Annotated in this window: 43 protein-coding genes (1 of these 43 cut by a window edge); 24 read left to right on the top strand and 19 right to left on the bottom strand. The window is 73.9% G+C overall.

The annotated features are described in order from the left end of the window. Positions 1 to 10,528, bottom strand: a 10,528-nt coding sequence (locus MJ876_RS21895) for a hypothetical protein (protein ID WP_275695082.1), incomplete at its 3' end; no start/stop codon positions are given. 207 nt (positions 10,529 to 10,735) lie between these two features. Between MJ876_RS21895 and MJ876_RS15900 the strand changes: the two genes are divergently transcribed. From MJ876_RS15900 to MJ876_RS15890, 3 genes are all read left to right on the top strand, one after another. Further along, positions 10,736 to 11,431 (top strand): response regulator transcription factor, encoded by a 696-nt coding sequence (locus tag MJ876_RS15900; protein WP_240237756.1) that lies wholly within the window; start codon positions 10,736 to 10,738, stop codon positions 11,429 to 11,431. Beyond that, the gene (locus tag MJ876_RS15895; RefSeq protein ID WP_240237755.1) at positions 11,432 to 12,871 is read left to right on the top strand and encodes a HAMP domain-containing sensor histidine kinase; all 1,440 of its coding nucleotides are present in this window, start codon (positions 11,432 to 11,434) and stop codon (positions 12,869 to 12,871) included. 200 nt (positions 12,872 to 13,071) lie between these two features. After that, positions 13,072 to 13,983 (top strand): hypothetical protein, encoded by a 912-nt coding sequence (locus MJ876_RS15890; protein WP_240237754.1) that lies wholly within the window; start codon positions 13,072 to 13,074, stop codon positions 13,981 to 13,983. A gap of 3 nt (positions 13,984 to 13,986) precedes the next feature. On the opposite strand, the gene MJ876_RS15885 is transcribed toward MJ876_RS15890, so the two are convergent. The 3 genes from MJ876_RS15885 to MJ876_RS15875 form a co-directional block, all read right to left on the bottom strand. Then, positions 13,987 to 14,472, bottom strand: a complete 486-nt coding sequence (locus tag MJ876_RS15885) for a cupin domain-containing protein (RefSeq protein WP_240237753.1) — start codon at positions 14,470 to 14,472, stop codon at positions 13,987 to 13,989. Between the two features lie 5 nt (positions 14,473 to 14,477). Then, entirely contained in the window at positions 14,478 to 14,768 is a 291-nt protein-coding gene (locus MJ876_RS15880) for a DUF4287 domain-containing protein (RefSeq protein ID WP_240237752.1), read from the bottom strand. Between the two features lie 89 nt (positions 14,769 to 14,857). Next, entirely contained in the window at positions 14,858 to 15,055 is a 198-nt protein-coding gene (locus tag MJ876_RS15875) for a hypothetical protein (RefSeq protein ID WP_240237751.1), read from the bottom strand. Positions 15,056 to 15,142: 87 nt separating this feature from the next. On the opposite strand from MJ876_RS15875, the gene MJ876_RS15870 reads away from it, so the two are divergent. Continuing rightward, complete coding sequence (locus MJ876_RS15870; protein WP_240237750.1) at positions 15,143 to 16,522, top strand: S1C family serine protease; 1,380 nt, start codon at positions 15,143 to 15,145, stop codon at positions 16,520 to 16,522. 205 nt (positions 16,523 to 16,727) lie between these two features. Here the strand turns inward: MJ876_RS15870 and MJ876_RS15865 are convergent, their stop codons facing one another. Together MJ876_RS15865 and MJ876_RS15860 are read right to left on the bottom strand one after the other, a co-directional pair. Continuing rightward, positions 16,728 to 17,201, bottom strand: coding sequence for a hypothetical protein (locus MJ876_RS15865; protein WP_240237749.1), 474 nt, complete (start codon positions 17,199 to 17,201; stop codon positions 16,728 to 16,730). After that, the gene (locus MJ876_RS15860) at positions 17,191 to 18,048 is read right to left on the bottom strand and encodes a TIR domain-containing protein (protein ID WP_240237764.1); all 858 of its coding nucleotides are present in this window, start codon (positions 18,046 to 18,048) and stop codon (positions 17,191 to 17,193) included. Before MJ876_RS15860 ends, MJ876_RS15865 begins: the two co-directional genes overlap by 11 nt. 475 nt (positions 18,049 to 18,523) lie before the next feature. On the opposite strand from MJ876_RS15860, the gene MJ876_RS15855 reads away from it, so the two are divergent. Next, entirely contained in the window at positions 18,524 to 19,234 is a 711-nt protein-coding gene (locus MJ876_RS15855; RefSeq protein ID WP_240237747.1) for a DsbA family oxidoreductase, read from the top strand. A 142-nt stretch (positions 19,235 to 19,376) separates the two neighbouring features. On the opposite strand, the gene MJ876_RS15850 is transcribed toward MJ876_RS15855, so the two are convergent. Both MJ876_RS15850 and MJ876_RS15845 read right to left on the bottom strand, forming a co-directional pair. Beyond that, complete coding sequence (locus MJ876_RS15850) at positions 19,377 to 21,449, bottom strand: ATP-binding protein (protein WP_240237745.1); 2,073 nt, start codon at positions 21,447 to 21,449, stop codon at positions 19,377 to 19,379. Positions 21,450 to 21,538: 89 nt separating this feature from the next. Next, positions 21,539 to 22,219: an SDR family NAD(P)-dependent oxidoreductase gene (locus tag MJ876_RS15845; protein ID WP_240237743.1), complete on the bottom strand. Its 681-nt coding sequence runs from the start codon at positions 22,217 to 22,219 to the stop codon at positions 21,539 to 21,541. Between the two features lie 86 nt (positions 22,220 to 22,305). Here MJ876_RS15845 and MJ876_RS15840 point away from each other — a divergent pair, with 86 nt between their 5' ends. Further along, entirely contained in the window at positions 22,306 to 23,136 is an 831-nt protein-coding gene (locus MJ876_RS15840; RefSeq protein WP_240237741.1) for a helix-turn-helix transcriptional regulator, read from the top strand. Here the strand turns inward: MJ876_RS15840 and MJ876_RS15835 are convergent. Continuing rightward, positions 23,129 to 23,977, bottom strand: coding sequence for a LysR family transcriptional regulator (locus tag MJ876_RS15835; protein WP_275695080.1), 849 nt, complete (start codon positions 23,975 to 23,977; stop codon positions 23,129 to 23,131). The two genes, MJ876_RS15840 and MJ876_RS15835, sit on opposite strands and share 8 nt — an antisense overlap. Positions 23,978 to 24,070: 93 nt before the next feature. Here MJ876_RS15835 and MJ876_RS15825 point away from each other — a divergent pair, with 93 nt between their 5' ends. The 3 genes from MJ876_RS15825 to MJ876_RS15815 are packed head-to-tail and all read left to right on the top strand — an operon-like array spanning position 24,071 to position 25,516. Next, on the top strand, positions 24,071 to 24,826 hold the full coding sequence (locus tag MJ876_RS15825; protein WP_240237739.1) for an SDR family oxidoreductase: 756 nt from the start codon (positions 24,071 to 24,073) through the stop codon (positions 24,824 to 24,826). A gap of 60 nt (positions 24,827 to 24,886) precedes the next feature. Then, complete coding sequence (locus MJ876_RS15820; protein WP_240237737.1) at positions 24,887 to 25,183, top strand: hypothetical protein; 297 nt, start codon at positions 24,887 to 24,889, stop codon at positions 25,181 to 25,183. An 18-nt stretch (positions 25,184 to 25,201) separates the two neighbouring features. Then, the gene (locus MJ876_RS15815) at positions 25,202 to 25,516 is read left to right on the top strand and encodes a hypothetical protein (protein ID WP_240237735.1); all 315 of its coding nucleotides are present in this window, start codon (positions 25,202 to 25,204) and stop codon (positions 25,514 to 25,516) included. A gap of 13 nt (positions 25,517 to 25,529) precedes the next feature. Here the strand turns inward: MJ876_RS15815 and MJ876_RS15810 are convergent, their stop codons facing one another. After that, on the bottom strand, positions 25,530 to 26,585 hold the full coding sequence (locus MJ876_RS15810) for a spore photoproduct lyase family protein (protein ID WP_240237733.1): 1,056 nt from the start codon (positions 26,583 to 26,585) through the stop codon (positions 25,530 to 25,532). 43 nt (positions 26,586 to 26,628) lie between these two features. Continuing rightward, positions 26,629 to 26,883, bottom strand: a complete 255-nt coding sequence (locus MJ876_RS15805; protein ID WP_240237731.1) for a hypothetical protein — start codon at positions 26,881 to 26,883, stop codon at positions 26,629 to 26,631. A 114-nt stretch (positions 26,884 to 26,997) separates the two neighbouring features. Between MJ876_RS15805 and MJ876_RS15800 the strand changes: the two genes are divergently transcribed. Next, positions 26,998 to 27,480 (top strand): RNA polymerase sigma factor, encoded by a 483-nt coding sequence (locus tag MJ876_RS15800; protein ID WP_240237729.1) that lies wholly within the window; start codon positions 26,998 to 27,000, stop codon positions 27,478 to 27,480. After that, on the top strand, positions 27,477 to 28,229 hold the full coding sequence (locus MJ876_RS15795; RefSeq protein WP_240237727.1) for a hypothetical protein: 753 nt from the start codon (positions 27,477 to 27,479) through the stop codon (positions 28,227 to 28,229). The genes MJ876_RS15800 and MJ876_RS15795 overlap by 4 nt, the downstream gene beginning before the upstream one ends. A 3-nt stretch (positions 28,230 to 28,232) precedes the next feature. On the opposite strand, the gene MJ876_RS15790 is transcribed toward MJ876_RS15795, so the two are convergent. Both MJ876_RS15790 and MJ876_RS15785 read right to left on the bottom strand, forming a co-directional pair. Next, positions 28,233 to 29,174 carry a serine hydrolase gene (locus tag MJ876_RS15790; protein WP_240237725.1) on the bottom strand — a complete coding sequence of 314 codons (942 nt, stop codon included), beginning with the start codon at positions 29,172 to 29,174 and terminating at the stop codon, positions 28,233 to 28,235. Next, positions 29,171 to 30,109: a LysR family transcriptional regulator gene (locus tag MJ876_RS15785; protein WP_240237723.1), complete on the bottom strand. Its 939-nt coding sequence runs from the start codon at positions 30,107 to 30,109 to the stop codon at positions 29,171 to 29,173. The genes MJ876_RS15790 and MJ876_RS15785 overlap by 4 nt, the downstream gene beginning before the upstream one ends. A gap of 30 nt (positions 30,110 to 30,139) precedes the next feature. On the opposite strand from MJ876_RS15785, the gene bla reads away from it, so the two are divergent. The 4 genes from bla (at position 30,140) to MJ876_RS15765 (ending at position 34,778) form a co-directional block, all read left to right on the top strand. Then, positions 30,140 to 31,039 carry a class A beta-lactamase gene (gene bla, locus MJ876_RS15780; protein ID WP_240237721.1) on the top strand — a complete coding sequence of 300 codons (900 nt, stop codon included), beginning with the start codon at positions 30,140 to 30,142 and terminating at the stop codon, positions 31,037 to 31,039. A gap of 84 nt (positions 31,040 to 31,123) precedes the next feature. Then, entirely contained in the window at positions 31,124 to 31,954 is an 831-nt protein-coding gene (locus tag MJ876_RS15775) for an SDR family oxidoreductase (protein ID WP_240237719.1), read from the top strand. A gap of 382 nt (positions 31,955 to 32,336) precedes the next feature. Beyond that, a complete protein-coding gene (locus MJ876_RS15770; RefSeq protein WP_240237717.1) occupies positions 32,337 to 33,695 on the top strand; it encodes an HNH endonuclease signature motif containing protein in 1,359 nt (452 codons plus the stop codon). 42 nt (positions 33,696 to 33,737) lie between these two features. Then, the gene (locus MJ876_RS15765; protein ID WP_240237715.1) at positions 33,738 to 34,778 is read left to right on the top strand and encodes a questin oxidase family protein; all 1,041 of its coding nucleotides are present in this window, start codon (positions 33,738 to 33,740) and stop codon (positions 34,776 to 34,778) included. A 16-nt stretch (positions 34,779 to 34,794) separates the two neighbouring features. Here MJ876_RS15765 and MJ876_RS15760 read toward each other — a convergent pair whose 3' ends face one another. The 3 genes from MJ876_RS15760 to MJ876_RS15750 form a co-directional block, all read right to left on the bottom strand. Next, on the bottom strand, positions 34,795 to 35,148 hold the full coding sequence (locus tag MJ876_RS15760) for a putative quinol monooxygenase (protein ID WP_240237713.1): 354 nt from the start codon (positions 35,146 to 35,148) through the stop codon (positions 34,795 to 34,797). 67 nt (positions 35,149 to 35,215) lie between these two features. Further along, positions 35,216 to 35,968, bottom strand: coding sequence for an aminoglycoside adenylyltransferase domain-containing protein (locus MJ876_RS22315; protein ID WP_240237712.1), 753 nt, complete (start codon positions 35,966 to 35,968; stop codon positions 35,216 to 35,218). Continuing rightward, on the bottom strand, positions 35,965 to 37,884 hold the full coding sequence (locus MJ876_RS15750; protein WP_240237711.1) for an anthranilate synthase family protein: 1,920 nt from the start codon (positions 37,882 to 37,884) through the stop codon (positions 35,965 to 35,967). Before MJ876_RS15750 ends, MJ876_RS22315 begins: the two co-directional genes overlap by 4 nt. A gap of 105 nt (positions 37,885 to 37,989) precedes the next feature. On the opposite strand from MJ876_RS15750, the gene MJ876_RS15745 reads away from it, so the two are divergent. Continuing rightward, a complete protein-coding gene (locus MJ876_RS15745; RefSeq protein WP_240237710.1) occupies positions 37,990 to 38,487 on the top strand; it encodes a DUF2975 domain-containing protein in 498 nt (165 codons plus the stop codon). After that, on the top strand, positions 38,487 to 38,738 hold the full coding sequence (locus tag MJ876_RS15740) for a helix-turn-helix transcriptional regulator (protein ID WP_240237709.1): 252 nt from the start codon (positions 38,487 to 38,489) through the stop codon (positions 38,736 to 38,738). Before MJ876_RS15745 ends, MJ876_RS15740 begins: the two co-directional genes overlap by 1 nt. Here the strand turns inward: MJ876_RS15740 and MJ876_RS15735 are convergent. After that, positions 38,710 to 39,642: a LysR family transcriptional regulator gene (locus MJ876_RS15735; protein ID WP_240237762.1), complete on the bottom strand. Its 933-nt coding sequence runs from the start codon at positions 39,640 to 39,642 to the stop codon at positions 38,710 to 38,712. The genes MJ876_RS15740 and MJ876_RS15735 overlap by 29 nt on opposite strands. Before the next feature lie 92 nt (positions 39,643 to 39,734). Here MJ876_RS15735 and MJ876_RS15730 point away from each other — a divergent pair, with 92 nt between their 5' ends. Genes MJ876_RS15730 through tsaA form a run of 3 tightly spaced genes read left to right on the top strand, consistent with a single transcriptional unit; the run spans position 39,735 to position 41,980 of the window. Continuing rightward, positions 39,735 to 40,916: a zinc-binding dehydrogenase gene (locus tag MJ876_RS15730; protein ID WP_240237708.1), complete on the top strand. Its 1,182-nt coding sequence runs from the start codon at positions 39,735 to 39,737 to the stop codon at positions 40,914 to 40,916. Next, positions 40,913 to 41,449, top strand: coding sequence for a formaldehyde-activating enzyme (locus tag MJ876_RS15725; RefSeq protein ID WP_240237707.1), 537 nt, complete (start codon positions 40,913 to 40,915; stop codon positions 41,447 to 41,449). The genes MJ876_RS15730 and MJ876_RS15725 overlap by 4 nt, the downstream gene beginning before the upstream one ends. 9 nt (positions 41,450 to 41,458) lie before the next feature. After that, positions 41,459 to 41,980: a tRNA (N6-threonylcarbamoyladenosine(37)-N6)-methyltransferase TrmO gene (gene tsaA / locus MJ876_RS15720; RefSeq protein WP_240237705.1), complete on the top strand. Its 522-nt coding sequence runs from the start codon at positions 41,459 to 41,461 to the stop codon at positions 41,978 to 41,980. Positions 41,981 to 41,983: 3 nt separating this feature from the next. On the opposite strand, the gene MJ876_RS15715 is transcribed toward tsaA, so the two are convergent. Further along, positions 41,984 to 44,185, bottom strand: a complete 2,202-nt coding sequence (locus tag MJ876_RS15715; protein ID WP_240237703.1) for a UvrD-helicase domain-containing protein — start codon at positions 44,183 to 44,185, stop codon at positions 41,984 to 41,986. A 46-nt stretch (positions 44,186 to 44,231) separates the two neighbouring features. Then, complete coding sequence (locus tag MJ876_RS15710) at positions 44,232 to 45,047, bottom strand: enoyl-CoA hydratase-related protein (RefSeq protein WP_240237702.1); 816 nt, start codon at positions 45,045 to 45,047, stop codon at positions 44,232 to 44,234. A 55-nt stretch (positions 45,048 to 45,102) separates the two neighbouring features. Here MJ876_RS15710 and MJ876_RS15705 point away from each other — a divergent pair, with 55 nt between their 5' ends. The 4 genes from MJ876_RS15705 to MJ876_RS15690 form a co-directional block, all read left to right on the top strand. After that, on the top strand, positions 45,103 to 46,662 hold the full coding sequence (locus MJ876_RS15705) for a molybdopterin-dependent oxidoreductase (protein WP_240237701.1): 1,560 nt from the start codon (positions 45,103 to 45,105) through the stop codon (positions 46,660 to 46,662). Positions 46,663 to 46,792: 130 nt separating this feature from the next. Beyond that, the gene (locus tag MJ876_RS15700; protein WP_240237700.1) at positions 46,793 to 47,512 is read left to right on the top strand and encodes a fasciclin domain-containing protein; all 720 of its coding nucleotides are present in this window, start codon (positions 46,793 to 46,795) and stop codon (positions 47,510 to 47,512) included. Positions 47,513 to 47,552: 40 nt separating this feature from the next. Continuing rightward, positions 47,553 to 48,146: an ECF RNA polymerase sigma factor SigK gene (sigK, locus tag MJ876_RS15695; protein WP_308192608.1), complete on the top strand. Its 594-nt coding sequence runs from the start codon at positions 47,553 to 47,555 to the stop codon at positions 48,144 to 48,146. Beyond that, positions 48,143 to 48,227: the 5' end (the start) of an anti-sigma factor domain-containing protein gene (locus MJ876_RS15690; protein WP_240237699.1), read on the top strand. The gene runs 695 nt beyond the window's last position; only the first 85 of its 780 coding nucleotides appear in the window; its start codon is at positions 48,143 to 48,145; its stop codon lies off the right edge, out of view. The genes sigK and MJ876_RS15690 overlap by 4 nt, the downstream gene beginning before the upstream one ends.

The following is a 48,227-nucleotide window of genomic DNA, read 5'->3' as shown; positions in this document are numbered from 1 at the left end:
TCGTGTCGCCCGCGTCGACCAGGCCGGAGCCGTTCACGTCGACCGGCTCCGCGGCCCGCTTGTCCAGCGTCAGCACGTCCGCCTCGGCCGTCACCGGCACCCGCACCGTGTCCGGGTCGGAGACCACGTCCACCCGCGGGCCCTCACCCACGCCCGGCGCGGCGCCCGAGGCGGTGGCCGAGTTCGTGACGGCGCGGGCGTCCTCGTCCGCGGCGGTCACGACGTACGGCGCGGACTGCTCGCAGGTGGTGGACTCCCCCGGCTGCAGGGCGTCGGCGGCGCACTCGACCGTGACGGCCGGGTCGGCGTCCGTGAGCATCGCGTCGGTGACGACCAGGTCGGTCACCGGCACGTTCCCGGTGTTGGTCACCCGGAAGGCGTAGGTGAGGGTGTCGCCGGCGTCGACGATGCCGTCGCCCTCGACGTCGTCGATCCCGCCGGCGGGCAGCGACTTGTCGATCTCCAACGACGGCGCGGGCACGCGGGTGGGGGTCGACGTCACGTCGGTCGGCGAGGTCACGGCCTCGTCGTCGGGGTCGAGCCCGACGGCGGTGGCCTCGTTGTCCACGGAGCCGGCGCGCTCGTCGGTGGTGGTCACGACGTACGGCCCGTCGGCCGCGCAGGTCGTCGAGGCACCCACGGCCAGGGCGGTGTCCTCACAGGTCACACCCACGGCGGGCACGAGCCCCGCGAGCAGCTCGTCGTCGATCCCGACACCGCTCACCGGCACGTCACCCTCGTTCGTCACCACGAACGAGTACGCGATCGTGTCACCGGCGTCGATCGCCCCCGAACCGTTCACGTCCACCGCGTCGGCGGACTTCTCCACGCCCAGCGCGGGCGCCGGGACGACGACGGGGGTGGTGGTCGTGTCCTCCGGCGAGACGACGTCGTCGCCGTCGGGGTCGGTGGCCGTCGCGGTCGCCGTGTTCACGACCTCGCCGGCGTCCTCGTCGGCGGCGGTGATGCGGTACGGCGCGTCGGCCCTGCAGGTCGTCGTCCCGCCGTTCGCCGCGAGGGTCGTGTCCTCGCAGGTGACGGTGGTCGCCGGGGCAAGCCCGGCGAGCAGCTCGTCGTCGACGACGAGGCCGGTCACGGGGACGTTCGAGTCGTTGGTGACGGTGAAGGAGTAGGCGACGGTGTCGCCGGCGTCGGTCAGGCCCGAGTCGTTGGCGTCGACGGGCGCCGCGGCGTCCTTGACGAGCGTGAGGCCGGTGACGGGCGCGGTGACCGTGGTCGACGTGCCGTCGGCCTCCGAGGCGACCGGGGTGTCCGCCGGTCCGCGGACCGCGCGGGCGGTCGCGGCGTTGTCGACGGACCCGGCGGCCTCGTCGGCCTCGGTGACGACGTACGGCGCGTCGGCGGCGCAGGTGGTCGTGTCGCCCGCGACGAGACGGTTTCGCTCGCAGGTGACGGTGACGGGCGGGGTGGCGCCGGCGAGCAGCGGGTCGTCGACCCGGACGCGCCGCAGCGTCACGTTGCCCTCGTTGGCGACCGTGAAGGTGTAGCTGATCTCGTCACCGGCGTCGGTGAGGCCCGAGCCGTTGACGTCGCGGACCGACGCGGCCTTCTCGATCACCAGGTCAGGCGCCGGGGCGACGACGGGGGTCGTCGTCGAGTCCTCCGGCGAGGTGACCTGGCGGGCGGGGCCGGTGCCGACCCCGGGCGCCGTGGCACTGGCGACGGCGGTGTTCGTGACCTCGCCCGTGGCCTCGTCGTCGGCGGTGACCACGTAGGGCCGCGAGGCGGCGCAGTCCGTGGCCGCGCCGGGCTCGAGCTCGTCGGCGTCGCAGGTGACGGTGATCGGCGGGTCGACGGCCGCGAGCGTCGGGTCGGAGACGGCGACGTCCGTGACGGGGACCGTGCCGGTGTTCGTGACCCGGAACGTGAAGGCGATGGTGTCGCCGGCGTCGGTCTGGCCCGACTCGTCGACGTCCACGGGGTCCGCCGCGGTCTTCTCGAGCGACAGGCTGCGCACGGGCTCGACCACGCGGGTCGTGGTGCTCGCCGGCGGCGAGGTGACGACGTCGTCGGCACCGTCCGGGCCCGTCGCGGTGGCGGTGGCGGTGTTGACGACCTCACCGGCCCGCTCGTCGGCGGCGGTGACGACGTACGGCGCGGCGGACTCGCAGGTCGCCACGGCGCCGGGGGCCAGACGGGCCGAGGGGCGGCAGACGACCTCGCCCAGCAGCGGGTCGGCGACGGTGACGCCCGTGACCGGCACGTTGCCGTCGTTCGTCACCCGGAAGGTGTAGGCGATGGTGTCGCCCTCGTCGGGCAGGCCCGAGCCGTTGACGTCGACGACGTCGCCCGCGGTCTTGGTCAGCGACAGGACGGTGTTCTGGCGGACGGTCGGCGTGGTCGTCGAGTCCTCGTTCGAGGCGACGGGGTCGCCGTCGGGGTCCTCGCCCCGCGCGGTGGCGACGTTGAGGACGCGTCCGGCCCGCTCGTCAGCGGCGGTGACGACGTAGTCGCTGGCCGGCGCGCAGGTGGCCTGCTCCCCCGGGGCCAGGCGGTCCGGGGTGCACGTGACGGGGTCGGCCGGGTCGGCGTCGTCGAGCACGGGGTCGTCGACGGTGATCGCCGCGACCGGCACGTTGCCTTCGTTGGTGACCGTGAAGGTGTAGGCGATGGTGTCGCCCGCGTCGGTGATGCCGGAACCGTTGACGTCGACGGGGTCGGCGGCGACCTTGTCCAGGGTCAGCACCGGGGCCTGGCGGGTGGTCGGGAGGTTGACCGAGTCGGGGTCGGAGGTCACGTCGGGACGGGGGCCCCGGCCCACACCCGGCGCGGTCGCGGTGGCGGTGGCGGTGTTGGTCAGCACACCGGCGTCGACGTCCGCGTCGCTCACCTCGTAGGCGGCGTACGCGGTGCAGGTGGTGTCGTCGCCGGGGGCCAGCTCGGTCTGCTCGCACGAGACGGTGATCGCGGGGTCCTGCGAGGACAGCAGCCCGTCGTCGACGGCCAGGTCGGCGAGGGGCACGTCGCCGGCGTTGGTGACGGTGAAGGTGTAGGTGACGAGGTCCCCGGCGTCGACGAGGCCGGAGTCGTTGACGTCCTCGGTCGAGGCGTCCTTCTCGAGGGCGAGCGCGGGCGCCGGGGTGGCCACGGGGGTGCGCGTGGTGTCCGGCTCCGAGTCGACGTCGCCGTCGTCGGGGTCCAGCGCGCTCGCGGTCGCGCGGTTGAGCACGCGCCCGGCGAGCTGGTCGCTCGTCGTGATCTCGTACGGCGCGTCGGCCGTGCAGGTGGTGCTCGCGGCGTCGCCGTCCACGGCGAGGGCGGTGGCGTCGCAGGTGACGTCGATGTCCGCGGCGGCCAGCAGCGGGTCGTCGACCCTCAGCGAGGACAGGGGCACGGTGCCGGTGTTGGTGACGGTGAACGTGAAGAGGACGGTGTCGCCGGCGTCGACGAGTCCGGAGCCGTTGACGTCGTCCGGGGTGCCCGCGGTCTTCTCGAGCTCCAGCGCGGGGGCCGGGGTGGCGACCTCGACGGTGGCGACGTCGGTGTCGGCGACGGTGTCGCCGTCGGGGTCGGCTGCGCGGGCGGTCGCGGTGTTGACGACCTCGCCGGCCTGCTCGTCGCCCTCGGTGACGACGTACGGCTCGTCGGCGGTGCAGGTGGTGCTGCCGCCGTCGGCGGCGAGGGTGTCGGCCTCGCAGGTGACCGCCCCGAGCAGCGGGTCGGACACGGTGAGGTCCCGCAGCGGGACCGTGCCGTCGTTGACGACCGTGAAGGAGTAGCCGACGGTGTCCCCGGCGTCCACCAGGCCGGAGTCGTTGCGGTCGACCGGGGTGCCGGCGGTCTTGGTGAGCGTGAGCCCGGTGACGGGCAGGTCGACCGCGGTCTCGGTGCTGTCCTCCTCGGAGCGCACCCGGTCGCCGTCGGGGTCCTCGCCGCGCGCGAAGGCCGTGTTGGTGACGCTGCCGGTCTGCTCGTCGTCCGCGGTGACGGTGTACGGCGCGAGCGGCAGGCACTCGAAGGTCTGGCCGACCGGGATCGTGACGTTCTCGCAGGCCACGTCACCGACGAGGGGGTCGACGACCCTCAGGACGGTGACCGGCACGTTGCCGGTGTTCTCGACGAGGAAGCGGTAGGCGATGGTGTCGCCGGCGTCGGTGAGGCCGGAGCCGTTGACGTCGACGGGGTCCCCCGCCTGCTTGTCGACGGCCAGGGACGGCGCGGGGACCGCCACCGGCGTGGTGGTGCTGCTCGGGCCGCCGTCCACCCGGGCGCCGTCGGGGTCGGTGCCCCGGACGCGCGCGGTGTTGACCAGGTCGGTGCCCTCGTCGGCCGTCGTGATCGTGTACGGCGCCGCGGTGCAGGTCATGGCGCCACCGGCGGCGAGGCGCGCCTGCGGGCAGGTCACGCCGCCGGGCAGGAGGTCGTCGGTGACGGTGATCCCGCGGACGGGGACCGTCCCGGTGTTGGAGACACGGAAGGTGTAGGCCACGGTGTCGCCCGCGTCGACGAGCCCGGAGTCGTTGACGTCGACCGGGGTCCCGGCCCGCTTCTCGATCGCGAGGGCGGGCTCGCCGTCGATGACGGGTTCGCTGGTGGCCACGGCCTCGTTGGAGGTGACGGTGCCGCGCGGCCCGGTGCCCTCGGCGGTCGCGGTGTTCACGACCTCGCCGGCGTCCTCGTCGGCCTCGGTGACGACGTACGGGCCGTCCGCGGTGCAGGTGGTGCGCGCGCCGGGCGCGAGGACCGGCTCGTCGCAGGTCACGGCGACCGCGGGGTCGGAGTCGGTGAGCAGGTCGTCGACGATGCGGAGGTCGCGGACCGTGACGTTGCCGTCGTTGCTGACCTCGAACGTGTAGGTGATCTCGTCACCGGCGTCGGGGAGGCCCGAGTCGTTGACGTCGACCACGTCGGAGGCGGTCTTGCGGAGGGTGAGGACAGCGGCCTGCTCGGTGACGCCGACGTTCACCGTGTCGGGGTCGGAGGCGACGTCGGCGCGAGGTCCGGCGCCGACACCGGGGGCGGTGCCCCGGGCGGTCGCGGTGTTCGTGACCCGGGCGGCGTCCTCGTCGTCGGCGGTCACGACGTACGGCTCGTCGGCGGTGCAGGTGGTGTCCTCGCCCGGGGCGAGCTCGGTGGCCTGGCAGGTCACCGCACCGGCGAGCGGGTCGTCGACGGTGACGTCGGTGATCGTGAGGTTGCCGGTGTTGGTGACGACGAACGTGTAGGCGATCTCGTCGCCGGCGTCGGTGATGCGGGAGTCGTCCACGTCGGTGACGGTCGCGGACTTCACGACGTCCAGCTCGGCGTCGCCGAGGGTGGTGCGGGTGACGGTGCGGTCGTCCGGTGAGGTGACCGGGCCGCCGTCGGGGTCGACGGCGGTCGCGTCGGCGAGGTTCGTGACGCGGCCGGCGACCTCGTCCGCGGCGGTGACGACGTACGGCGCGTCGGCGGTGCAGGTCGTCGAGCTCGTCGCGGGGGAAGTGCCGAGGCGCGTCGCGTCGCAGGTGACGCCGATCGGGGTGGGCTGGCCCGCGAGCAGCGGGTCCTCGACGGCGAGGTCGTCGAGCGGGACGTTGCCGGTGTTCGTGACCGTGAAGGTGTAGAGGATCTCGTCACCCTCGTCGGTGGTGCCCGAGCCGTTGAGGTCGGTCGTCGTGGCGGACTTCTCGAGGACGAGCGCGGGGTCCGGCTCGACGACCGAGGTGGTGGTGGAGGACGCCGCGGAGCGGATCGTGCCGGAGCCGGGGGCCTCGGCGACGGCCGTGGCGCTGTTGCGGTACTCGCCCGCCTCCTCGTCGTCGGCGGTCACGACGTACGGCGTGACGGTCTCGCACCCGGTGCTCTCGCCGGGGGCGAGGACGGTGACGTCGCAGGCGACCGAGCCCACGGTGGGGTCGTCGATCCGCAGCACCCGCACGGGGACGTTGCCGGTGTTGGTGACCTCGAAGGTGTAGTCGATCTCGTCCCCGGCGTCGACGAGGCCGGAGTCGTTGAGGTCGCGGGGGCGGCCCGCGGTCTTCGTCATCGACAGGCCGGGGGCCGCGGTCGCGACGGGCGTGCGGGTGGTGTCGGTCCCGGAGACGACGCGGTCGCCGTCCGGGTCGGTGCCGGTCGCCGAGGCGGTGTTGACCACCTCGCCGGAGGTCTGGTCGGCGGGGGTGATCGTGTACGGCCGGTCGGCCTCGCACTGCGTGGTCTGGCCCGGGGTCAGCCGGGTGCGGCCGCAGGTGACGGGGCCGGCCAGGTCGTCGACGACGGCGACGGAGCCCACCGGCACGTTGCCGTCGTTGGTGACGGTGAAGCGGTAGGGGACCCGGTCACCGGCGTCGACGAGGCCGTTGCCGTTGGCGTCGACGGGGGTGCCGGCGGTCTTGCCGAACCGCAGGGACGGGGCGGGCACCGTGGTCGGCGTCCGCGTGCCGTCCGCCGGGGAGACCACGCGTCCGGCGTCGGGGTCGCGGCCGGTGGCGGTGGCGGTGTTGGTCACCGCGCCGGCGCGCTCGTCGGCGGCGGTGACGACGTACGGCGCGTCCGCGGTGCAGCTGGTGCTCGCCCCCACGGCCAGGGCGCGGGTCAGGCAGGTGACGCCGGTGCCCGCGCCGGCCAGCAGCGCGTCGGAGATCGCGACGTCGGTGATCGGCACGGTGCCGTCGTTGGTGACCGTGAACGAGTAGGTGATCCGGTCGCCCGCGTCGACCAGGCCGGAGCCGTTGCGGTCGTCCGGGGTGCCGGCCGTCTTGTCCACCAGCAGGGCCGGGGCCGGGGTGGCGACCGGGGTGCTGGTGGCGTCCGTGGCGGAGCGGACCGCCGCGCCGTCGGGGTCGACCGCGCGGGCGGACGCGACGTTGTCGACGGCGCCGGCGGCCTCGTCGGCCTCGGTGATCGTGTACGCCGGTGCGGTGCAGGTGCGCGTCGCGCCGGGGAGCAGGCGGCCGGTGGGGCAGGTGACGCCGGCGGCGAGCAGGTCGTCGTCCACCCGGACCTGGCGCAGGCCGACGTTGCCGGTGTTGGTGACGACGAAGCGGAAGGTGAGGGTGTCACCGGCGTCGGTCAGGCCGGAGCCGTTGACGTCCACGGGGTCCGTGACCTGCTTGTCGATGGTCACGGCCGGGGCGCCGGCGACGACCGGGGCGACGGTGGCGGAGGCGGTCGGGGAGGTGACGGGGTCGCCGTCGGGGTCGATCCCGCTCGCGGTGGCGACGTTGACGGCGGCACCCGCGGCCTCGTCAGCCTCCGTGATGACGTAGGGGCGGTCGGTGACGCAGGTGGTCGACGCCCCGGGGGCGAGGCGGAGCGGCTGGGTGCCCTGGCAGGTGACGGGCGGGGCGCGGGGGTCCGTGATCGTGACCTGGCGGACCGGGACGTTGCCGTCGTTGGTGACGGTGAAGCGGAAGGTCACGGTGTCGCCGGCGTCGGTGAGGCCCGAGTCGTTGACGTCGACCGGGTCGTCGGCGCGCTTGGTGAGGCTGAGCACGGCCGACTGCGCGGTGGTGGGGACGTTGACGGTGTCGGGGTCGGAGGTGACGTCGCCCCCGTCGGGGTCGTCGCCCGTGGCGGTCGCGGTGTTGGTGAGGACGCCGGCGCGCTCGTCGTCGGCGGTGACGACGTACGGCGTGTCGGTGGTGCAGGTGGTGCGCTGGCCGACGGCCAGGGTCACGTCGAGGCAGGTCACCGCGCCGACCAGGTCGTCGTCGATCGCGACGGAGCGGACGGGCACGTTGCCGGTGTTGGTGACCACGAAGACGTAGTCGACCTCGTCGCCGGCGTCGGTGATGCCGGAGCCGTTGACGTCGACGACCTCACCGAGGCGCTTGTCGAGGGTGAGGTCGGGCGCCGGGAGGGTGACGGTGTCGGTGACGGAGTCCGACGCCGACTGCACCGAGCCGCCGTCGGGGTCGCGACCCGTGGCCGTCGCCGTGTTGACGACCCGGCCGGCGGTCTCGTCGTCCTCGGTGACGGTGTAGGCGCGGCTGGTGGTGCACTCGGTCGAGGCGCCCGGGGCGAGCGTCGTGGAGGCGCAGCCGACGGTGATCGCGGGGGCCTGGCGGGCCAGCAGCGGGTCGGCGACCGCGACGGCGGAGATCGGCACGTTGCCGGTGTTGGTGACCGTGAAGGCGTAGCGGATCGTGTCGCCGGCGTCGGTGAGGCCCGAGGAGTTCCGGTCGACGGGCGCGGCGCCGCGCTTGTCGATCGCCAGCGACGGCGCCGGGGTGGTGACGCTCGTGCGCGTGGTGTCGGACGGCGAGGTGATCGTCCCGCCGCCCGCGGCGGTGGCGCTCGCCGTGGCCGTGTTGGCGACCGCTCCGTTCGTCTGGTCCGCCGCGGACACGACGTAGGGCGTGGTGGTGGTGCACGTGGTCGAGGCCCCGACGGCGAGGGCCGTCACGGGGCAGGTCGTGGCGCCCACCTTCGGGTCGTTGATGACCAGCCCGGTCACCCGCACGTTGCCGGAGTTCGTGACGACGAAGCGGTAGGCGATCGTGTCGCCCCGGTCGGTGATGCCGGAGCCGTTCGTGTCGGTGACGGTGCCGACCTGCTTGTCGAGGGTCAGGCCGGGGTTGGGGACCGTGATCGGGGTGGAGGTCGAGCTGCGGTTCGACGTGACGGAGGCGCCCCCGGGCGAGCTGGCCGTCGCGGTCGCGGTGTTGTCCACGGCGCCGGCGGTCTGGTCCGCGGCGGTGATCGTGTACGCCGCGGTGGTGCGGCAGGTGGTCGTGGCACCGGGCGCGAGGGACGTGGCGTCGCAGGTGGTCGCGCCGACCTTGGGGTCGCTGATCGCGAGCCCGGTCAGCTGCACGTTGCCCGTGTTGCGGACGTCGAAGGTGTACGCGATGCGGTCGCCGGCGTCGACGAGGTCGTTGCCGTTGGCGTCGACGGGCGTGCCCGCCCGCTTCGTCAGCGCCAGCGACGGCGCCTGGGTGATGGTGGTGCTCACCGAGTCGCTGGCCGTGGCGTTGGGCAGGCCGGTGGCCGTGGCCGACGCGGAGGCGGTGTTGTCGACCCGTCCGGCGTTCACGTCGGCCTGCGTGAGGGTGTAGGTCACCGAGGTGCAGGTGCGGGTGGCACCGACCGCGAGCGTGCCGGTGCCGCAGGTGACGGGCCCCACCTTGGGGTCGGTGACGGTGACGTTCGAGACCGGCACCGTGCCGGAGTTGGTGACCGCGAAGTCGTAGCGGACGGTCGACCCCGCGGTGTTGCCGCTCGGCGTGCCCGCGGTCTTGTCGAGCGTGATCGCCGAGACCTGGGCGGTGTTGGTGAAGGTGCAGACCACGTTGGCGCCGGCGGACCCGCTGGCCGGCATCGTGAACTGCCCGCTGGCGCCGGTGCCGCTGGCCACGACCGCGTTGCCGGCGCTGACGTTGACGCAGCTCCACGCCCGCGTGTAGCCGTTCTGGCTGGTCGACGCCTCCCGCGTCCCGCTGCCGGACTCGCTGATCGTGTAGGTCGTGCCGGAGGTCCCGAGGACCGGGCCGGCGTACTCCGCCGCGACCTGGTCCTGGACGCCGGTCTCGTTGCCCTGCGTGGTGCCGGTGTTGTTCCCGGACCCGAGGTTGGCGCCCGTCACCGACACCGTGGCCTGGTCGCCCGCCGCGGCACGGCCCTGGGGGAAGCTCTTGCGGACGACGATCGTGCTCGGTCGCGCGCACGAGGCGAGGTCGACGCTGGCGGCCGCGGTCGACAGGGTCCGGGTGTTGAGGACCGTCCCGGTGCCGGGCTGGACCTCGAAGAGCTGCTGCTGGCTGGCCAGGTAGAGCAGTCCGTTGCCCGCGAACGCGATGCCGTTCACGGCCTGGTCGCTGGGGGTCGTGATGGTCGACAACCGGGACCCGGTGAGCGCGACGGGGGTGGCCTGGGCCGTGGTGGGGATGGCCTCGTTGATCGCCGTGAGGACGTTCGTGCCGGCGGCGCCGCCCGTGACGTAGAGGCGGCCGAGCTGGTCGAAGGCGAAGTCGCCGTTGGCGCCGCCGGCCGGGACGGTGCCGCGGGCGACGAGGCCGATCGAGGTGTTGGTGACGGTGTTGAAGCCGTAGACGCTGAGGGTCGCGGTCCCGCCGGCGACGTTGGAGAAGCCGCCGTAGTAGTAGAAGTTGTTGGCCGGGTTGACGGCGCCGTGGGTGACCTCGGCGCCGGCGACCCCGGCACCGAGCGCCGTGGTCGCCTCCGTCGAGCGCAGGTGGCGGTAGACGGTGCGGCCGGTGCCGCTGTTCGCGGGCAGGACACCGAAGACGGCGCTGCCGTCGTCCGTGATGCCGAGCCCGTTGAGGTTGCCGGTGGCGTTGGCGATGTCGAAGGTGCCGACGGTCGTGAGGCCGCCGGTCCCGGTGTTCACCGACCAGATGTCCCGCGGGCTCTGCCCGCGCAAGGCGTAGACGCTGCCGCAGTCCAGGGGGGCGGCGGCGGCCGCGGGCGGCGGCGGAGCGACGGCGACGGTGACGACGCCGAGCCCGGCGGCGAGCAGGCCGAGGACGACCGTCGTGGCGACGCGTCGGCGCAGGGCACGTCCGCGGAGCGGCAACCAGTCGCGCCGCCCCGAGGGGTGGCTGGGGAACCTGCTGGCGCGTCGCAACCGAGTGTCCTTCCGAATCCCGGCGTCCGGGCTCCCCAGGACGCCGGTCCCCGGTCCGAGCCACCGGTGACGAGGTGAACGTAGGCAGGCCGCGGGGGGGCTTGTCATCGGTTCGGCAAAAAAACTTCTGAAAACAGATGTCTGACTTTTTTTGCGGCCGCGCCGCGCTCTCAGCGGACCCTCAGGCGTGTCCGGCACCATGAGGCCGTGGACACGCCGCGCGTACTGGTCGTCGAGGACGACAAGGCGGTCCGGGAGTCGCTGCGCCGGTCGCTGGAGTTCAACGGCTACGAGGTGGCCACCGCCGGGGACGGCGCCGAGGCCCTCGCCGGGATCGCCCGGGTGCGACCCGACGTCGTCCTGATGGACGTGATGATGCCGCGCCTGGGCGGGCTGGAGGCGACGCGCGCGCTGCGGACCGCCGGCAACGACGTCCCGATCCTGGTGCTCACCGCCCGCGACGCCGTCGGTGACCGCGTCGAGGGCCTGGACGCCGGGGCGGACGACTACCTCACCAAGCCGTTCGCGCTGGCCGAGCTGCTGGCGCGGGTCCGGGCGCTGCTGCGTCGCCGGTCGGCGGCCGGTGGCGAGGAGGACCTCGACGAGACCCTGACCTTCGCCGACCTGACGATGGACGTCGCCAGCCGCGAGGTCACCCGGGCCGGACGCTCGATCGAGCTGACCCGCACCGAGTTCTCCCTGCTCGAGCTGTTCATGCGCCGGCCGCGGCGGGTGCTGGAGCGCGCGTTCATCCTCGAGGAGGTCTGGGGCTACGACTTCCCGACCACGGCCAACTCCCTCGAGGTGTACGTCGGCTACCTGCGCCGCAAGACCGAGGCGGAGGGCGAGTCCCGCCTGCTGCACACGGTGCGCGGCGTGGGCTACGTCCTGCGGGAGGCCTGAGTGTCGGCCCCCGCCCGCCCGGTCGACCAGCAGCAGCACAGCGGGCTCGGCGGGCACGGCGGGCTCGGCGGGCTGGTCGCCAAGCGGTGGCACTACCGCCGCTCGCTGGCGAGCCGGGTCCTGCTGCTCACCACCCTCGCCGTCGGCCTCGCGGTGGCGTTCATGGCCGCCGCGGCGTTCGTCACGGTGCGCACGCAGATGCAGAGCACCCTCGACTCGAGCCTGCTCGAGCGGGCCGGGAAGGTCAGCGACGGGCGGGTCTACTCCGAGCTGGCGGGTGCGACGGCGCTGCCGCCGTGGGCGCAGGGCGCCTCCGACGTCCGCATCGTCTTCGTCACCACCGACCGCCGGGCCACCCTGACCGACGACCTCGGCCCGCTGCCGCTGGGCGGGCCCGAGCTCGCGGTCGCGAACCGTCAGAGCGACTCCTCGGTCCGCACGATCGTCGACTCGTCGGGCCAGCGGCTCCGCGTCGCCGCCGTCCCGGGCGGCCCGGGCGAGGCGGTCGTCGTCGCGTCGAGCCTGGACCCCCAGGAGCAGGTGCTCGGCAAGCTCGCGATCGTGCTCGGCCTGATCGGTGCGGCCGGTGTCGTGGCCGCCGGCCTGTCCGGCTGGGGCGTCGCCCGCAACGGCCTGCGCCCGGTGCGGCGTCTGACCTGGTCGGTCGAGCGCATCGCGCGCACCGAGGACCTGCGGCCCCTGCCCGTCGAGGGCCACGACGAGATCGCACGGCTGGCGCGGTCGTTCAACGAGATGCTCGCCGCTCTCGCCGCCTCCCGCGACCGGCAGCGCCGCCTGGTGGCCGACGCCGGCCACGAGCTCCGGACGCCGCTGACCTCGCTGCGCACCAACGTCGACCTGCTGGCCCAGGCGGACGCCGCCGGGGGGCTGCCGCCGCAGGCCCGCGAGGAGCTGCTCGACGACCTGCGCGCCCAGACCGAGGAGCTCACCACCCTCGTCGGCGCCCTCGTCGAGCTGGCCCGCGACGAGCCGCTCCCGCCCGTGGTCGAGACCGTCGACCTCGCCGAGGTCGTGGACCGCGCGGTCGTCCGCGCCCGACGCCGCGCGCCCGACGTCCGCTTCGAGGTCTCGCTCGAGCCGTGGCTGGTGCGCGGGGAGTCCGACGGCCTCGAGAAGGCCGCCCTCAACCTGCTGGACAACGCCGCCAAGTGGTCGCCGACCGGGGGCGTCGTCCGCGTGACGCTGCACGAGGGCACCCTGCGCGTGGACGACGAGGGGCCGGGGATCGCCCCCGACGACCTGCCCCACGTCTTCGAGCGCTTCTGGCGCTCCGAGGAGTCCCGCTCGATGCCGGGGTCCGGCCTCGGCCTCGCGATCGTGCGGCAGGTGGTCGACCGCCACTCGGGGACCGCCACGGCCTCCGCGTCACCGATCGGCGGGGCCCGGCTCGAGATGTCCCTGCCCGGCCGGCCCGTCTAGGTCGACGAGGGCCGAGGGAGCAAGGGCCCGACCCGACGGTCACGGGGTGCCGACGGGCCGAGCCCGGCCCGGCAGCGTCTCCCCCCCGGGTTCGCTGCCGAGCCGTGCACCACGGTACCGACCCCTCTTTCACGTGCACGGGCCAACAAGTGTGAAGAACGGGCTGTCTGGGTACACCCCGGCTGGCAGAGTGGGTCGTGATGGACGGTGATCCCGGGGTTCATACGCGGTTCTCGCGTGCCCTCACCGGGGCCATCGAGCGTTCCGGGCTGTCGCTGCTGGGCATCCAGGCCCGCCTCGCCGAGCGCGCCGTCCCGGTCAGCGTGGGCGCGCTGAGCTACTGGCGCTCCGGGCAGAGGCGGCCCGAGGGCCCGCTGTCGCGGCAGGTCGTGGACGAGCTCGAGAGCGTGCTCGGCCTGGCCACCGGTGAGCTGTCGCGGTGGCTCGGGCCGTCGCGGCGGTCGGGTCCGGTGCGCGAGCGGACGTCGTACGACGAGCTCCTGGACGTCCCCGCGCTGACGGGACCGGTCGCGGAGCACCTCGGCTCGCTGGGGCTCCTCGACTCCCAGGACCGTCTCGTCGAGGTCAGCGTCCACTCGACGGTCGACGTCGACTGCGACCGCGAGATGACCCACCAGGCCTCGCGGTTCCTCTTCCGGGCGGTCAGGGCGCAGGTCGCGACCCTGCCGATCCTGCTCACCAACGACGGCATGCCGTTTCCCGAGGCGCCCCGGCTGCTGTCGCTGCGCGGCGGGCGCGTGGGCCGGTCGATCCTGGACCTGTCCGCCGGCGTCGCGGTGTGGGAGGTGCTGCTGCCCCGTCCGCTCGACGTCGGCGAGACGGTCGTCGTCGAGCACGACCTCGCCCTGCCGCGCCTCGGCGAGGGGACCGAGGCCCTGCGCTACGAGCAGTACCTGGTGAGGTCGGTCCGCGACGTCCTGCTGTGGGTGCGGTTCGACCCCGAGTGCCTGCCGAGCTCGTGCGAGACGTACCAGCGGCAGGCCGGCCACGCGGAGGAGGTCCGCAGCGTCGACGTCGACCCCGGTGGCGGGCTGCACCACACCGCCGCCGGGATCGGGCCCGGCGCGTTCGGCGTCCGCTGGACGTGGTGAGCCTCAGACCATGTACTGGTCGTGCTCGGCGAGGAACGCGGTGTACTCGTCGGCCGTCATCGGCTCGCGGCGGGCGAGGGTCTCGAAGTAGAGCTCGCGGGGCCCGCCCGGAGCGAAGCTGAGCAGCATCGAGGCCCGGTCCGCGCCGCGGAAGCCGTGGATTCCGCCCTCGGGCACGTAGAGGTAGTCCCCGGGCCGGGCGGTGACCCACGTGTCCCCGTCGTACAGGCGGACCTCGCCGGACAGCACGTAGAAGTGCTCCGACATCGTGCGGTGGAAGTGGGGGTCGGGCCCGGACTCGGCGTCGCCGAAGGTCCAGCGGTAGAGCCCGAAGCGGCCCTCGGTCTGGTCGCCGGTGGCGAGGTACTCGCACGTGCCGACGTCGGGGCGACCGAGGTCGGGCGGGGTGTCGCTGCGGCGCATCCACGCGCTCGCCTCGCCGCCCTCACCGTGGTAGGTCGGGGGCGGGTAGGGCCTCGGCAGCGACATGGCGCTCAGCCTGCCCGCCGTGCGGCGATGCCGTCGAGCCTCAGCGCGGTCGACTCGTCGCGGTGACTCCCCGTCGTCCCGACGTGCTTGTCGCTGATGGTGGGGCCGTTCTTGAGGACGTGCACGAACGGCATCCCGTGCCCACGCCCGAGGTCGAGCTCCGCCTTCAGGAACGCCAGGACGTCCCCGGCCTTCGACTCAGGGCCGAAGCCCTGCGCCTCGATCAGGTCGAGGATCTGCTGCGGGGTACGCCCGGTCTTCTTCTCCGTGCCGTCGAGGTAGGCCTGGAAGGACATCGTCGTCTCCTGTCGTGGGGTTCTGCCCTCACCGACCCTCGTACGGCCCCGGACTCATCGCCGCCCGGAAGCTCGTCGAGACCCCACCCTCAGAGCCCTTCGACCCCCAGCACGACGAGGTGCGCGGCGAAGCAGACGAGCGCCGCGGCGAGCAGCCGCCGTCCGGTACGGGTGGACGTCGGGTCGGGGCGGGTCGCCGCCCCGGCAGGCCGCCGGGACGCGCGGTAGGCCACCACCATCGCCGCGAGCAGGAACGCGTTGGCCAGCAGCAGCGTCCCGACCCTCATCTCGCCACGGTAGCCACGCCCTCGGCCTGACAGTCCGCAGGCGAAAGATGGGGTTCGCGCGACCGCATCTGGGTGATGATGTGCGCCATGAGCGACCAGCAGCGTCCGCCGCAACCCCAGCAGCCCGGCCAGCAGCCCGGCCAGGGGTGGCAGCCCCAGCAGCCGCAGCAGTACGGCGGCCAACAGCCGGGGCAGTACGCCGGTCGCCGCGTGCAGCAGACGGCGCGCTACCCGCAGCAGGGCTACCCGCCCCAACAGGCGCCCCAGCAGCAGGCACCCCAGCAGTGGGGTGCTCCCCCGGCGCAGCCGCCGTCGGGGCACCGCCCGGACTCCGGGCGCAGCAGCGGCCGCGGCAAGGGTCTCGGCGCGGGCCTGCTGGCCGGAGCACTCGTGCTGGGCCTCCTCGGCGGGGTCGGCGGCGCCGCGGCGTGGGACAACATCAAGCCGGGCAACGAGGTCGACGACATCGTCAGCGGCGGCACTGTCGACACCGACGAGGTGGACCTGTCCGGCGTCAACCCGGTCGACATCGTCACCGTCAACCAGGTCTCGAGCGAGGTCCTGCCGACCGTCGTGAAGATCGACGCCCGCGACGGAGAGGGCGGCGGGGGCTCCGGCTCGGGGATCATCCTCACCTCGGACGGCGAGATCCTCACCAACGACCACGTCATCGCCTCGGCGAACACCGAGGGCGGCTCGCTGACGATCTCGTTCGACGACGGCACGCTCGCGCCGGCGACGATCATCGGCACCGACCCCGCGACGGACACCGCCCTCATCAAGGCCGAGGGCATGAGCGACCTGCCGGTGATCGACGTCGGATCCTCCGACGCCACCGAGGTCGGTCAGGCCGTGGTGGCGGTCGGGTCGCCGTACGGCCTGCAGTCGACCGTCACCGCGGGCATCGTCTCCGCGCTGCGCCGTCCGATCGTGATCCCGTCGGTGGAGGACCCCGACCAGAACAGCGTGTACGGCGCCATCCAGACCGACGCCGCCATCAACCCCGGCAACTCCGGCGGCGCGCTGGTCAACATGGGCGGCGAGCTGATCGGCATCAACTCCTCGATCGAGCTGGCCCGCAGCAGCGAGGGCAGCGGCGACCTCGGCAGCATCGGCATCGGCTACGCCATCCCCGTCGACGACGTGAAGGACATCGTCGAGGAGATGCGCAACGGCGAGACCCCCACCCACGCCCGCCTCGGCGTCGCGACGAACGACGAGCTGACCGAGGAGGACGTCCCCAGCGGCGCCCTCGTCTCAGAGGTCGAGTCCGGCCAGGCCGCCGAGGAGGCCGGCATCGAGGAGGGCGACGTCATCACCCGCCTCGGCGACATCCCCGTCATCAGCTCCAACGGCCTCATCGCCGCCGTCTACGCGTTCCGCCCGGGCGAGACCGCCGACGTGGTGGTCGACCGGGACGGCGAGCAGCAGACGCTGTCCGTGACGTTCGGGTCGGACGCGGAGTAGCAATCCCGCGAGTCATACCGCCCAGACAGGCGCGGCTGTCATACGCCCACGGCACGCTCCGGCGCGACCGCAAGGCCCTTTGCGCGTCACGCGCGAGCGGGGGCTCCTCACGCGCGTCTGTCAGCCGGCTGCGGGTGCTGGCGCCCTGGCCGAGGGCGTCTGATCCAGCGCTCCTGCGCGACGGGTCCGTAACCGAACTGGACGCCTACACGGCGAATGCCGAGCCGCAGACGAGGCAGTACAGCGGGCCGATGTGATCCTCGGGGATCTTGACGGGCTCGTAGCCGTGGCAGGGTGAAGCGACGATAACCATGTCGTCCGGCTCAGTAAGCGGCACGGACTCGTCCGCGGCTACATCATTGCCTGGCTCGTAAGTCAGTCCTTTGACGCCACGGAAAATGGACGCCAGTTCGTCGTTCACCATGCCCATGACCTGGGGCATGGCTGCTTGTTGCGCCAGCTCGACCTGCGCCTCGGTGTTCCAGGAGTCGAGCGCCGCGGGCTGTCCGCACAGCGGGCAGCTATACGAGTCGGGGGCTACGTGCTGCTCGGCCTCCTCGCTGGCCGGACCGTCATGCCACTTGAACTGCAGCATGCAGTTTGGGCACTCACGCCGGATGAAACCGTCCGAGTCGGACGGGATGTCGATGCGGACCTCGATCTGAAACTCATCGTCCACTGACGAACTCCTCCTGCCGCACCTCGGTGCCGTCGGCCGTTTTCCCGGTCAGTAAGACAGTGAAGTACGCCGGGACGTGCGAGCCAAACATGAGAATACGGGCGGCGGTCACGGACTTTCCCGACGGCAGTTTCGGCACCGGGAACCCTTCCTCGCGCCACTCCCGTGTGCCCTCGCGGTCGTCGGGCAATTCGAAGTCCAGGTTGTAGACGTCTCCCGGCCCGTGGTTGGTGATAGTCATGCGCTCGGCCGTCTTACCCGATCTATTCAGAGTCACGGCCAGCCGGGGCTGTCCCGTCGCCTGGGACGACGGCAGCTTGCGGCCTAGAGGAAGGCCTCCGCCGGGCGGCGCCGGAGGAGTCAAGTCCCCGTCCTCATGCCAGTCGGTGCCATCCAGTCGCACCGCGCAGCCAGCTGTCTTCAGTCGATTCCCCAACTCTTGGCGCTTCGGGACGCTGTTGTCGAGCCGTACAACGTGGCGGCCGTGGATGTCACTGAACGACTTGACCTGCCCTAGCTCCACGATGATCGTTCGATCCTCGTTCCGCGCCAGCGCCATCCCCGCCTCGAACAACACATTCGGGCGCGGCTGCATCTGCGGGGTAGTCTCCGGGTCGCCCGGGTAGGTCAGGGACTCGTGTAGGTGAGCGACGTCATCCGGGGTCTGGAGCACCACCACGGCCTGGGCAGCGCTGAAGGCCACGTTCAGCACATCGCCGATGTAGGGCGATCCCTTGCCGGTCATTGCGATGGCCTCGGACCACTCGATTGGGTCCAACCCGATCGATCGAAGGAACGCGAAAAGCCCCCGGCGGGCAGGTTCGTTCCTGCCGTGGATTACGAACACTTTCCGGGGGTCAGCCCCGCCCTGCTCGGCCGTCGTCAAGTTCGATCCCTTCGCTGGGCATCCGATAATCGGACGATAACGAGCACCGCCGACAGTTCAACCAGATTGAGCACATGCACCAGTCCGAGCATCTTCCACCGATGCCGAGCCTTTCAGGTAACTCGGTCCACCTGGCACGAGAATCCCAGCACCCCCGACCGGTGGGGTAGCGCGCATACGCGACAACCGCCGTCGCCTGCCTACGCTTGGGTGGCCATTGCTACCACCGCAGTAAGCAGACCATCCGCGTGGACCGAACAAACCTGCCCGCTGACCGCCCGCATCTTCTGCGATCCAAGCGCGTCGCAGACCGGCGTGGTTCCGCCGCCAGCGACTTTTCGGCCGTGCGGCAAGACTCTCGAACCCCAGTTGCGCCACCGCGGAGCAGTTGCACGACGGTGGGATGAAGCTCGGGCCGGTCGCCGTTGTACCGCACATGCAGATCGAAGTGTGGTCCGACGTCGTGTGTCCCTGGTGCTTCGTCGGCAAGCGCCGGCTCGAGGCAGCCCTCGACACGTTCGAGCACGCCGGCGACGTCGAGGTCGTGTTCCGCTCGTTCGAGCTCGACCCGAGCGCGCCGCAGCACGGGCACGAGCTGACGTCGGTGGCGCTCGCGCGCAAGCTGGGGCGCAGCGAGGACGAGACGCGCCAGATGCAGCAGCAACTCATCGACCTGGCGGCGTCCGAGGGGCTCGAGATGCGGCTGCACGACAACGTGCACACCAACACCGTCGACGCGCACCGCCTGCTGCATCTGGCCCGCGAGACGGGCGGCACCGCGCTGCAGCGTCAGCTCGCCGAGTCGCTCTTCGCGGCGTACTTCACCCGCGCCGAGGACGTCGGCGACCACGAGGTCCTCACGGCTGCTGCGGTGGCGGTCGGGCTCGACGAGGCGCGGGTGCGGGAGGTGCTCGCGTCGCAGGAGTACGCCGAGGACTTCGCCGCCGACGTCGCCCAGGCGCGGGCGTACGGCGCGACCGGCGTGCCGTTCTTCGTCGTCGACCGGAAGTACGGCGTCTCCGGGGCGCAGCCCGTCGAGGTGTTCGGCCAGCTGCTGGACCAGGCGTGGAGCGAGAGCCACCCGACGCTGCAGACGGTCGGCGGCGACGCGGACGGGGCCTGCGGCCCGGACGGTTGCGCGATCTAGGTCGTCCGTCGGTCGCGGTGGTCTCGACGCCGCGCGCTCGCCAAGGCTCGCGTGCTGCTCGACCACCTTGTGGTCGGCTCGCGTGCTGCTCGACCACATTGTGGTCGGCTCGCGGACTGCTCGACCAGCGTGAGGGCAGTCCCTACGCGTCGGTGTCCGCGAGCGGGACGGCCAGCTCGACCGTCGTCCCCGCGCCCGGCGCGGAGTCGAGCGTCACCTCGCCGCCGTGCTGGTGGGCGATCTGGGCGACGATGCTGAGGCCGAGGCCCGTGCCCTGGATGGCGCGCTCCCCCGCGGCCGTCGTCCGGAAGAAGCGGGTGAAGACGGCCTCCTGGTCCTCCGGCGCGATCCCCATGCCGGTGTCGGCGACGGTGACGACACCGCGTCCACCCGGCGTGCCCGGCGACCGCTCGTCCACGGTCACCGTGACGCACCCGCCGTCCGGCGTGAACTTGATGGCGTTGCTCCACAGGTTGATGACGGCCCGCTCCAGGGTCGGGGCGTGACCGCGGACGACCACGGGCCCGTCGGGCACGCGGACCTGCACCTCGAGACCCCGCTGCGAGAGCGGGCGCGACACCGCCTCGTGGGCGGAGTGGACGACCTCGCGCAGGTCCAGGGCGACCAGCGTCGTGACGGCGGCGCCGGTCTCCGAGGCCGACAGGGTCAGCAGGTCCTCCACCAGGTCGCGCAGCCGCGCGCTGTTGCGCTCGATGCGGCGTACGGCGTCGGCCTGGTCCGGATCGAGGTCGCCCAGCACGCCGTCCGCGAGCATCTCCGCGAATCCGGTGATGCTGGTGATCGGCGTCCGCAGCTCGTGGCTGACCGTCGAGACGAGCTCCTGCTTGACCTGGTCGGCCTGCCGCAGCGCGACGACGGAGCCGCGTTCGCGCTCGAACGCCGCCTCGAGCGCGGACTCGGCGCGGAGCCGCTCGGTGATGTCCTCGCCGCTCGCGATGTACCCGACCACCTGGCCACCCGGATCGGTCATCACGCTGATGTGGAGCGACAGCATCCGGGTGCTGCCGTCGCCGCGCACCACCTCCCAGTCGCGGCCGGAGTCGCTCGCGATCTGCGCCTGGACGGTCGCGTTGTACGCCGCTCGGTGGTCGGCCTCCTCCACCCCGAGCGACGCCGCCTGACGCTGCACCTCCGCCTCGGAGTGCAGGTACGCCGTCTCCCGGCCGACGAGGTCGGGCGCAGGGAAGCCGAGGGCCTGCTCGGCGCCGGTGTTCGCGTGGGTGATGACGCCGTGACGGTCGGTGGCGAGGAAGACAGTGCCGGTCGCGGAGTCGAGCATCCGGTTCACCGTCGTCGCGGCCCGCGTCGCCTGGCCGCTCACCACCATCAGCCGGCGCACGGTGATCGCGAGCGGCAGCAGCAGGTAGCAGAGCGAGGCGATGTAGAGGTGGACGACCAGCGCCGACATGGCCGGGGCGCTGCCGACGTCCCCGAACGGGCCCCGGCCCGACACGGTCGCGGCGAGGACGACGAGCGACACCACGAGCACCTGCACGTAGGTCTCGAGCGCCTGCGCGCGGAGGGCCGCCCACCCGAGGACCGGGAACAGCAGGAACGCCAGGGGCTCGGCGGAGACCGGCACGAAGACGACGCCGGTGATCACCGCCAGCAGCAGGCGCTCGCCCCAGAGCTCGCCGCCGTGCCAGGGCACGGAGCCCAGTCGGCCCAGCGCCAGGGGCAGCACCACGAGCTGCGACGTCGTCGCGGCCAGCAGCACGATCAACCCGACCAGGGGCAGACGGCTCGGCTCGGCGGTGCCCGTCAGTGCGACCGCGAGCACGGCGAGCACCCCGCACAGCAGACCCGCCAGCGCGGTCACGCCGTGGTAGGCGTCGACCTCGTTGTCGGCGAACCGCCGCAGCGCGGCACCCCCCGGCCGCAGCCCCGCCGCCGACAGCAGAGCGGGCGCGGTGACCACCACGCTGCCCAGCAGACCGCCCCACCACGGGACGGCGCCGTGGAGGGCCAGGGCCCCGCCCATCGCCAGCGTCTGGACGGCGAGGACGACCGTCCGCCACCGGGCTCCGGCGACCACGTGCATCGCCGCGGCCACGCCGACGACCGGCCACCAGGCGTACGACGCGGTGTCCCAGCCCGGCCCGTCGTCCAGGGCGCCCAGCGACACGGACGCCACCAGCACGAGCGTCAGCGCCGCGCACGTCCACACCTTCTTGTCGAGCACCCCGAGGTCCATCGCGGTCCGAGCCTAGGTCGGCTCGGGACTCCCCGCACCCGAACCCGGACACCGCCGCGGCGTGAGCAGGCGGGCGCGGGCGGGCGCAGCTAGAAGGCGATGCGCCCGTGGCGGTCGTGGAACTCCCCCGTCGGGCCGTCGGGCCCGACCTGTGCGAGGGCGACGGTGGCGTCGGTGCCCTCGGTGACGGTCTGCGGCCCGCTGTGACCGTTGAAGTCGGTGGCGGTGTAGCCGGGGTCCGTCACGTTGACCCGCATCTGCGGCAGGTTCTTCGCGTACTGCACCGTCAGCGCGATGACCGCGGCCTTCGACGCGGCGTACGGCACCGCCTTCACGTTGACCTCGACGTGCTCGGGGTCGGTCAGCCAGCGCGGCCACCCGACGCCCGAGGCGACGTTGACGATCACCGGGTTGGTGGAGCGGCGCAGCAGGGGCAGCGCCGCCTGGGTGACCCGGACGATGCCGGTGACGTTCGTGTCCAGCACCGCGGTCATCGCCGCGGCGTCGAGGTCCTCGACGTCGTACGACGTGCCGAGCACGCCGGCGTTGTTGACGAGGACGTCGAGCTCGGGCAGCGCCGCCATCGCGGCGTGGACCGACTCCTCGTCGGTCACGTCGAGGGTGACGACCTGCGCGCCGAGGCGGCGTACGGCGTCGCCGCTCGCGGGGTCGCGCATCCCGGCGTACACGGTGTGGCCGGCCTCGAGGAGGCGGCGGGCGGTCTCGAGGCCCAGGCTGCGGTTGGCTCCGGTGATCAGGGTCGTGGTCATGGGTCCAGCGTCCGCCCGGCGGGGCGGTCGAGGGTAGGCCCCGTCAGGGCCACCCACGGGTCGGGGGATCCCGGCATGCTGGAGCCGTGGACCAGTTCGGAGCGGTGCTGCGGTCGTGGCGCGACCGGGTGACGCCGCAGGAGGTCGGACTGCCGCCCGGTCCGGGACGCCGGGCGCCCGGCCTGCGCCGGGAGGAGCTGGCGGGGCTCGCCGGGATGAGCGTGGAGTACCTCGTCCGCCTCGAGCAGGGCCGCGCCACCCACCCCTCGACGTCCGTGCTCGCGGCCCTCGCACGGGCGCTGCGCCTGACCGACGACGAGCGGGACCACCTCTACCGCGTGGCTGGCCAGGCACCGCCCGCCACGGGCGCCGTGTCGCAGCACGTCGGGCCCGGTGTCCAGCGGGTCGTCGACCGGTTGTCCGACGTCCCCGCCGCGGTGTTCTCGGCCGCGTGGGACCTCGTGTGGTGGAACGCGATGTGGGCGGCGCTGACCGGTGACCCCTCCGAACGGCCGCCGGGCGACCGCAACGTCGCGCTGCTGCACTTCCTGGGCGAGCCCCGCACGATCGTCTTCGACGCCGCCCACGACGAGGAGTTCTCCGACGACCTGGCCGCGGACCTCCGTGAGGCGCTGGGCCGCTACCCGGACGATCCCAGGCTCGCCGGCCTCGTGGCCCGGCTGCGCCGCGAGTCCCCTGCCTTCGAGCGGCGGTGGGAGCGGGCCCACGTCGCGCGGCACCGGTCGAGCCGGAAGACGGCGACGGCGACCCCGGTCGGACCCATCGACCTCGACTGCGACGTCCTCACAGCGCCGGGCAGCGACCTGCGGATCGTCGTCTACACGGTCGCCCCCGGATCCGAGGCCGCGTCGCGGATGGAGCTGCTGAGGGTCGTCGGCGCCCGGACCCTCACCTGAGGGTGGCGACCCGCACGAACCGCGCCAGTGCGACCGACCGGCTCTGCGGTGGCCACGCGAGCAGGGTCGTCACCGGAGGGGCTCCCGTCACGGGGACGGCGACGACACCCTCCCCCGCCAGCGTCGCCGCGGAGACCGGCGCGACGAGATAGGTGCGGCCCAGGGCGATCAGCTGCAGCAGCTGGGTGACGTCGTGGACCTCCGGGCCCGGCCCCTCGGCGTACCGCCCCTCGCGGTCCGGCCACCGCGGCGCCGGCACGCCCACGGCCTCCGGCAGCTCGGTGAGGTCGACGGCGTCGCGGGCGGTGAGCGGGTGGCCGGCCTGCACCAGGACCGCTGGGTCCTCGACGACCAGGACCTCGGTGTCGAAGCCGGCCACGTCGTCCCACGGCGCGTGCAGGATCGCGACGTCGGCGCGGCCGTCGCGCAGCGCCTGCTCCTGCTGGCCCGGGCCGAGCAGCAGGACGTCGACCTCGACGGCGTCCGGCTCGACGGCGTACGCGGCCAGCAGCTTCGCGACCAGCTCGTTGGCCGCCCCGGCCTTCGACCCCAGCACCAGCCCGGCCCGCCCGCTGGGGGCCTGCGCCGCCCGGCGCGTACGTCGCTCCGCCGCGGCCACGGCGTCCAGCGCGGCGCGGGCCTCGGCCAGCAGGACCGACCCGGCGTCCGTGAGGCTCACCGAGCGGCTGGTCCGCTCGAGCAGCTGCGCGCCGAGGCGACGCTCGAGCTGGCCGATGGCCCGCGAGAGCGGCGGCTGCGCGATGCCGAGGCGCTCGGCGGCGCGGCCGAAGTGCAGCTCCTCGGCGACCGCGACGAAGTACCGCAGCTCCCGCGTCTCCATGCCTCCACTCTGCCACCGGACCGATACCGCCCGGGTATGGATGGCGATCCAGGTGGTGTTGGAGTGCGGGCCCCGGCGGCGAACGCTGGGGGCATGACACAGCACCAGGAACAGACCCAGGACTTCTCCGGCCGGACGGCACTCATCTCCGGCGCCAACAAGGGCATCGGCCTCGAGATCGCCCGCGGTCTCGGTCGGCTCGGCCTGACGGTCGGCGTCGGCTCCCGGGACGCCGAGCGCGGCGCGAGGGCCGTCGCGGAGCTCGAGGCCGAGGGCCTCGACGTCTTCGCCGTCCCCCTCGACGTGAGCGACGACGACAGCGTCCGGGCCGCGGCCGCGCTGCTGGCCGAGCGCGGCGGGCTCGACGTCCTCGTCAACAACGCGGGAATCACCGGCACGATGCCGCAGGAGCCCACCGTGGTGGACCTCGACACCATCCGGACGGTGCTGGAGACCAACGTCCTCGGTGTCATCCGCCTGACCAACGCGGTGCTGCCGCTGCTGCGCGAGTCGGCCTCGCCGCGCATCGTGAACGTCTCCAGCGGTGTCGGCTCCCTGGCCCGCCAGTCCGCGGCCGCCGTCGACGGCCAGGCCGGGCCCGTCGCGGCGGCGTACTCACCGTCGAAGACGTTCCTGAACGCGGTGATGCTGCAGTACGTCCGTGAGCTCGCCGGCACCCCGATCCTCATCAACGCCGCGTGCCCGGGCTACGTGGCGACCGACCTCAACGGCTTCCAGGGCCACCGGACGGTCGAGCAGGGCGCCGCCACGCCGATCCGCCTCGCGACGCTGCCGGACGACGGTCCGACCGGCGGTTTCTTCGAGGACGCGGGCGTCGTCCCCTGGTGACGGGGCCCGCGGTGGCGGCGTTGTCGGTGGTCGCTCCTAGGGTCGTCACGTGATCACCCGATGAGCAAGGAATCCGCCCTCCGCGCCATGCGTGAGGCCAAGTACGCCGAGCGCCTGGCCAAGGGCAGCACCGGCATCCCCGCCACCCGCTTCGGTCAGTCGGCACCGGCCGCACGACCCGCGGGCTCCAAGACCCGCCCGCCGGTCGCTCCGCCTCTGGCGGCCGCCGACACGACCGCCGACAAGAGCGCCGGCGCGGGGACCGACGCCGACGAGCTGTGCGGCCACAAGTCGATGAACGGCCGCACCTGCACCCGGGAGAAGGGGCACTCGGCCAAGAACCACCGCTACTCCTGAGGGCGAGGCGGTGACGACGTGACGGAGCCCGGAGGGCCGGAGGACACCCTGGAGGATTGGGTGCCCGGGACCGTCATCCGCGCCTTCTGGGACTACGACGGGCCGTTGTGGACCGAGGAGGGGCCGCTGCCGTCGGACACGAGGTGGCTGCGCGACGTCCTCGGGCTTAGCGACTCGCTAGCGGCTGAGATCGACGACTGGTCCCGTCAGCTCCTCGAGTGGCCCGCCCACTCCTCGATCCCGACAGCGTCCCTGCGCAGGCAGGGCGACCGCATCCGGCGGCGACTGACCGACGAGCTAGCCGGACGCTACGAGGTGCGCTGGGAGCTCTGAACCCGGTGCCACCTCAGAACGCGTAGCGGACCCGGCACTCCGGCAGCTCCTCGTCGATCATGGCGACGAGACGGTCGATCCAGACCCGCTTCCAGCGGGCCCGGTAGCGGACGTTCTCCTGCCCGGTGTGGCTGGTCTTGCCCTCCTGCAGGTCGGGACGCCAGAGCAAGTCCTCGCCGCGGGGGTGCCAGCCGAGATTGACCTCGTGGAGGCCGGCGTTGTGGGTGAGGAAGATGATCTCGCAGGCCAGCTGCTGCTTCGCCCGCTCGCCTACCCCGTCCGCGACCTGGCGCAGCAGCTCGCGCCACTCCGCCTCCCAGGTCTCGTGGACGACGACGGGGCTGAAGTTGAGCTGGACCTCGTAGCCGGCCTCGACGAAGTCGTCGATCGCGGCGATCCGCTCGGCGATCGGCGAGGTGCGGAGGTCGAGCAGCTTCGCCGTCCGCTCGGGCATGAGGGAGAAGCGGATGCGGGTGCCGCCGCGGGGGTCCCAGTCGAGCAGGTCGCGGTTGACGTACTTCGTCGCGAAGCTCGCCTTCGCCCCCGGCAGGTCGCCGAACAGGTCGACGAGGTCGCGCACGTTCTCGCTCACCATCGCGTCGACCGAGCAGTCGCCGTTCTCGCCGATGTCGTAGACCCAGTCGACGGGGTCGCACTGGTTCGGCGCCGGCTTCGGACCCTGCCGCTTCACGTGGCGGGCGAGGTAGCCGGTGATCTTCTCGATGTTGACGAAGACGGTGATCGGGTTGGCGTAGCCCTTGCGCCGCGGGACGTAGCAGTAGCCGCACGCCATCGCGCAGCCGTTGGACGTCGACGGCGCGATCCAGTCCGCCGACCGCCCGTTGACCCGCGCCTGGAGCGTCTTCTTCTCGCCGAGCACCAGCACCTGCCGCTTGTTGCGGACCCAGTCCCGCACCCCGCCGGGGTTGCCGTGCAGCTCGGGGATGTTCTGGTGGGAGGCCACCTCGATGCGCTCGGCGTCCGGGTAGCGCGCCAGCACCTCCCGCCCGCGCGCCCAGTCCTCGACGCCGGGCTCGACGTACAGGCGGCGGATGTCGATCAGGCTCACGTCCGACAGGGTGCCCCGGGCGGGGGGAGGCTCACGCGGGCAGTCAGCCGATGAGCATCAGGACGCCGGCAGCGCCGAGGAGGGTGAGCGCGGCGATCCACAGGCCCACGAAGGCCGGGCTTCGCAGCGCCCGCGCGCGCATCTCGGTGCCGGGCCACGACCGCACGGTGTGGCGCCCTTCCGCGAGCGCCTTCTCGCGCTCCCGGGTGTAGAGGCGCCAGTAGATGAGCTGGCCGGCCAGGCTGCACGCGATCGCGACGAGCACGAGCGCGGCCGGCTCGATCGAGGACAGGGCCATCGGCCCCATCCTCCCCCACGCGAGGCCCGCGGCGGATCGCCGCAACCGAATCGCCCTCTCGCGGCCTATCCCCTGTAGAGAGGTCGACACCGACAGCGGGCGGAGGGGGGCGTGATGCGGGACGCGGCGGGCTTCGACGAGTTCTACGCCGCCCGCGCGCCGTCGCTCGTGCGCACCATCCTGGCCCGCACGGGCGATCGGACCCGCGCCGAGGACTGCGTGCAGGAGGCGTTCGTCCGCGCCTGGCGGCGGTGGCGGCGCCTGGAGCACGACGACCCGGTCGGGTGGGTGACCACGGTCGCCTGGCGGCTCGCGGTGAAGGACTGGCACCGCGGCCGCCGGGAGACCGAGGCGTGGAGCGGGGGCCGTGCGCCGTCGTCCATCGACCTGCCGGGCGAGGTCGTCGAGCTGCGCGACGCCCTGTCGCGGCTGCCGCGGGCGCAGGCCGACGTCCTGCTGCTGCACTACCTCGAGGACCTGCCCGTACGCCGGGTCGCCGACGTCCTCGGGATGCCGGAGGGCACCGTGAAGTCGCACCTCTCCCGCGGGCGCGCCGCGCTCGCGCAGTCACTCGACCCGGGAGGGGCCCGACCATGACCGACCACGACAACGGCCACGACAACGGCCACGACAACGCACCCGGGACCGGCCCGGATGTGCTATTCCGCGCGCGGCGCACAGCGCTCGGCCCGGACGGGCTGCAGTCCGCCGAGGCGGTACGCCGCCGCTCCGACCGCCGGCGCCGACGGCAGTGGGCGTCCGGCACCGCCGCCGTCGCGGTCCTCGCGGTCAGCGCCGCCGTCGTGCCGTGGAGCGGCGGGTCCGTCGACGACGGGAGCACCCTCGCGGTCGACCGCGCGGTGGACGAGGAGACGGCGGGCACGAGCACGGCCGGGCTCGGCTACACGCTCCCCGACGGCTGGGAGGTCCTCGCCCGGCCCGGCGAGCGGAGCACGTGCGTCGGACCGGCCGGCACGGACGGGTGCCCGGTCGAGATCGCGGTCGCGGACGACCCCACCGTCGGCGAGGACCCGCTGGCGCAGGTCACCGAGGACCTCGACGACGGCTGCCTGCGCACGCTGGCCGAGGTCCTGCGCATCCTGTCCCGGTCGCAGGGCGACCCGGCGGCCAGCACCTACCGGGCGCAGTGCGCCGCGGGTGGTCAGGACCCCGGGACCACCACCCTGAGCACCGTCGTCGCCCTCGACAGCGGCACCGCCTCGGCGACCACACGCGACCCGGACCTGACCCGCGAGGCGCGGCAGATCGTCGCGTCGTTCGAGGTGCCGGAGGGCTGGCGCACCTCCTCGCGGGTGTCGTTCGCGGAGCCGGGACCCGCCGCGTGACCCTCACACCCGCAGCGCCTCGAACGCCCGGCGCGCAGCCCGGCCGATCGCGAGGTCGGCGCCGGGGTCGACGCTGACGGGCACGCGTGACTCGGTGAGCGCGACGACGACCACGACCTGGTCGCCGGCCTCGACGACCGCGGCGTCGTGGCGGAGGTTGAGGAACGTGCCCGTCTTGGACGCGACCCGCACGGCGTCGGTCGCGAGCTCGGGGGCGATGCGGTGGCTGGTGAGCTGACGGGCCATCGCGTCGCGCACCCGCGCGCAGGCGTCGGGGGTCGCGACCGCGTCGGCCCGGACGGCGGCGAGGAGGTCGGCGACGGCGCGGGCGGAGCCGACGTTGGCGGCGGCGACGTCGAGCATCGCGATCGCGTGGCCGCCTCCCTCGGTGGCGGCGCGGACGGCGAGCGCGAGGGCCGTCTCCTCGTCCGGCGCGGCGGCCGCGGCGGCGTCGTGGAGGTCGCGCAGGCGGTGGCGGACGACGATCCCGCCGCCCGCCGGGTCGGTCAGCCCCCACCCGGCGAGCGCCGCGGTGACCCGGGACGGCGGCACCCGGTCGAGCAGCAGGTCCGCGGCGGCGTTGTCGCTGACCGTCAGGCTGCTGTCCACCAGGTCGCCGAGCGCGACGGTGGCGGGGTGGCGGAAGGACCCCAGGCCGGTCCGGCCGCGGGTCGCCGTGGCGGGGTCCACCTCGACCGGCTCCGCCTCCCCGCGGGGGCCGAGCTCGCCGCGCGCCGCGGCGTCGAGGACGGCGAGCGCGAGCGGGAGCTTCACCAGCGACGCGAGCGGGAGCTGGCGGTCGACGTCGACCCCGACCTCCGCGCCGGTGCCGAGGTGGCGGGCGAGGAAGGCGCCGGACAGGCCGGCGTCGTCCCAGAGCTCGACGATCTCCTGGGCCACGCCGAGGGCGGTGCCGTCGCCGCCGACGAGCGCCGGGGCGTTCACCGCGGCTCCGCGACGTCGAGGCCCAGCGCCGGCCCGAGGGCGTCCAGCAGCCGCCGGCGCACAGCGGGACCGGCCGCCGCGGCTCCTCCGCGGCCGACGGCGAGCCGGTAGGCGCGGCGGACCTCGAGGTCGGCCACCGGGCGCCACGCGAGGTCGTGGGCCGCGGCCTCGAGGGGCGTCGCGACCCAGAGGTCGTCGTGGGCGAGGACGTCGGTCACCGCGGTGAGCGTCGGGGACCCGACGACGAGCTGCGCCGGGGAGAGACCGGACCGCGCCACGGCCCGTCGTACGACGTCGCGGACCCAGGGCCGGTCGTCCTCGGGGCCGAGGTGCACCCGTCGGGCGCGACCGGTGCGGCCGCGGCCGGCGCGCAGGGTGTCGAGGTGCAGCCGCCCCGACGCCTCGGCGCGGGTCGCGGCGCCGAGGGGCCCGACGAGGTCCGCCTCGTCGGGCGCGCACGGCACGAGGGCGAGACCCCCGGCCGCCCGGCCCGCAGCGGCGGCCCGCTCGTCCGGGTCCGCGACCACCAGGTCCACCTCCAGGCCGGCGTCACGGGCGGCGTCCCGCACCGGGACGAGGGCCCGGGCCGACGCGCCCGCCGGGACGGCCAGGGTGAGCCCGGTGCCGACCGCGCGGCCCAGCGTCACGAGGTGCTCCGCGCGGACCCCCAGGTCGCGCGCGTGCGGCAGGACGGCGCGACCGCGGTCGGTGGGCGTGACCCCGCGCGGGTCGCGCACGAGCAGACGCCCGCCGAGGTGCTTCTCCAGCGCGGCCACCCGACGGCTCACGACCGGCTGCGGCACGCCGAGCTCGGCCGCCGCCCGCGTGAAGCTGCGCTGGTCGACGACCTCGCAGAAGGCACGCAGGTGCAGCAGCAGGTCCACGCTGCGGTTATACCGCTGACGCATGAGCAGGCGCCGTTCCGTCTTCGACATGGACGCGCGGCGCCGAGCAGGGTCTCGGCCATGACCACCCGTCGTGCCGTCCTGGGCGGACTCGCCGCCGCCACCACCCTCCCCCTGCTCGGCGGGGCCGCCACCGCCACCCCCGCGCCGACCCGCGCCCCGTCGAGGACGCCGGGCGTCCGCGAGGTCCGCGACCTCGAGCGGGCGTACGACGCCACGATCGGCTTCTACGCCGCCCGCGTCTGCCGCGGCGCCCGTGTGCTCGCGCACCGCGCCGAGGAGAGGGCGCCGATCCACTCCGTGTTCAAGTCGTACGCCGCCGCCGCGGTGCTGCGCGACCTCGACCGCGACGGCGAGACCCTCGACCGCCTCGTCCGCTACACCCGCGAAGACCTCGTCACCTACTCCCCCGTCACCGAGCCGAACGTCGAGGTCGGCATGACGGTCCGCGAGCTGTGCGACGCCGCCGTCCGCATCAGCGACAACACCGCCGCCAACCTGCTGCTGCGCGAGCTCGGCGGGCCGTCGTCCATCACCCGCTTCGCCCGCTCGATCGGGGACCGCGCCACCCGCCTCGACCGCTGGGAGACCGAGCTGAACTCCGCCATCCCCGGCGACCCGCGCGACACGACGACGCCGCGGCAGGTGGCGCAGGGGTACGCCGCCCTGCTGGTCGGCGACGCCCTCTCCCCCGCCGACCGCGAGATCCTCCGGGACTGGATGCTCCGCAACACGACCTCCGACCGCCGGTTCCGGCGGGGGCTGCCGGACGGCTGGGCCCTCGCGGACAAGACGGGCTCGGGCACCGAGACCTTCAACGACGCCGGCGTCGTCTTCCCGGCCGGCGGCGGGACGCCGTTCGTGCTGAGCGCCTTCGTGCGGCTGTCCGAGCCGGACGTCGCCGCCAGCGAGGAGATCCACACCGAGCTGGCGCGGATCGCCGTGCGCCGACTGGGGTGAGATCCGTCCTGATTGCGGCCGGTACCTGACCGCAAGCCCGGCGAGGCTGGTTCCTGTCAGATCGGGACGACGCAGGAGGCAGGCATGACGGTGCTGGTGACAGGAGCGACGGGGACGGTCGGGACGGAGGTCGTGCGGGCCCTGCGGGAGCGGGGTGCCGCCGTCCGGGCCATGAGCCGGACCCCGGAGTCCGCCGGGATGCCCGCGGGCGTCGAGGTGGTGCGCGGCGACCTGACCGACCTCGCCTCCCTGCGGGCGGCGCTCGACGGCGTGGAGGCCGCCCACCTCATCACCTTCGACGCCCCGCGCGGCGCGGGCGGCGGCGAGGCGGTCGCGGACGGCACGGGCGTGGTGGCGGCCCTGACCGACGCCGGCGTACGCCGCGTGACGGTGCTGCAGAACGGCTACCCCGGCCCGGTCGAGGAGGCCGTCGCGGACGCGCCGTTCGAGGCGACGGTGCTGATGCCGGTCGAGTTCATGGCGAACGCCCTGGACTGGGCGGACGCCGTCCGCGAGCACGGACGGGTCGACGAGCCGTACGTCGACCGGCTCAGCGCGATGGTCCACGAGGCCGACATCGGGGACGTCGCCGCCGTGGCGCTGCTCGAGGACGGCCACGGCGGGCCGCTCGTCATCACGGGACCGGAGGTGCTGACGCTGCGCGACAAGCTCGACGCGATCGGTGAGGCGGTCGGTCGCCGGGTCGATCTCGTCGCGCTGAGCGAGGACGAGGCGATCGAGCGCTGGCGCGCCGAGGGGCTGGACGACGAGGCCATCGGCTTCCGGCAGTGGATCTACGGCGACCCGCCGGAGGTCGGCTACACGGTGGCGACCACCGTGCCGGACGTGACCGGCCGCCCGGGCCGCACGTTCGCGCAGTGGGCGCGCGAGCACGCGGCGGCGTTCGGAGGGTGAGCCGCCCCCGGTGGTGGAGCTCGTCGGGACCCTCACGGGTTCCGAGGCCCCTCGCCAGGGCTCGTCACACCTCAACCACCGCGGTGGTCGAGCTTGTCGAGACCCTCACCGGGTTTCGAGGCTCCTCGCCAGGGCTCGTCGCACCTCAACCACCGCGGTGGTCGAGGTGTGAGGCCGCCCGCGGCCGAGCCTCGAGACCCGGTGCGCGCAGGGACGGCCCGCACCACCGCCCGATCGGTCCGCACCACCGGTGGTCGAGCCTGTCGAGACCCTCACCGGGTTTCGAGGCTCCTCGCCAGGGCTCGTCACACCTCAACCACCCGCGGTGACTGCCTGTGGACGACGGCCCGCCACTGTCGGCGGTCGAGCGTATGTTCGAATCATGGTCAGGGATGACGAGCAGCAGGCGGGTCGGTGGGGCGTCGGTGCGCACCCGCTGCTGGCCGCTGCCTCGTCGTTGACCACCGCCCTGGCCGCGGCGCACGGGGCGATCGACGCCGGCTCCGACCCGTCCTGGCTGGCGGCCGAGGACCAGGGCCAGCTGCTGAGGACGCTGGGGCGGGCGCAGGCCAGCCTGGATGCGTTGCTGATGCGGGTCCTGACCGCCTGCTCCGGGGCCGACTCGGTCGCCGAAGGCACCGCCGCACGGTCCGCCGCGGACTGGCTCGCCGGCGAGCAGCACGTCCGCGCGAACCGGTTGCACGCCGCCACGACGCTGGGGAAGGCGTTGGACCGCTGGCCCCGCCTCGCCGCAGCACTCGCGGCGGGGGAGATCACCACCGAGCACGCCCGCGCCGCCGTGGAGGCCCTCGAACGGCTACCGCGGACCGGCGACGACGCCCTCGACCCGGACCTCCTCGTCCAGGCGGAGACCGTGATGCTCGGTCACTGCAGTGAGTTCACCCCGCCCCAGATCCGCACCCTCGGCGCGCGGCTGCTCGAGGCCGTCGCCCCTGAGGTCGCCGAGCGTCTCGAGGCCAAGCGCCTCGCGGACGAGGAACGCCAGGCTCGCCGCGAGACGACGTTCTCGATGTCCCGCACCGGGCGCGGCACCCGGCGGTTCCGCGGGCAGATCCCCGAGCTGCACGCCTCCATCCTCGACAACGCCCTACGCGCGATCACCAACCCAGGACGCACCCACCTCGACGGAGGCATCCCCTTCGAGGATGACGGTCCACTGGACGGTGACCCCGTGAGCGACGGTCAGCGGCTGACCGACTCCCAAAGACTGGGCCAAGCGTTCTGCACGCTGATCGAGAACCTGCCCACCGACCGGCTCCCGGTCCACGGCGGATCACCCGTCACCGTGGTCGTCACCATCGACGAGGAGACCCTCCGCCAAGAAGCCACCGACCACGGCTACACCGGCTACGGCACCACCACCGGCGGTGCCCCCGTCTCCGTCGGCGAAGCCATCCGCCTCGGCTGCCAGCACGGCGTCCGCGGCTGGGTCGTCTCCGGCGACGGCGAGACCCTCCACCTCGGCCGCACCCGCCGCCTACACACCGGCCCCCAACGCCTCGCCCTCGAGCTGCAACACCCCACCTGCCAAGCCCGCGGCTGCGACGTCCCCGCCCCCTGGTGCGAAACCCACCACAAGACCCACTGGGCCGAAGGCGGCCACACCAGCCTCGACGACGGCGCCCTCCTCTGCCCCCACCACCACCACCGCACCCACGACCCGAAGTACGACACCCGCTGGCACCCCGACGACACCGCCACCTTCCACCGCAGGTGCTGAGGGGTTGACCTCGAGTGCGCTCGAGGACGTCGGATGGTCGGCATGAGCGACAACGGCGTGCTGCGGGAGGCGTACGGGCGGTTCGGGCGGACCGGGCCGGAGTTCGACGGGTGGCTGAGCAACCACGGGCCGATGGCCGTGGAGGCGATGGTCCGGCACGGGCACGACGCAGCGGTCGATCGGTGGATCGACCGCTACCAGGCGCGCCTCGAGCCGGCGCCGTCGCCGCGTGACCGCATCCAGGTCGAGGAGTGGCGGGAGGCCCTCGGCGACCCGCGTCGGCTCGGTGACTGGCCGGTCTTCTTCACGGAGCGGCTGAGGGAGGCCGACTGGCGGACGGTGCTCGCGGACTGGTGGCCACGGCTGCTCCCCGGCATCGCGGCCGGCGCGACCCACGGGGTCATCCGGGTCGGGCACGTCGTCCGGGTGATCGAGGAGCAGGGCGCATCCGGTGAGCACGTCGCCGAGCTCGCCCGGGCGCTCGGCTACTGGGCCGCCCGCTGGCAGCCGGTGCCGCGCGTCCCACTGACCGGCAGGCTGGGGCCCGCGAACGGGCTGCGCGGTGTCCCCGGTCTGCCTCCCGAGCACCAGGCCGGCGGCATCACCCTCCGCCTCGCGAGGCTCGAGGGCCTGCCGGGATGGGCCGAGGCGCAGGGATCGGTCGCGGCGCCCACCACGGAGCGGGCCGCGGATTTCCTGCGGTCGCTGGTCGCCTCCGCCGTCCAGGACTACGCGGAGCGGGCGCACGGGTCACCGGTGATGCTGGTGCACGCGGCGACCGCGCCGAACGCGGTGCTCCGCACCCTGCCGTCGCTCCCCCCGGGGCTGTGGGCCGAGTCGGCGGCCACCGCCTGGGCGGCGACGGCCGCGGTGCGGGCGGCCTACCTGCCGACCGAACCGGCCGAGACACCCGCCCCGGACGCCGGCCCGGAGGAGCTGATGGACGTCGCCGTCCGACACGGCGACGAGCACCTCGTGAAGCTGACCGACACCGCGCTGGACGTGTGGTCGTGGACGGGCGACCCGGCCGCGCTGGCCGCCGTACGACGGGGTGCGGCGCTGGTCGAGCCGCCCGGGCGATGACCGGGTCGGCGCGAGCTCAGAGCGAGGCGTGCGGCAGCAGCAGTCCGACGGCGTTCTCGCCCATCATCGCCCGCAGCTCGGGGCCGGGGACGCCGAGCGTCTCGCCCTCCATCTCGCCGCACGCCATGACCGCGGCCATCAGCTCGTCCCCGATGTTCGCGAGGTGCTCGACGAGGGCCGCGGAGTCGCGGTAGCGCTCGACCACGACGGCGCGGGTCTCGTCGTCGTCGAGGTAGATGTCGTACTGCAACGTCCCGGTGTCCTGCGTGCGGACGATCTCCATGCACCGCTCGGAGAGTCGCTTGAACTCCTCCGCGCCGCCGTCGGCGAACGCGATGCGGGCGATGCCGAGGATCTCGGTGCTGCTCACGGGTCGGTCTCCTGTCGTCGTCGACTGTTCCTGGCTCCCCGGGGCAGACCCGGCACCCGCGCCACACTCATCGGACCCGCCCCGCCAGCAGGGCGGCCGTCGTCGCGGTCCGCGCCGGGTCGTCCCCGACGTCCACCACCTCGCCAAGGTAGGCCGCCGCCGCGGTATCGAGGTCCTCCCGGGCGGCATCGGGGAGGGATGGCGCGACCAGCCGCCCGGCCTCGTCCTTCGCGACGACGCGTCCCGACCCGAGCGTCACGACCGTCCGCGCCAGCGTCAGCAGCACGTTCCGCTCGTCACCCGCGAGGTCCGCGAGGAGGGGGTCGAGAGTCTCACGCAGTGAGCGGCGGACGTCGTTCGCAGGCACCTGCGGCAGCAGCGTCGCCGGGTGCGGGCCGAGCAGCGGGACGGTGTGCTCACGGGCGCTCGCGACGACGACCGGCAGGTTCGCGTCGTACGACGGCCGTGGCAGGTCCCCCGCCGTGTGGTCGTCGCGCAGCCACTCGCCGTACAGGAGGTCGGCGAGGGCCGGACAGCGCCACGGCACCACGTCGTCCAGGCACACCGACAGGAGCTCGACGGGCCGGCCCGGCGTCCGGGTGGCGCGTCGTCCGGAGACCTCGAGGAGCCGGTCCACGACCGCCCGCCGCTCCGCGTCGTCGGGCGATCGGCGGGTGAGGACGAGCAGGTCGAGGTCGCTGTCGGGGCGCAGACCGCCGGCTGCCCCGGAGCCGACGAGCGCCACCGACTCGATGCCGCCCGGGTCGAGCGCGCGGAGGAGCCCCACGAGCTCCTCGACCACCGGACCCCCGGGCGTCACCGGTCCAGCAGGTCCCCGACGAGGTCCGCGAGCAGCTGGTAGCCGTTCTCGGTGAGGATCGACTCCGCGTGGAACTGGATGCCCGCGTAGTGCGGCCCCCGCACGCGGTGCACGTCGCCGGTCGCGGGGTCGGCGTCCACGCGGACGCCGTCCGGGGGCGCCGGCCGCTCGTCGCCGACGCGGGCCACGAACGTGTTGTAGAAGCCGACGCGCTCCACCCGGCGGTCCAGCGCGACCGGCGACTGGGTGCCCTGGAAGACGATGTCCTTGTACTCCAGGTCGAGCCCGAGCGCGTGGCAGAGCGCCTGGTGACCGAGGCACACGGCGAGGAACGGCCGCTGCGCGGCGAGCAGCTCGTCGACCGCCGCCCGCAGGTGCTGCATCTTCGGGTCGGCGTCGTCGCGGGGGTCGCCGGGCCCGGGGCCGACCACCACGAGGTCCGCCCCGTCGAGGGCGCCAGGCGCGTAGTCCTCGTGGCGCACCACGGACGTCGTCATCCCGAGCACCGCCAGCACGTGCCGGAGCATCTTCACGAAGTCGTCCTCGCCGTCGAGCACCACCGCGGAGAGCCCTGCGAGCGGCGGGGTGAGGACGTCGGCGTCCGCGGCGTGGTCGGTCAGCCAGAAGCGGGACAGCCGCTGGTTGCGCGAGTTCAGCGCGACGAGCACGTCCTCGTCGGCGACGAGCTCGGCGACGTCCACCGCGCTGGGCGGCGCGGAGGGCACGAGACCGAAGGCCGAGAGGATGCCCGACGCCTTCGCGTGCGTCTCGGCCACCTCGTACGCCGGGTCGGAGTCGCGCACCAGCGTCGCGCCGGCGGTGACCTTCAGGGTGCCGTCGGGGGCGACGTCCGCGGTGCGGATGACGATCGGGCTGTCGAGCACCGCGCCCCCCTGCTCGTCGCGCCCGAGGATCGCGAGAGCGGCGCCGTAGTAGCCGCGCCCCTCGGTCTCGTGGGTCGCGATGAGGCGGCAGGCGTTCTCGACGGGGCTGCCGGTGACGGTGGCGGCGTACATGGTGTCGCGCAGGACCTCGCGCGGGTCGCGCTCGGTGCGGCCGGCGAGGAGGTACTCGGTGTGCACCAGGCGGCTCATCGGCTTGAGGAACGGCCCGAGGACCTGGCCCCCGGACGAGCAGAGGTCGCACATCATCTTGAGCTCCTCGTCGACCACCATGAAGAGCTCGTAGACCTCCTTGGGGTCCGCGAGGAAGTCGAGGAGCTGCCGCTTCAGGTCGGGCCCGGCGTCGGTCGGCAGGCGGAAGGTGCCGCTGATCGGGTTCATCCGGACGTCGCCGCCGTGCACCGACACGTGGCGCTCCGGGCTCGCGCCGATGAGGTAGCGGTCGCCGGTGAAGAACACGAAGGTCCAGTACGCGCCGCGCTCCCGCTCGAGCAGCGTGCGGAACACCGACAGCGCGCGGGCGGCGTCCCAGTCGGCGACGCGGGCGCGGTAGTGCCGGCCGATCACGAGGTTCGCGCCCTCGCCCTGGCCGATCTCGTCGTCGATGATCCGCCGCACGGTCTCGGCGTACGCCGCGTCGTCGACGTCGAAGCCGCCGACGGAGTCGAAGGCGAGCTCGACGGGGTCGATCGCGGCGACGACGTCCTCGACGCTGAACTCCTGCTCGACCTCGACGTCCACGACGACCAGCGGGGTGCCGTCGTCGTTGACCTCGAAGCCCCGCTCGGCGATCTGGCGGAACGGGACGGCGACGAGCCGGTCGGCGATGTGCCCGTCGGTCGGGACGCCGTTCTCAAGCGGGATGTCGAGGATCGAGGCCACCTCGCTGCGGCGCCCGCCGAGGACGCCGACGGTGTCCTTGTCGCCCGCGCGGGTGGAGCGTCGGATGATCGCCCACGCCTCGTGCCCCTGGACGGCGTCGATCGCGTCCCGGGCGGTGGCGTGCTGGCTCATGGCGACGAGCCTAGGCCCGTCCCGCCCTTGACCCACGCCAGGTTGCTACCTATCGTCTTTCGATAGATACCGATCGAGAGACGGAGGACGAGGATGCTCGGACGCGTGACGCTGGCCCTCAGGGTCGTGGTCGGGGTGTGCCTCGCGGGCTCGGTGGTGGCCCAGGGCGGGACGGTCCTCGGGCTGACCCTCCTCCTCGTCGACGGCCCGCTCGCCTGGCAGGGACTGGTCGTCCTGCCGACCCTCTTCCTCGCCGTCGTGTGCCTGCAGGTCGTGGGCGTGTGCGTGTGGCGGCTGCTGACGATGGTCCGCCGCGGCACGGTCTTCACCGCCGCGGCCCTGCGGCACGTCGACCGGGTGGTCGGGGCGATCGCCGTCCTGGCGGTGCTCGTGACGGTCCTGCCGGTCGTGGCGGTCGTCAGCAACCGCACGCAGCCCGGGGACGCCGTCGCCCCCGGTGTCGTCGGGCTGGCGCTGGGCGCCTCGGTCGTCCTGGCGGGGGTCGCGCTGGTCGTCCTGGCGCAGCGGCTGCTGCTCGCGCAGGCCGTGGCCCGCGACGCCGAGACGCGGGCGCTCCAGGCCGAGCTGGACGGGGTCATCTAGTGCCCATCGTCGTCGACATCGACGTCATGCTCGCCCGCCGCAAGATGGCGGTCGGGACGCTCGCGGAGCGGGTCGGGATCACCCCCGCGAACCTCGCCGTCCTGAAGAACGGGCGGGCCAGGGCGGTTCGCTTCGCCACCCTCGAGGCCATCTGCGAGGTGCTCGACTGCCAGCCCGGCGACCTGCTCCGGTGGGAGCCGGACGACGTCCCGGTCGGGGCCGCTACTCCGTCGGCGTCCCGGCGTGGATGACCTGCTCCTCGGCCGCGGCCTGACGCCGCAGCTCGTCGAGCACCCGCTCGGTGGCGGCCGTCGACCGGTCGCGGTGATGGAGCACCGTGATGGTGCGGCTCCCGGGGTCGAGCGGGCCGGGGTGCACCCGTACCTGGCCGCGCTCGAGGTGGGTCAGCGTGAGCTGCGGGATGATCCCCGCACCCAGGCCCGCGGCCACGAGCGCCAGCATCGTGCCGGCCTGAACCGCGCCGTGGCGCACGTCCAACGAGACAGTGTGGTCGGTGGCCACCCGCTCGAGCGCCTCCCGTGACGCGCTGCGCCCCGACGAGAGCACCCAGGGCCCGCGCAGGATGTCCTCCGCCGCGACGTCGGTCGGCCACGACGCGGGGACGACGATGCGGAAGGGGTCCCGCACCAGGTCGGTCTCCACGAGGGTCCGCGGTCGCGGCGGGTCGTCGGGGCCGGGACGCTCGCTGAGGAGCAGGTCGAGCCCGGCCTCGGCGAGGTGCGCCAGGCCCTCCTCCTCGCCCACCTCGAAGATCCGGGGGTCGATCTCGGGGTCGGTGAACGACAGCGACACCACCGCGTTGGCCACGACCTGGTTCAGCACGCTGGCGAAGCCGCCGATGCGGACCGTGCCGCCTCGCTGCTCCTTGTGCAGGTCGACCTCGCGCTCCGCGCTCGCCAGGGCAGCCGCGAGCTGCTCGGCCCGGTCGGCGAGCCGTCGCCCGGCCGGGGTCAGCACGAGGGACCGACCTCCCCCGCGTCGACTGCGGTCCACGAGCGGGACGCCGGCCTCGGCCTCCAGCTTCGACAGGTGCTGCGACACCCCGGACGGCGTCAGGTGCAGCGCGCGGGCGGCCGTCTTCACGCCACCGGTCCGGGCCACGGCACGCAGGACGAGCAGGCGGTTCGGGTCCATCGGCACGATCGCAAGCCTAGATCAGCCGCGCTGAACCACAGCGTCACGACAACTCGCTTTCGCTGAGCCAGGTCAGGCTTCAGGCTGATGCCGTGCAGATCACCGCCGCTCTGCTGTCCGGCGTGGGACAGCCCTTCGAGATCACCACGCTCACCCTCGACGACCCCGGCCCCGGGGAGGTCCGGGTCCGCCTCGCGACGTCCGGGGTGTGCGCCTCCGACGCCCACACCCGGTCGGGCCGCATCCCGTCGCCGACCCCGAGCGTGCTGGGCCACGAGGGGGCCGGCGTCGTCGAGTCCGTCGGCGCCGGGGTGACCCACGTCCGCGTCGGCGACCACGTCGCGCTGTCGTGGATGCCGAGCTGCGGCGCGTGCCGCCACTGCCAGCGCGGCCGCCCCGTCCTGTGCACGGCCGCCGCCCCCGCGCTGCTCGCCGGGACGATGCTCGACGGCAGCGTGCGCCTCCACGACGCCGCCGGACGCCCCGTGCACCACTACTCGTTCCTGTCGACCTTCGCCACGCACACCGTCGTGCCGGCGGCCAGCGCGGTCCCGATCCCGGCGGACGTGCCGCTCGCGGTGGCGAGCATCGTCGGCTGCGCCGTCCTCACCGGGTACGGCGCCGTCGTCAACCAGGCGCGCGTCACGCCCGGCAGCTCCGTCGTGGTGTTCGGCGGGGGCGGCGTCGGGCTCGCCGCCGTCGTCGCCGCCCGCGTGGGGGGCGCCGCCCAGGTGATCGTGGTCGACCCTCTCGAGTCCAAGCGCACCGCCGCGCTCGGGTTCGGCGCCACCCACGTGCTCGCGCCGTCCCCGGTGGTGGCCGAGCAGGTCCGGGCCCTGACCGGCGGGGACGGCGCCGACTACGGCATCGACGCCACCGGCAGCCAGGGCGTGGTCGCCCAGGCCTTCGACGCCGTCGTCGCGGGCGGCACGGTCGTCTGCGTGGGCGTCCCCGCGCCCGGGGTCGACCCGGTCCTGCCCGGCGCGAACCTCGTCCGCTCGGAGAAGACCGTCGTCGGCAGCCTCTACGGCTCCTCCCGCCCCGGCCTCGACATCCCCGCGGTGCTCGACCTGTACATGGGCGGGCTGCTGCCACTGGACCGGATGATCACCAAGGCGTTCCGCCTCGACGAGGTCGACACCGCCTTCGACGAGCTCCGCGCCGGGACCCTCGGCAAGGGCGTCCTGGTCCTCGACCCCGAGCTCGCGGGCCCGCTGCCCGTCGAGGCGCCGGCCGACCTCGCCGTCCCGCAGCCCGTGCTCGTCGGCGCATGAGCCTGGTCCCGCAGGCCGACCTCGACGGCCGGCTCGCCCAGGGGTGGGGCGGCTCGGCGCCGGACGGCGTGCACGTCAACGTGCTCCTCGCCCGGCGCGGCAGCGCGACCGCCGCGACGATCACCACGGCGTTCACCTCGCCCAGCCCCGGCTTCACGCCGATCCTGGCCTCGCTCGGGCCCGACCAGGCGTCGTACGAGACCCTCAACCCGCCGACGGTCATCCTCACCAAGACCGAGCCGGCGGGCGACCTCGGCGCCACCCTGGTCGCCGGCGCGGCCCAGGTCGGCATCAGCCGGGCGGTCCTCGACACGGTCGCCGCCGGCGGGTTCGCCGCCGACCAGGAGACCCTCGTCCTGGTCTCCCTCTGGATCGACCCGGCCGCGAGCGACGAGACCGCCGTGCGCGACAACGCGCGCACCGCGGCGTCCCGCGCCCTCGCCGAGTGCGTCGAGGGCCGCTCCCCCGCGGCGGCCCTCGACCTCGTCCGCCGCCGCGACGAGGTCACCCACCCCTTCTACGGGGGCGCCTAACGTGGGCGCGTGACCCAGCCCGCGTCGTTCGGCCCGACCGTCATCGGGGTGCTGCGGACCGCCCGGACGGCGAAGGCCGACACCCCCGTCCAGGCCCACGCCAACCTGGGCGAGGAGGGCAGCGTCGAGCTCGACCCGGCGTACGCCGCGGGGCTGGAGGGCCTGGAGGGGTTCACCCACGCCTGGCTGCTGACCTGGCTGCACGAGGCCGATCCGTGCCCGCCGACGCCCGAGGCGCTGCGCCAGCGCCCGTTCCTGCGCCCGGACGGCGAGGCGATGGGCGTCTTCGCCATGCGCGGCCCGCGGCGACCCAGCCCGATCGGGCTCAGCCTCGTCGAGGTCGTGGCCGTCGAGGGCACGCGGGTCCGGTTCCGCGGGGTCGACGTGCTCGACGGCACGCCGCTGCTGGACCTCAAGCCGTTCTTCCCGGACGCTGACGTCCCGCGCGGCCCGGTCCGGGCCGGGTGGTTCGACGAGGTCGAGGTGCCGGAGGCCGCGACGCCCGCGTCGCTGCGCGGGCGGCGACCCTGAGGCTCAGCCCGAGATCGTCGTCAGCAGCTGCGTGGCGCGGGTGAGGACGACGTACAGCGTCGCGCGGCCAGTCGCCGACTCCGCCTCGATCTCGTCGGGGGCGACGACGGCGATGGCGTCGAACTCCAGGCCCTTCGTCTCGAGGCCGGTGAGCACGGCCACCCGGTCCTCCGACGACGTGCGTCCCGTCTCGGCGGCCTGCCGGGCGCCGGGGGCGTCGTCGGCGAGCTCGGTCCAGCCGGCCAGCCAGCGGTTGACGTCGGAGTGCCGGGCGGAGGGGACGACGATCCCGACGGTGCCGTCGACGCGCGCGGCGAGGTCGGCGACGACGCTCCGGGTGGTCGCCTGCAGGTCGTCGACGCCCGTCAGCACCACGGGGTCGACCCCGGTCGAGCGGACGGCGGTCGGCAGGTCGGCGTCCAGACCCACCCGCTCGGCGTACGCCGCGGCGTGGGCGTAGATCTCGGCGGAGTTCCGGTAGTTCGTCGAGAGGTGGAAGGAGTGGACGACCTTCTTCTCCAGCGCGGCGGCGCGCGCGGCGTCCGCCTCGGCCGGGACGGGCCACGACGACTGGGCGGGGTCGCCGACGACGGTCCAGGTCGCGGTGCGGCCGCGGCGTCCGACCATGCGCCACTGCATCGGGGAGAGGTCCTGCGCCTCGTCGACGAGCACGTGCGCGAACGCGTCGTCCTCGATCGAGCCGGTCGGGGGTGACCAGGCCCGGCCCGACGGGGCGTACTCGCGGTCCGACGCCGTCGTCAGCTCGGCCAGGTCGATGCCGCCCTCCGCGGCGGTGAGCAGGTCGTCGGCCTCGTCCGCGGGTGCGGGCACGTCGCCGAGGGCGTAGCGCAGCTCGTCGAGCAGCGGGACGTCCTCGATGCTCATGCCCGTCCCGGACGTGCCGGGCGACGACCACGACTTCTCCAGCAGGCGCTGCTCCTCGTCGGACAACGTCCCGTTCGCGACCGAGGCGAGGAGGTCGGGGTCGCGCAGCCAGCCGAGGACGTCGTGCGCCGACAACGGCGGCCACCAGGCCGCGGCGAAGTCGACGAAGGCGTCGTTCGACAGCATGTCGTCGACGAACTGCGGGCGTCCGCGCTCGCGGCCCCGGTCGCTGCGGACCTGGCGCCACAGCGCCTCGATGAGTGCCCCCGCCACGCGGGAGAGCTGGCGGTTGCGGCGGCCCTGCCCCATGAGCTGGCGGCGGACCCGGCCCAACGTGCCGCGGTCGAGCCGCAGGCGGTTGTCGTAGTAGTAGACCGAGAACTCCCCGGGGCTGCCGGGCGCCTGGCGCCGCGACAGCCGCACGAGGACGTCGGCCATCCGCGCGGACCCCTTGACCTCCGCGACGGTCGGCTCGTCGTGGCGCTCGGCGCGGACGCCGTCCACGACCTCGCCGAGCGAGCGCAGCGCCACGGCGGTCTCGCCGAGGCTCGGCAGCACCCGCTCGATGTAGCGCATGAACACGCCCGAGGGGCCGACGACGAGCACGCCGCCGGTCTCGTAGCGGCGCCGGTCGGAGTAGAGCAGGTACGCCGCGCGGTGCAGCGCCACGACCGTCTTGCCGGTGCCGGGGCCGCCCGAGATCGACACGACGCCCTTGACGGGCGCGCGGATCGCGCGGTCCTGCTCGGCCTGGATCGTCGCGACGATCGAGTGCATGGAGCGGTCGCGGGCGCGGGACAGCTGCGCCATCAGGGCGCCCTCGCCCATGACCGGCAGCTCCTCGGCGCCCGGGGCGGTCGGGTCGAGGAGCTCGTCCTCGACGCCCTCCACGGTGCGACCGGAGCTGCGCAGCACCCGGCGGCGGACGACGCCGGCCGGCTCGGCGGCCGTGGCCTGGTAGAACACGGCGGCCGCGGGGGCGCGCCAGTCGACGAGCAGCGAGTCGCGGTGCTCGTCGCGCAGGCCGATCCGGCCGACGTACCGCGGGCCGCCCTCGCCCGCGGGCGTGTCCGCCCTCAGGTCGAGCCGACCGAACACCAGGCCCTCGTGGGCGGCGTCCAGCTCCGCGATGCGGCGCGCCGCGTGGTGCACCATCGCGTCCCGCTCCACCAGGCCACCCTCGTGGCCCAGCCGGCCACGGTCGTGGCCCTCCCGCGCGAGCTCGCGCGCGGCTCGGGCGGACTCCTCCAACCGGGTGTGCACCCGGTCGACGAACGCTTGCTCAGCGGCGACCTCGGCGGCCGCCAGATCCTCCGACACTGCACCTCCATGGGGTGTCCCCACAGAAAAGAACGGACGGAGAACTCTAGCCCTTCCGCCGCAGGAACGCCCCCATCGCCTCCCTCGCCTCCTCCGAGCCGAAGAGCCGTGCGGAGGTCGCGGCCACCTCCTCGCGGCGCGCGTCGAGGTCGGCGAGCACCTCGCGGTTGAGCAGCAGCTTGGTCTCCCGCTGGCCCTGCGCGCTGCCGACGAGGAGCGCGGCGCACACCCGGTCGGCCGCCGCGTCGAGCTCGTCGGCCCCGACCGACTCCGTCACTAGGCCGTACGCCGCGGCCGCGTCGCCGTCGAACACCTCGCCGTCGAGGAAGGTCCGCTGGGCGCCCCGCGGTGTCATCCGGTGCAGCAGGACCAGCGAGATCACGGCGGGCGCGAGACCGAGGCGGACCTCCGTCAGCGCGAAGGTCGCGGCCCGGGAGGCGATCGCGACGTCGCAGGCCCCGACGAGACCGATGCCGCCCGCACGGACCGGGCCCTGGACCGCCGCGACCACCGGGGTCTCCATCGCCAGCACGGCCCGCTGCATGTCCACCATCCCGCGTGCGCCCTGCTCCATCCCGCCCTCGACGGCCTCCGACAGGTCGGCGCCGGAGCAGAAGACCTTCCCGGTGGCGCGCAGCAGCACCGCCCGTACCGAGGGGTCGCGGTCGGCCTCGTCGAGCGCGGTCAGCAGCTCGGCGACCAGGCGTCGGGACAGGGCGTTGCGGTTGTGCGGGGAGTCGAGCGTGACCACCGCGAGCCGGACGTCGTCCGGCATGCGGTGCTGGCCCTCGGGGGCGAGCTCCGCGGCGGGGCGGTGGCTGACGCGGACGAGGGGCTCGGGGGCGGGTGTGTCGCTGCTCACGCCGCGCATCCTGCCGGATCCGATCCGGGACCGGTCGCGGTGTCGAACCAGGGGCATGAAGCTCCTGCCGTCCGCCCGGACCGCCTCCTACGCCGGAGCCGGGGTGCTCGCCGCCCTCGCCGGCACCGCGGCCGGTCACCTGACGGCGTCGCTCCTGGACCCGGCGAGCTCGCCGGTCCTGGCCGTCGGCTCGACCGTCATCGACGCCACGCCCACCCCGGTGAAGGAGTGGGCGATCGCGACCTTCGGGTCCGCGGACAAGGTGATCCTGGTCGGCAGCGTCCTCGTCGTCACCCTGGTCCTGGCGGGCGTGGCCGGGGTGCTCGCCCGTCGCACCCTCGCGGGCGGGCTCGGCCTGCTCCTGGCGCTCGTCGCGCTGGCTGGTGCGGCGGCCGTGCTGCGTCCGACCGCCGGCGTCCTCGACGTCCTCCCGGCGGTCCTCACCGCCGCCGTGGGCGCCGGGGTGCTGGTCTGGTTCGCCCGGCGCCTGCGTCGGGCGACCCCGCCCGAGCCGTGGGACGCCGACTCCGCCGGCACCCCGACCGCGGCGCGCGCGTCGCGCCGTGGCGTCCTCGTCGGCGCCGGGGCGGTCGCGGTCGTGGCCGTCGGGATGGCCGCGATCGGCCAGGCGGTCGGCACCGCCCGCACCCGCCTGTCGAACATCTCGCTGCCGCGACCGACGTCCTCGCCGAAGGCCCTGCCCGCCGGTCTCGAGACCCGGGTCGACGGCGTCTCGCCGTTCGTCACGCCCGCCGAGGACTTCTACCGCGTCGACATCAACCTGTCCGTGCCCGTGGTCGACGAGTCGTCCTGGACCCTCACGATCGACGGCGACGTCGAGACGGAGGTGTCGTTCACCTACGCCGAGCTCCTCGAGATGGACACGGTCGAGAAGGACATCACCCTCACCTGCGTCTCGAACTACGTCGGCGGCCCGTACGTCGGCTCCGCGCGCTGGCAGGGCATCCCCATCAAGGACCTGCTCGACCGCGCCGGCATCGACTCCACCGGCGCCGACCAGATCCTCTCGACCTCGGTCGACGGCTTCACGATGAGCACGCCCCTCGAGGTGGCGCTCGACGGCCGCGACACCCTGCTCGTCATCGGGATGAACGGGGAGCCGCTCCCCCGCGACCGCGGGTTCCCCGCCCGGCTCGTGACCCCCGGCATCTACGGCTACGTCGGCGCCTGCAAGTGGATCACGAAGATGACCCTCACGACCTACGACGAGGTCGAGGCGTACTGGACCGAGCGCGACTGGGCGATCGACGGCCCGATCAAGATCTCGAGCCGCATCGACACCCCGGAGGGCCTCTCGTCGAACCCCGCCGGCGAGATCGTCGTGGCGGGCGTCGCCTGGGCGCAGACCCGCGGCATCGGCAAGGTCCAGGTCCGCGTCGACGGCGGCGCCTGGCAGGACGCCGAGCTCGGCCCCGACGCCGGCGTCGACTACTGGCGCCAGTGGTTCTACCGCTGGAAGGCCGACTCCCCCGGCCAGCACCTGATCGCCACCCGCGCGATCACCGACGACGGCGAGGTGCAGACCGCCGCGATGGCCGAGCCGTTCCCGAACGGCTCCAGCGGCATCCAGGAGATCGTCGTCAACGTCAGCTGACCCCGAGATGGTCGGGAACGTCGAAAAAACCCAGGTCAGCACCCATCCACCCACCCGCAGGTGACGAATCACCTGCGCACTTCCCCCGCACGGCCCGGACAGTCCGGGTCGCCGACAGAAAGGCCTCACCATGCAGCGCACGATCCTGAAGCGGACCGGCGGCGTCGCGGCCCTGGCCCTGTCCCTCTCGCTGGGCCTCGCGGCCTGCTCGAGCGAGGACGCCGACTCCGGTTCCGACTCGTCGGGCTCCGAGAGCAGCGCCACCGAGGAGTCCCCCTCCGAGGAGTCCAGCCCCTCCGAGGACTCCAGCGAGTCCGAGGCCGCGGAGGAGCCGATGTACTTCGGCGCCGCCTGCGCCGAGGTGCCGCAGAACGGCCCCGGCTCGGCCGAGGGCATGGCCGACGACCCGGTCGCCACCGCCGCCAGCAACAACCCGCTGCTGGAGACCCTGGTCACCGCGGTCACCGAGGCCGACCTGGTGCAGACCCTGAACGGCCTCGAGGCCGCCACCGTCTTCGCGCCGACCAACGACGCCTTCGCCAAGATCCCGGAGGCCGACCTCAACGCCCTCCTCGGCGACAAGCCGGCCCTGACCACGGTGCTCACCCACCACGTCCTGCCCGAGCGGGTCGACCCGTCCGACCTCGCCGGTGACCAGACCACCGTCGCGGAGGACACCGTGACCATCGAGGGCGAGGGCGAGGACTTCACCATCCCCGCCGCCAACGGTGGCGAGGAGGCGAACATCATCTGCGGCAACGTGCAGACCGCCAACGCCAACGTGTACGTCATCGACAGCGTGCTGATGCCCGAGCAGACGGGCGGCGGCAACGGTGGCGGCAACGGCTGATCGGGCGCCACGACCCAGGATCATCAGGGATGATGCGGCCGTGAGGTCGACTGAACCCGTAGCCTCCGGCCCACCCGCACCGGGTGGGCCGGAGGCCCTGGGCCGCCTGCTCCAGCGCTCCAGCCGGGGCGACCATGCCGCCTTCGGCGAGCTGTACGACGCCACCGCGGCACGGGTCCACGGGCTCGCGCTCCGCGTGGTGAGAGACCCGGCGCAGGCCGAGGAGGTCACCCAGGAGGCCTACCTCGAGACCTGGCGCACCGCCAGCCGGTTCGACCCGGCGAAGGGCAGCGCGCTGTCCTGGATGATGACCATCGTCCACCGCAAGGCCGTGGACCGGGTCCGCTCGGCGGAGGCCAGCACCCGCCGCGACCTGACCTACCACCACCGCACGAGCACGCCCGAGCACGACAGCACGGCCGAGGCCGCGCACGCGTCGCTCGAGGCCCACCGGGTCCGCTCGGCCCTCGCCGCACTCACCGACGTGCAGCGCGAGGCCGTCGAGCTGGCCTACCTCGGCGGCTACACGCACACCGAGGTCGCGCAGCTGCTCGACCTGCCGCTGGGCACCGCCAAGACCCGGATCAGGGACGGCCTGATCCGACTACGAGACGCGATGGGAGTCGGCCAGTGACCGATCACGACCACCAGGCCCGCGACCTCGCCAGCGAGACCGAGCTCAGCCACGCCCTGGTCGGCGCGTACGCCGTCGACG

The organism is Nocardioides sp. CFH 31398 (assembly GCF_022436705.1).
Taxonomy (GTDB): domain Bacteria; phylum Actinomycetota; class Actinomycetes; order Propionibacteriales; family Nocardioidaceae; genus Nocardioides.
This window is presented reverse-complemented; position numbering and strand designations above follow the sequence as displayed.

Excerpts from the sequence above, each read along its gene's own strand:
- MJ876_RS15845 (WP_240237743.1), bottom strand. The coding sequence starts at position 22,219 with ATGACCACGACCCTGATCACCGGAGCCAACCGCAGCCTGGGCCTCGAG.
- MJ876_RS15750 (WP_240237711.1), bottom strand. The coding sequence starts at position 37,884 with ATGAGCCAGCACGCCACCGCCCGGGACGCGATCGACGCCGTCCAGGGG.
- MJ876_RS15775 (WP_240237719.1), top strand. The coding sequence starts at position 31,124 with ATGACGGTGCTGGTGACAGGAGCGACGGGGACGGTCGGGACGGAGGTC.
- MJ876_RS15885 (WP_240237753.1), bottom strand. The coding sequence starts at position 14,472 with ATGTCGCTGCCGAGGCCCTACCCGCCCCCGACCTACCACGGTGAGGGC.
- MJ876_RS15835 (WP_275695080.1), bottom strand. The coding sequence starts at position 23,977 with ATGGAGACGCGGGAGCTGCGGTACTTCGTCGCGGTCGCCGAGGAGCTG.
- MJ876_RS15870 (WP_240237750.1), top strand. The coding sequence starts at position 15,143 with ATGAGCGACCAGCAGCGTCCGCCGCAACCCCAGCAGCCCGGCCAGCAG.
- MJ876_RS15880 (WP_240237752.1), bottom strand. The coding sequence starts at position 14,768 with ATGTCCTTCCAGGCCTACCTCGACGGCACGGAGAAGAAGACCGGGCGT.
- MJ876_RS15725 (WP_240237707.1), top strand. The coding sequence starts at position 40,913 with ATGAGCCTGGTCCCGCAGGCCGACCTCGACGGCCGGCTCGCCCAGGGG.
- MJ876_RS15800 (WP_240237729.1), top strand. The coding sequence starts at position 26,998 with ATGCGGGACGCGGCGGGCTTCGACGAGTTCTACGCCGCCCGCGCGCCG.
- MJ876_RS15805 (WP_240237731.1), bottom strand. The coding sequence starts at position 26,883 with ATGGCCCTGTCCTCGATCGAGCCGGCCGCGCTCGTGCTCGTCGCGATC.
- MJ876_RS15890 (WP_240237754.1), top strand. The coding sequence starts at position 13,072 with ATGGACGGTGATCCCGGGGTTCATACGCGGTTCTCGCGTGCCCTCACC.
- MJ876_RS15855 (WP_240237747.1), top strand. The coding sequence starts at position 18,524 with ATGCAGATCGAAGTGTGGTCCGACGTCGTGTGTCCCTGGTGCTTCGTC.
- MJ876_RS15795 (WP_240237727.1), top strand. The coding sequence starts at position 27,477 with ATGACCGACCACGACAACGGCCACGACAACGGCCACGACAACGCACCC.
- MJ876_RS15705 (WP_240237701.1), top strand. The coding sequence starts at position 45,103 with ATGAAGCTCCTGCCGTCCGCCCGGACCGCCTCCTACGCCGGAGCCGGG.
- MJ876_RS15770 (WP_240237717.1), top strand. The coding sequence starts at position 32,337 with ATGGTCAGGGATGACGAGCAGCAGGCGGGTCGGTGGGGCGTCGGTGCG.
- MJ876_RS15820 (WP_240237737.1), top strand. The coding sequence starts at position 24,887 with ATGAGCAAGGAATCCGCCCTCCGCGCCATGCGTGAGGCCAAGTACGCC.
- MJ876_RS15700 (WP_240237700.1), top strand. The coding sequence starts at position 46,793 with ATGCAGCGCACGATCCTGAAGCGGACCGGCGGCGTCGCGGCCCTGGCC.
- MJ876_RS15735 (WP_240237762.1), bottom strand. The coding sequence starts at position 39,642 with ATGGACCCGAACCGCCTGCTCGTCCTGCGTGCCGTGGCCCGGACCGGT.
- bla (WP_240237721.1), top strand. The coding sequence starts at position 30,140 with ATGACCACCCGTCGTGCCGTCCTGGGCGGACTCGCCGCCGCCACCACC.
- MJ876_RS15875 (WP_240237751.1), bottom strand. The coding sequence starts at position 15,055 with ATGAGGGTCGGGACGCTGCTGCTGGCCAACGCGTTCCTGCTCGCGGCG.
- MJ876_RS15765 (WP_240237715.1), top strand. The coding sequence starts at position 33,738 with ATGAGCGACAACGGCGTGCTGCGGGAGGCGTACGGGCGGTTCGGGCGG.
- MJ876_RS15785 (WP_240237723.1), bottom strand. The coding sequence starts at position 30,109 with ATGTCGAAGACGGAACGGCGCCTGCTCATGCGTCAGCGGTATAACCGC.
- MJ876_RS15825 (WP_240237739.1), top strand. The coding sequence starts at position 24,071 with ATGACACAGCACCAGGAACAGACCCAGGACTTCTCCGGCCGGACGGCA.
- MJ876_RS15850 (WP_240237745.1), bottom strand. The coding sequence starts at position 21,449 with ATGGACCTCGGGGTGCTCGACAAGAAGGTGTGGACGTGCGCGGCGCTG.